The sequence below is a fragment of the Spirosoma flavus genome, from assembly GCF_054778555.1.
Genome location: NZ_BAAGZL010000002.1, coordinates 230,686 through 288,356 on the forward strand (window position 1 = coordinate 230,686; position 57,671 = coordinate 288,356).

Annotated in this window: 50 protein-coding genes and 1 pseudogene (2 of these 51 only partly in view); 23 read left to right on the forward strand and 28 right to left on the reverse strand. The window is 49.0% G+C overall.

All coding sequences use genetic code 11. From position 1 onward, the window contains the following. From ACYVF1_RS09985 to ACYVF1_RS10005, 5 genes and pseudogenes are all read right to left on the reverse strand, one after another. Positions 1-161, reverse strand: partial view of a hypothetical protein gene (locus tag ACYVF1_RS09985; protein WP_461078189.1) — the beginning only. 913 nt of this gene lie to the left of the window's left edge; the window shows 161 of its 1,074 coding nt (coding positions 1-161); its start codon is at positions 159-161; its stop codon lies off the left edge, out of view. A gap of 342 nt (positions 162-503) precedes the next feature. After that, positions 504-800, reverse strand: a complete 297-nt coding sequence (locus ACYVF1_RS09990) for an antibiotic biosynthesis monooxygenase family protein (RefSeq protein ID WP_461078191.1) — start codon at positions 798-800, stop codon at positions 504-506. Positions 801-853: 53 nt separating this feature from the next. Continuing rightward, a pseudogene (locus ACYVF1_RS09995) lies at positions 854-1,615 on the reverse strand (oxidoreductase). A 107-nt stretch (positions 1,616-1,722) separates the two neighbouring features. Continuing rightward, positions 1,723-2,328 carry a Crp/Fnr family transcriptional regulator gene (locus ACYVF1_RS10000; protein WP_461078193.1) on the reverse strand — a complete coding sequence of 202 codons (606 nt, stop codon included), beginning with the start codon at positions 2,326-2,328 and terminating at the stop codon, positions 1,723-1,725. A 167-nt stretch (positions 2,329-2,495) separates the two neighbouring features. Further along, a complete protein-coding gene (locus tag ACYVF1_RS10005; RefSeq protein WP_461078195.1) occupies positions 2,496-2,912 on the reverse strand; it encodes a PH domain-containing protein in 417 nt (138 codons plus the stop codon). 1,233 nt (positions 2,913-4,145) lie between these two features. On the opposite strand from ACYVF1_RS10005, the gene ACYVF1_RS10010 reads away from it, so the two are divergent. The 5 genes from ACYVF1_RS10010 to ACYVF1_RS10030 all read left to right on the forward strand — a co-directional run bounded on the left by ACYVF1_RS10010 (position 4,146) and on the right by ACYVF1_RS10030 (position 12,154). After that, complete coding sequence (locus ACYVF1_RS10010) at positions 4,146-4,820, forward strand: response regulator transcription factor (protein WP_461078197.1); 675 nt, start codon at positions 4,146-4,148, stop codon at positions 4,818-4,820. A 2-nt stretch (positions 4,821-4,822) separates the two neighbouring features. Beyond that, positions 4,823-6,217 (forward strand): HAMP domain-containing sensor histidine kinase, encoded by a 1,395-nt coding sequence (locus ACYVF1_RS10015; protein ID WP_461078199.1) that lies wholly within the window; start codon positions 4,823-4,825, stop codon positions 6,215-6,217. An 80-nt stretch (positions 6,218-6,297) separates the two neighbouring features. Next, positions 6,298-7,737 carry a TolC family protein gene (locus ACYVF1_RS10020; RefSeq protein WP_461078201.1) on the forward strand — a complete coding sequence of 480 codons (1,440 nt, stop codon included), beginning with the start codon at positions 6,298-6,300 and terminating at the stop codon, positions 7,735-7,737. Between the two features lie 10 nt (positions 7,738-7,747). Further along, a complete protein-coding gene (locus ACYVF1_RS10025; protein ID WP_461078203.1) occupies positions 7,748-11,011 on the forward strand; it encodes an efflux RND transporter permease subunit in 3,264 nt (1,087 codons plus the stop codon). Between the two features lie 12 nt (positions 11,012-11,023). Further along, positions 11,024-12,154: an efflux RND transporter periplasmic adaptor subunit gene (locus tag ACYVF1_RS10030; RefSeq protein WP_461078205.1), complete on the forward strand. Its 1,131-nt coding sequence runs from the start codon at positions 11,024-11,026 to the stop codon at positions 12,152-12,154. A 141-nt stretch (positions 12,155-12,295) separates the two neighbouring features. Here ACYVF1_RS10030 and ACYVF1_RS10035 read toward each other — a convergent pair whose 3' ends face one another. After that, positions 12,296-12,667, reverse strand: a complete 372-nt coding sequence (locus ACYVF1_RS10035) for a winged helix-turn-helix transcriptional regulator (RefSeq protein ID WP_461078207.1) — start codon at positions 12,665-12,667, stop codon at positions 12,296-12,298. A 144-nt stretch (positions 12,668-12,811) separates the two neighbouring features. On the opposite strand from ACYVF1_RS10035, the gene ACYVF1_RS10040 reads away from it, so the two are divergent. From ACYVF1_RS10040 to ACYVF1_RS10050, 3 genes are all read left to right on the forward strand, one after another. Further along, positions 12,812-13,684, forward strand: a complete 873-nt coding sequence (locus ACYVF1_RS10040; RefSeq protein WP_461078209.1) for a pirin family protein — start codon at positions 12,812-12,814, stop codon at positions 13,682-13,684. A gap of 92 nt (positions 13,685-13,776) precedes the next feature. Continuing rightward, positions 13,777-14,325, forward strand: a complete 549-nt coding sequence (locus tag ACYVF1_RS10045) for a YceI family protein (RefSeq protein ID WP_461078211.1) — start codon at positions 13,777-13,779, stop codon at positions 14,323-14,325. A 181-nt stretch (positions 14,326-14,506) separates the two neighbouring features. Continuing rightward, positions 14,507-14,914 carry a hypothetical protein gene (locus ACYVF1_RS10050; RefSeq protein WP_461078213.1) on the forward strand — a complete coding sequence of 136 codons (408 nt, stop codon included), beginning with the start codon at positions 14,507-14,509 and terminating at the stop codon, positions 14,912-14,914. A gap of 147 nt (positions 14,915-15,061) precedes the next feature. Here ACYVF1_RS10050 and ACYVF1_RS10055 read toward each other — a convergent pair whose 3' ends face one another. Then, entirely contained in the window at positions 15,062-18,265 is a 3,204-nt protein-coding gene (locus tag ACYVF1_RS10055; protein WP_461078215.1) for a TonB-dependent receptor, read from the reverse strand. Between the two features lie 163 nt (positions 18,266-18,428). Here ACYVF1_RS10055 and ACYVF1_RS10060 point away from each other — a divergent pair, with 163 nt between their 5' ends. From ACYVF1_RS10060 to ACYVF1_RS10080, 5 genes are all read left to right on the forward strand, one after another. Beyond that, positions 18,429-19,298, forward strand: a complete 870-nt coding sequence (locus ACYVF1_RS10060) for a DUF6597 domain-containing transcriptional factor (RefSeq protein WP_461078217.1) — start codon at positions 18,429-18,431, stop codon at positions 19,296-19,298. 108 nt (positions 19,299-19,406) lie between these two features. Further along, complete coding sequence (locus ACYVF1_RS10065; protein WP_461078219.1) at positions 19,407-19,922, forward strand: NAD(P)-dependent oxidoreductase; 516 nt, start codon at positions 19,407-19,409, stop codon at positions 19,920-19,922. Next, the gene (locus ACYVF1_RS10070; RefSeq protein ID WP_461078221.1) at positions 19,858-20,034 is read left to right on the forward strand and encodes an NAD(P)H-binding protein; all 177 of its coding nucleotides are present in this window, start codon (positions 19,858-19,860) and stop codon (positions 20,032-20,034) included. The genes ACYVF1_RS10065 and ACYVF1_RS10070 overlap by 65 nt, the downstream gene beginning before the upstream one ends. Before the next feature lie 13 nt (positions 20,035-20,047). Then, a complete protein-coding gene (locus ACYVF1_RS10075) occupies positions 20,048-20,548 on the forward strand; it encodes an anthrone oxygenase family protein (protein WP_461078223.1) in 501 nt (166 codons plus the stop codon). A gap of 63 nt (positions 20,549-20,611) precedes the next feature. Continuing rightward, a complete protein-coding gene (locus ACYVF1_RS10080) occupies positions 20,612-21,418 on the forward strand; it encodes an alpha/beta fold hydrolase (RefSeq protein ID WP_461078225.1) in 807 nt (268 codons plus the stop codon). Between the two features lie 83 nt (positions 21,419-21,501). On the opposite strand, the gene ACYVF1_RS10085 is transcribed toward ACYVF1_RS10080, so the two are convergent. From ACYVF1_RS10085 to ACYVF1_RS10100, 4 genes are all read right to left on the reverse strand, one after another. Then, positions 21,502-22,755 (reverse strand): DUF819 family protein, encoded by a 1,254-nt coding sequence (locus tag ACYVF1_RS10085; protein WP_461078227.1) that lies wholly within the window; start codon positions 22,753-22,755, stop codon positions 21,502-21,504. Positions 22,756-22,836: 81 nt separating this feature from the next. Beyond that, positions 22,837-24,534 carry a gamma-glutamyltransferase gene (gene ggt, locus ACYVF1_RS10090; protein WP_461078229.1) on the reverse strand — a complete coding sequence of 566 codons (1,698 nt, stop codon included), beginning with the start codon at positions 24,532-24,534 and terminating at the stop codon, positions 22,837-22,839. A gap of 160 nt (positions 24,535-24,694) precedes the next feature. Then, on the reverse strand, positions 24,695-26,227 hold the full coding sequence (locus ACYVF1_RS10095) for a malate:quinone oxidoreductase (protein WP_461078231.1): 1,533 nt from the start codon (positions 26,225-26,227) through the stop codon (positions 24,695-24,697). A 101-nt stretch (positions 26,228-26,328) separates the two neighbouring features. Beyond that, positions 26,329-28,059: a DUF6909 family protein gene (locus ACYVF1_RS10100; RefSeq protein ID WP_461078233.1), complete on the reverse strand. Its 1,731-nt coding sequence runs from the start codon at positions 28,057-28,059 to the stop codon at positions 26,329-26,331. Positions 28,060-28,226: 167 nt separating this feature from the next. Here ACYVF1_RS10100 and ACYVF1_RS10105 point away from each other — a divergent pair, with 167 nt between their 5' ends. Further along, positions 28,227-29,141, forward strand: coding sequence for a DUF2279 domain-containing protein (locus ACYVF1_RS10105; RefSeq protein ID WP_461080717.1), 915 nt, complete (start codon positions 28,227-28,229; stop codon positions 29,139-29,141). 56 nt (positions 29,142-29,197) lie between these two features. Here the strand turns inward: ACYVF1_RS10105 and ACYVF1_RS10110 are convergent, their stop codons facing one another. Both ACYVF1_RS10110 and ACYVF1_RS10115 read right to left on the reverse strand, forming a co-directional pair. Further along, the gene (locus ACYVF1_RS10110; RefSeq protein WP_461078235.1) at positions 29,198-29,782 is read right to left on the reverse strand and encodes an outer membrane beta-barrel protein; all 585 of its coding nucleotides are present in this window, start codon (positions 29,780-29,782) and stop codon (positions 29,198-29,200) included. 126 nt (positions 29,783-29,908) lie between these two features. Beyond that, positions 29,909-30,952: a S1C family serine protease gene (locus ACYVF1_RS10115; RefSeq protein WP_461078237.1), complete on the reverse strand. Its 1,044-nt coding sequence runs from the start codon at positions 30,950-30,952 to the stop codon at positions 29,909-29,911. A gap of 180 nt (positions 30,953-31,132) precedes the next feature. Between ACYVF1_RS10115 and ACYVF1_RS10120 the strand changes: the two genes are divergently transcribed. Together ACYVF1_RS10120 and ACYVF1_RS10125 are read left to right on the forward strand one after the other, a co-directional pair. Further along, complete coding sequence (locus ACYVF1_RS10120) at positions 31,133-31,309, forward strand: hypothetical protein (protein WP_461078239.1); 177 nt, start codon at positions 31,133-31,135, stop codon at positions 31,307-31,309. Positions 31,310-31,372: 63 nt separating this feature from the next. Continuing rightward, positions 31,373-31,780 carry a DUF4332 domain-containing protein gene (locus ACYVF1_RS10125; RefSeq protein ID WP_461078241.1) on the forward strand — a complete coding sequence of 136 codons (408 nt, stop codon included), beginning with the start codon at positions 31,373-31,375 and terminating at the stop codon, positions 31,778-31,780. 210 nt (positions 31,781-31,990) lie between these two features. Here ACYVF1_RS10125 and ACYVF1_RS10130 read toward each other — a convergent pair whose 3' ends face one another. The 4 genes from ACYVF1_RS10130 to zwf all read right to left on the reverse strand — a co-directional run bounded on the left by ACYVF1_RS10130 (position 31,991) and on the right by zwf (position 35,075). Next, positions 31,991-32,290, reverse strand: a complete 300-nt coding sequence (locus ACYVF1_RS10130) for a hypothetical protein (RefSeq protein WP_461078243.1) — start codon at positions 32,288-32,290, stop codon at positions 31,991-31,993. Beyond that, positions 32,290-33,015 carry a 6-phosphogluconolactonase gene (gene pgl, locus ACYVF1_RS10135; protein WP_461078245.1) on the reverse strand — a complete coding sequence of 242 codons (726 nt, stop codon included), beginning with the start codon at positions 33,013-33,015 and terminating at the stop codon, positions 32,290-32,292. Before pgl ends, ACYVF1_RS10130 begins: the two co-directional genes overlap by 1 nt. Before the next feature lie 40 nt (positions 33,016-33,055). Then, positions 33,056-33,400: a cupin domain-containing protein gene (locus ACYVF1_RS10140; protein ID WP_461078247.1), complete on the reverse strand. Its 345-nt coding sequence runs from the start codon at positions 33,398-33,400 to the stop codon at positions 33,056-33,058. Positions 33,401-33,560: 160 nt separating this feature from the next. After that, positions 33,561-35,075 carry a glucose-6-phosphate dehydrogenase gene (zwf, locus tag ACYVF1_RS10145; protein ID WP_461078249.1) on the reverse strand — a complete coding sequence of 505 codons (1,515 nt, stop codon included), beginning with the start codon at positions 35,073-35,075 and terminating at the stop codon, positions 33,561-33,563. A gap of 126 nt (positions 35,076-35,201) precedes the next feature. Here zwf and rpiB point away from each other — a divergent pair, with 126 nt between their 5' ends. The 4 genes from rpiB (at position 35,202) to ACYVF1_RS10165 (ending at position 40,405) form a co-directional block, all read left to right on the forward strand. After that, a complete protein-coding gene (gene rpiB / locus ACYVF1_RS10150; protein WP_461078251.1) occupies positions 35,202-35,636 on the forward strand; it encodes a ribose 5-phosphate isomerase B in 435 nt (144 codons plus the stop codon). Between the two features lie 78 nt (positions 35,637-35,714). Continuing rightward, positions 35,715-37,478: an ABC transporter ATP-binding protein gene (locus ACYVF1_RS10155; RefSeq protein WP_461078253.1), complete on the forward strand. Its 1,764-nt coding sequence runs from the start codon at positions 35,715-35,717 to the stop codon at positions 37,476-37,478. Between the two features lie 11 nt (positions 37,479-37,489). Next, complete coding sequence (locus ACYVF1_RS10160; protein WP_461078255.1) at positions 37,490-39,703, forward strand: FUSC family protein; 2,214 nt, start codon at positions 37,490-37,492, stop codon at positions 39,701-39,703. Positions 39,704-39,790: 87 nt separating this feature from the next. Then, positions 39,791-40,405 carry a 3'-5' exonuclease gene (locus ACYVF1_RS10165; protein ID WP_461078257.1) on the forward strand — a complete coding sequence of 205 codons (615 nt, stop codon included), beginning with the start codon at positions 39,791-39,793 and terminating at the stop codon, positions 40,403-40,405. Between the two features lie 58 nt (positions 40,406-40,463). On the opposite strand, the gene ACYVF1_RS10170 is transcribed toward ACYVF1_RS10165, so the two are convergent. The 4 genes from ACYVF1_RS10170 to ACYVF1_RS10185 form a co-directional block, all read right to left on the reverse strand. After that, a complete protein-coding gene (locus tag ACYVF1_RS10170) occupies positions 40,464-41,615 on the reverse strand; it encodes a site-2 protease family protein (protein ID WP_461078259.1) in 1,152 nt (383 codons plus the stop codon). A 77-nt stretch (positions 41,616-41,692) separates the two neighbouring features. Next, the gene (locus tag ACYVF1_RS10175) at positions 41,693-42,304 is read right to left on the reverse strand and encodes an HAD family hydrolase (protein ID WP_461078261.1); all 612 of its coding nucleotides are present in this window, start codon (positions 42,302-42,304) and stop codon (positions 41,693-41,695) included. A gap of 76 nt (positions 42,305-42,380) precedes the next feature. After that, the gene (locus ACYVF1_RS10180; protein WP_461078262.1) at positions 42,381-43,334 is read right to left on the reverse strand and encodes an acetyl-CoA carboxylase carboxyltransferase subunit alpha; all 954 of its coding nucleotides are present in this window, start codon (positions 43,332-43,334) and stop codon (positions 42,381-42,383) included. Positions 43,335-43,442: 108 nt separating this feature from the next. Beyond that, positions 43,443-44,867, reverse strand: a complete 1,425-nt coding sequence (locus ACYVF1_RS10185) for an MBL fold metallo-hydrolase RNA specificity domain-containing protein (RefSeq protein ID WP_461078264.1) — start codon at positions 44,865-44,867, stop codon at positions 43,443-43,445. 131 nt (positions 44,868-44,998) lie between these two features. Here ACYVF1_RS10185 and dacB point away from each other — a divergent pair, with 131 nt between their 5' ends. After that, positions 44,999-46,546 (forward strand): D-alanyl-D-alanine carboxypeptidase/D-alanyl-D-alanine endopeptidase, encoded by a 1,548-nt coding sequence (dacB, locus tag ACYVF1_RS10190; protein ID WP_461078266.1) that lies wholly within the window; start codon positions 44,999-45,001, stop codon positions 46,544-46,546. A gap of 89 nt (positions 46,547-46,635) precedes the next feature. On the opposite strand, the gene ACYVF1_RS10195 is transcribed toward dacB, so the two are convergent. The 4 genes from ACYVF1_RS10195 to ACYVF1_RS10210 form a co-directional block, all read right to left on the reverse strand. After that, positions 46,636-47,097 carry a response regulator gene (locus tag ACYVF1_RS10195; RefSeq protein WP_461078268.1) on the reverse strand — a complete coding sequence of 154 codons (462 nt, stop codon included), beginning with the start codon at positions 47,095-47,097 and terminating at the stop codon, positions 46,636-46,638. Continuing rightward, positions 47,051-48,529, reverse strand: a complete 1,479-nt coding sequence (locus tag ACYVF1_RS10200) for a sensor histidine kinase (RefSeq protein WP_461078270.1) — start codon at positions 48,527-48,529, stop codon at positions 47,051-47,053. The genes ACYVF1_RS10195 and ACYVF1_RS10200 overlap by 47 nt, the downstream gene beginning before the upstream one ends. A gap of 149 nt (positions 48,530-48,678) precedes the next feature. Then, positions 48,679-49,215, reverse strand: a complete 537-nt coding sequence (hslV, locus tag ACYVF1_RS10205; RefSeq protein WP_461078272.1) for an ATP-dependent protease subunit HslV — start codon at positions 49,213-49,215, stop codon at positions 48,679-48,681. Between the two features lie 109 nt (positions 49,216-49,324). After that, complete coding sequence (locus tag ACYVF1_RS10210; RefSeq protein ID WP_461078274.1) at positions 49,325-49,807, reverse strand: Lrp/AsnC ligand binding domain-containing protein; 483 nt, start codon at positions 49,805-49,807, stop codon at positions 49,325-49,327. A gap of 576 nt (positions 49,808-50,383) precedes the next feature. Between ACYVF1_RS10210 and lepA the strand changes: the two genes are divergently transcribed. Further along, positions 50,384-52,171 carry a translation elongation factor 4 gene (gene lepA, locus ACYVF1_RS10215; protein ID WP_461078276.1) on the forward strand — a complete coding sequence of 596 codons (1,788 nt, stop codon included), beginning with the start codon at positions 50,384-50,386 and terminating at the stop codon, positions 52,169-52,171. A gap of 189 nt (positions 52,172-52,360) precedes the next feature. Here lepA and ACYVF1_RS10220 read toward each other — a convergent pair whose 3' ends face one another. The 3 genes from ACYVF1_RS10220 to ACYVF1_RS10230 all read right to left on the reverse strand — a co-directional run bounded on the left by ACYVF1_RS10220 (position 52,361) and on the right by ACYVF1_RS10230 (position 56,783). Then, a complete protein-coding gene (locus ACYVF1_RS10220; RefSeq protein WP_461078278.1) occupies positions 52,361-53,506 on the reverse strand; it encodes a serine hydrolase domain-containing protein in 1,146 nt (381 codons plus the stop codon). Between the two features lie 242 nt (positions 53,507-53,748). Then, on the reverse strand, positions 53,749-56,448 hold the full coding sequence (locus ACYVF1_RS10225; protein WP_461078280.1) for an ABC transporter permease: 2,700 nt from the start codon (positions 56,446-56,448) through the stop codon (positions 53,749-53,751). After that, positions 56,445-56,783, reverse strand: a complete 339-nt coding sequence (locus ACYVF1_RS10230) for a PadR family transcriptional regulator (RefSeq protein WP_461078282.1) — start codon at positions 56,781-56,783, stop codon at positions 56,445-56,447. The genes ACYVF1_RS10225 and ACYVF1_RS10230 overlap by 4 nt, the downstream gene beginning before the upstream one ends. Positions 56,784-57,147: 364 nt before the next feature. On the opposite strand from ACYVF1_RS10230, the gene fumC reads away from it, so the two are divergent. Continuing rightward, positions 57,148-57,671: the 5' end (the start) of a class II fumarate hydratase gene (fumC, locus tag ACYVF1_RS10235; protein WP_461078284.1), read on the forward strand. The gene runs 877 nt beyond the window's last position; the window shows 524 of its 1,401 coding nt (coding positions 1-524); it begins with the start codon at positions 57,148-57,150; the stop codon falls past the right edge of the window.

Here is a 57,671-nt window from a genome sequence, read left to right on the forward strand (position 1 = left end):
CCAACAGTATTTGCAGCACCGGCCCCATGACCAAAAAATGCATTGCCGAAGCCTGTAGTATTGGCATTGCCGGTTGCATAACCGACAAACGTATTTAAATAACCTGTTGTATTGAGAGCACCTGAACTAACTCCAATCATGGTGTTGTATTCGCCAGTCATACTGGAATTGCCAGCGTAAAGCCCAATTATTGTATTATAATTAGCTGGCGTGATCGAATTCGCTGATAACACCACATTCGTGGCTTGCTGCCCCAGACATAATACAGGTACTAAAAACAGAAGTGTAAACAGGTGTTTCATGGAGTAATTTATGATTGTTAATTAATGAGTTACAAGTATAGAAATTAGTAGAATATATTGAATCATTTCTGCCCTTTTGATGGGTATAGCTACTAAAGTTATAAAGTTGTCTTGTCTCATTTTTTAGGTTTCTGGGAAAACTAAATCAAAAGAAGGATTCAGACAGACCTCTGAATCCTTCTTTTGATTACATCTCTGCTTTTACAAGGGGACTTCGAAAACCATGTCTTGTGTAGGATGAAAAGCCTGGATCTGTTGAGCAATTGGAGAAATGCTGGCCAATTCCGTTACAAACTGTTGAAAATGCTCGGTAGATTCCCAGGTAGCGTAGTTGATCAAGACAGTTCCTGCCTCATTTTGATGAATTTTAGCTGAAACAAACCCTGGAAAGCGACTGACTTCTTTTTCGAAAAAATTCCGGATAAGGGAAATTAGGGAGTCAAGTTCGGCTGCCTTTAGCTCAAAACGGACAATCACATTTAACTGCTTATTTTTCATGATTCAATTGGTCAATTGGTGAACAAATTATGTATAATCAATAGAATCGTCAATTAAACCAGATCGCCAAAACCACCTGTGACAAAGTGATCATGTCCAGTCACGTAGGAAGCCCGCTCCGAGACTAGAAAGGCAATCATCTCGGCCATTTCCTGTGCTGTACCTATCCGGCGAAGGGGTATTGACCCAAATAGTTGATCTACCGTAATGCCCATGCCGGTAGCTAATAATTTCCGGCCTTCATCTCCTCCCTCCGTTTTAATGGCACCAGGCGTTACTAAGTTGACCTGTACGCCAGCGGGGGCAAGCTCTCTAGCCAATGAACCAGTATAGCTATCCAAAGCGGCTTTGGCAGCTCCGTAATGGGCCAAAAAACCATGAAAAGGTAGCAGACCGCCCGCTGATATGTTCACAATGGCTCCCGAACCACTTTGCCGGAGTGCCTCTAACAAGGGCTTTGTCATCCGAACAGCGCTCATAAAGTTGATCATCAGCGAGTTCAGCTAGTCCTCATCGGTAATCGACTCAATGCCGGGCAAAATGGGCGTGGTTGCCCCCACATTATTGACTAGAATATCTAAACCACCCAAAATTCTTAATGCTTCCTCGGCGATAGCCGTTGCACCCGATAAGGTGCTAGCATCACCTTGAATGAATGTAGCCCCAGTGGGCGTCTGTTCGTGCCGGGAACGGGCCGATACAACTACAGTAGCTCCACCATCGAGTAAGCGCTGCGCCGTAACCGCTCCGATGCCCTTTGAGCCGCCCGTAATCAGGACTTTTTTGCCTTCGAATTCAGTCTTATAATCGTTCATACTTATCTGATTTAGCTCGCTTATAATTACGTAGCAAAGTTCAGACAAGGGCTTGATATGGTCTGTGAACTAGATTACTAAATGAAGGTGAACTAGTTCACCTTCATTTAGTTGAGTTTCTTTATTTTTGCTTTTTGCTGGCGGATTTTGGAAAGAAACTCGCGGCTCATGCCCAGGTAGGAGGCAATGATGTAAAGGGGTATACGCTGAAGCAGTAGGGGATGATTTTGAGCAAACTCGTCATAGCGTTCTTCAGCGGTCTGGCTCAACTGAGCAATCACTCGTTGTTGGATGGTGAGGGCAATCAGTTGCGCTCTTCGCATCATAGCCACGGCAAACTGCGGTATTTTTTCCAGTAACAGTTGTTCGCTCTCATAACTCCACTGGATAATGGTACTCTCTTCTAGGGCTTCCACAAATAGTGTGGCCGGCTGTCGTAAGAGGAAGCTGCCCGGATCACCGACCATTCCGTCATCAACAGCCAATGAAAGCGTGTGTTCTTGTCCATCAGGACCGACAAAATAAGCTCTAAAAGCTCCGGCCACAACGTACGTGCGATGCGTGGAGACAAATCCAGGTTGCTCGATCAGCTGTTTACGTTTCACCTTCTTCACCCGCAGCATAGAGACGAACAGCTCCTCCTCTGGTTGGGTAAGGGTAATATGCTTAGCGATGTGGAGAAGAATGGACGAAAAATCTGGCGTATGTTCCAAAATCGAGTTGAGCGATTACCATTGTTTTAACGAGAACGAATTAGTTCGTAGACAACGTATCGTTTTGATAAATGGCAGATTTACTGATAATCACTTCCGCTCAATTGGGGGATTTGTGAATTTAGTATCGCTGAAATTAAAATAAGCTCTGGCCTCAGTGTTTGTGCTTACATCCTATTCTTTAGCCGAACTTCAATGTCTGGCTTTCGACGAAGCAGTTCAGCGATGAAGTCCATCTTGTTTTCAGGAGAGAGTAGCACACTATCGAATCGGTTATAGATTAATTCAATTCGATCTAACGAGAGAGCAGGGGAGCTAATGGGGTTTCGGGTTTCGATGATCTTTTTGATGGAAGCAACAGGCAACTCTTTGTGAAAGAAAAAGCCTGATTGAATGTTGAGGTTATTTTTGTCCAGTTTATAGCGTGTAGTCATAAACAAGTGCAGAATGAGCAGTGAAACAATCAGAATAATACCTGTTCCTGCCCAAAGCCCTTTGTAGACCATCAAGCTACCTAAACCAACAAACAAGCCAGACAGGGGAATAGCTAGCTCAAGTCCTACTTTAGATTGATACGTTTTCATCGATTTCTACTTGTCATCGTTCCGCTGAAGTAATATAGGGGACAATAGTGTTACTATGGTTGAAACATGGTTATTTATTCGTCTCAAGTAGAGCGATAATCGAGATTGAAAAAACAAGGATAATTAACGTAGTGCACACGCCAATGGGTTATAAGCTTTTTGTAGAAGAAGGAATCCTCACCGAAAAAGTGAAAGTGACCCTGAAAAATACCGCCGATTAGTGTGATTACGTTTTCGACAATACGTATCAACTAAAGGACTTATCGAAGGTGGAGCGTTACGTTAAAATGAACCGTCATCTGCCAGGCTGACGTATTAATCTTTTCGATAGACTTTGTAAGAAGCACCTTTATAATCTTGTCGGTTAGCAAGTATACTTGGTTGGACAAAATCAGATACCCAATGTACCCCATCATAGATGGCAATATGTCCATCCGGATGGCGGGGTACTGCTGGAAATACCACCACATCACCACGTATCCAGGTAATAGCCTGTCCTATATCTCTAAACCCGGCACCTAGCAAGGATGGACCATAATCTTTAGCCGAATTAGAAGCAGGTCGGCTAATATAAATGCCGGCTGCTTCAAGGGATGCGCGAACGTGCGCTGCGCAGGCTCCCTCTCCATATTGAAGGGGACTAATGGTATTCCTTGCATTAAAAACTGCTGTATCGACTGCCCAAGATGCCATTGATTTCTTGATTAAGTAAAATAGGTTACAGAGAACAAATGATAAAGAAAATTGAAGATAATTAGTGGGTGAATTTCACTGAAATTATACGCAGTGAAGTGATTTAACGGTAGTTAAATCAGGTCCTGCATAGAATAGAAGAAGTACGTAAACCGCCTGATACGTAAATGAAAACTCAGCTAACGTATTCCCGACGCTCAGGCTTCGACTCAAGTAAATGTTTCTTCAATCCATTAGTCAGGAGATTTACTAGGTAGTTAGGACATATTCTGGTTGATTTCATTCAGATGAATAGGATGACCCGACCGGCTACTAATAGACGAAAACTCGGTGTAACATTTTCGGTCAATCAGCAAACAGCTTAATGTGGACTGCATGTTTAAAAGGAATGAAATAGCACGGGCAATGAGGCAGGAGTATGAAGTTTAGGGTAAACAAATAGTGCAGTAACATTTTATACCTTCGTACATTTATCATTCTAGATATAAAACTAACTAGCTTCTTTACCTAGGAAAGTGCTGAGTTGCGCCCACAATATTCATGAAGATATTACTGGTTGAAGATGAGGTTAGTCTGGCATCGTTTATTCGAAAAGGTATTGAGAGCGAGGGCTATGAAATAGACGTAGCTTATGACGGACAGATGGGTCAGCGACTGGCGGATAACAACACCTACGACGTTATTGTACTGGACGTTAACCTGCCCTATATCAACGGATTCGACTTGTGCCGACGAATTAAACAGGAGGTCCCCCGGCAGCCGGTATTATTATTAACTGCCCTGGATAGTCTACCCGATAAAGAAAGCGGATTTGGTGCAGGTGCCGACGATTACCTGGTCAAACCATTTGAGTTTCGCGAGTTGATGCTACGTATAAAAGCTTTAGCCCGACGAAATAGCGCCTTTACAGGTTTGAAAACAGTACTACGTGTGTGCGATCTTGAACTCGACACGGAAGCACACTCGGTTACACGTGCTAATCAGCGGATCGAGCTGACGGCGCGCGAATACTCTCTGCTGGAGTACCTGATGATTAATCAGGGCCGTACCGTGAGCCGGGTCGATATTGCCGAGAAAGTGTGGGATCTGCATTTTGATACCAACACTAATGTTATTGAGGTGTATATCAATTACCTGCGCAAGAAAATTGACAAAGACTTCAGCCCGAAATTGTTACACACGGTTGTCGGAATGGGTTATGTTTTACGAGGCTAGTTATGCAGATCAAACACAAGCTGATTCTGTGGTTTTCGTCGCTGGTTGCGAGTATACTGATTATTTTTTCGGTGTATGTATACAGCACCTACGCCAGCTTCCGGCAACGATCCATTGAAGACCGGCTAGAGCGTAAAGCGCGTGTAACCGAACAACTGTTAACGCTCAGAGGATCCGTAGCGGGTAGTGTAATTACGTCTATGCCCGAGCAAGTTGAGTTTGTGTATTCTCCTACGGATAGCCTGATTTACACCAGCCAGCGAACCAATGACAATGATTTTGTGTCCGATTCGGCCTTTCGCGGGCGGATTCGCCGGGAACGACTGATTCGGTTTCAATACGAAAGTCCCGGTCATACCTATCCGAAAGATGGGGTCGCTTTAACCTATGCGGGTGTATCGCCCTCGCCGGATGGGAATGAATACGTAGCCATCGCGACGGCCTATGATCAGGATGGATATCAACGCCAAAAGGATTTACGCGATCTGTTTATCGTGGGTAATTTTGTCGCTATTGGTCTGGTTCTTTTACTGGGCTATTTTTTCTCCCGACAGGCGCTCAAACCGCTGAACCACCTGATTGATCAGATTTCTACGCCCGCAGCCACTACGTTACCGTTCCGATTGCGAGCGGATAATCCCCGCGATGAAGTGGGCGTATTGGCGCAGGCTTTCAACGACTTACTTACGCGACAGGAACGATTAGTCGAGAATCAACGCTCGTTTATTGCACAGGCTTCCCATGAGTTAAGAACCCCTTTAACGACGATCAAAGGCTGGCTGGAAACCTCGCTGATTTACGATACTGATGCGGATAACCTTAAGCGGGGTATGGCTCAGGCAGTTACCGAACTGGATAAACTGACAGCTTTATCCAACGGGCTGTTACAATTGGCTCGTATCGACGGCGTTGACGCTCAGCTAGACCGGCAACGGCTTGAATTGGTCGAGATCGTTCTCGATGCCGCCGATACACTTGGCCAACAACGCGCCGGACAATCCTTGTCGGTGCAGCTAAGCGACGGTGTTCTTGAACAACCCACCCCAGTTACGGTATGGGGGAATGCCTATTTACTGAAAACGGCTCTGTTGAATCTCCTGGACAATGCGGCCAAGTATTCCAGCGGCCAGCCGATTAGCGTATGTCTGGAAATGGATACGGAAGAACGGGCGCGTATCCGCATTGAAGATCGGGGCATTGGTCTTTCGCCCGGCGAAGAAGAGCGCGTTCTACTGCCTTTGGTACGTGGGTCTAACGTGCAGTCAATTGGTGGATTTGGCATTGGGCTAACCCTGGCGTATCGAATCATTACCCTGCATCAGGGTAGTCTTCAACTAAGCCCCCGTTCCGGCGGAGGAACCATTACAGAGGTCATCCTGCCTTTGCGGCCCGCCTAATTCTAATAATAACTAATCTGGCTCTAATTTCGCTCTAATATCCGGCCCGTAGCTTTGGCATTATCCATTAAATAATGCTTATGTACAGCCGGAAGAATCGATATACGTGGCTTTTCATCGCTTTCGTCGGCTTCTGGACTAGCCAAAGTGTAGCACAACCTGCTAATCCAGCTGCGACTGTCAACAACCCACTGACCTTATACAAAGCGCTGGAACTGGCCCGAACGAATTACCCTAGTTTGCGCGGTAAACTGGCCAATATTCGGGCCGCCGAAGCCGACGCGCAGGCTTTAAATATGGCACTGCTGCCTCAGGCTGGCGTTCAGGCGCAGACTTTGAACGCTACGTCCAATCAAGTGCGCGGAGCCTACGTTTCCAACGGTGGACTGCTCCTGCCTGTTTCTGGTGTGCGCACCGATGGGTTTAATATGAACCCCGCCTGGACCAGTGCGGCATCAATGGTCGTTGACTGGGAAGCCGTTACGTTCGGACGCCGACAAGCCCGACGTGATCAGGCACGCTTAGCCGTTGAACAGGCGCAGGCTGATTACGAAGGTGAGTTATTTACGCATCAGGTACGCGTCTGCGATGCGTATCTGATGGCACTCAACGCCCAAAAATCGGTAGCCCTGCAAACCGCTAATCTACAACGGGCGCAGGAACTACAACGAATCATCCGAGCCAGTACCGAAGGGGGACTTCGTCCGGGTATCGACAGCGCCGTATCGAACACCGAAGTGGCTCGCGCTCAATTGCAAGTACTGGAAAGTCAGCAATTAGCTCAGCAGCAGGTGCTTCGCCTGACTGAATTGATCGGGCAGCCGAATCCGACAGTGCAGCTGGACTCGCTGGTGTTTTACAATCAACTGCCACAACTGGCCCAATTACCCGGTAGTAATCCGGCACTCCATCCGCAGTTACGGGTATTTCAAAAGAATATTGATCTGGGCAGAGCAAGCGAAACTTTGATAAAATCGACTGCGTTACCGTCCATTTCGCTGCTCGGTTCGCTTCAGGGACGCGGTTCGGGCATTAGTGAAGGGGCGCAACCGGATGGTACGTTCCGCATCGATCCGTCGTTAGGAGCTGGGCTACCGCTACGTTCCTTCAATTACATTGTTGGGGTCACGGCCATTTGGCGGCCTACTGATTTATGGCGTACCAAATACGCGCTATCAGCCCAAAAGGAACGTATTAATGCCAACCAGCAGGTCTATGATCAACAAGCCTTAGGCATTCAGGCTGCCAGTCAAAATGCGATCCTGCAGTTGCAACTGGCTCAGGCACGCGCCCAGCAGGCACCTCTTCAGCTGGATGCGGCCAAACAGGCCTACAGTCAATCGCAGGCTCGGTACGAATCTGGGCTGGATAATATTCAGGCATTAACCCAAACCAATGCGCTACTCAACCGGGCCGAGGTCGATCAGGCGCTGGTAACTAACAGCGTATGGCGTGCCTTATTGTTACGGGCCGCTACCGCCGGTGATCTGGACTCGTTCCTCCAACAACTTCCCCGCTAACTCAACTGTCATGATTAAAGCTGCTTTAGCCAAACCCATTACCGTCATTGTCGCGCTGGCAGGAATTGTCTTGTTCGCGGTGTTGGCCCTTTTGCAGATTCCGGTGGATATTTTTCCCCGATTGAACCTGCCTACGATTTACATTGCCCAGCCCTACGGTGGCATGACGCCCGCCCAAATGGAAGGCTTCATCGCTACGCGTTACCAGAATCAGTTGCTATACGTATCAGGGATTAAGAACGTAGAGGTGAAAAATATTCAGGGCCTTTGTCTGGTCAAATGTACCTTCTACGAAGATGTCAACATGGCGCAGGTATCGGGCGAGGTGGCCAACCAGGTCAGCCGCGTGATGAACTACCTGCCGCCCGGCACTGTGCCGCCCACTGTTGTTCGGTTCGATGCGTCGAGCTTACCCGTTGGGCAGTTGGTGTTTAGCAGCCGCCGGGCGTCGCTGGGGGAAATGCAGGATTTAGCATCAACCCGCATTCGGCCGCTGTTTTCCCAGATTCCGGGCGCATCGGCACCTCCACCGTTTGGCGGAAATGAACGTACCGTTGTTGTTAAAGTCAACCCCGAACGGATGCGCAGCTACGAACTGACACCCGACGAGATTGTACAGGCGGTAGTGAAAAACAACCAGATTTCACCCGCCGGTAGCGTTCAGATGGGCGATTATACCGTCATGACGCCCAGCAATACGGTCCTGGCCAAAGTAGATGAGTTCATGAATATCCCCCTGCGGAAAGGCGTAGGACCCACCGTGTTTTTGCATGACGTAGCGACGGTTGAAGATGCTACTGACATTACGGTTGGATACGCCCTGGTCAATGGAAAACGGTCGGTGTATATCCCCGTGACCAAGAGTGCCGACGCATCGACCATGAGTGTAGTGGGTGCACTCAAAGCCAAACTGCCGGAAATGAAGGCGCTACTGCCCGACGATGTACAGCTTTCCTACGAATTTGACCAGTCGGTCTATGTCACACAAGCAGTACATAGCCTGGCTGTGGAAGGTGGCTTAGGAGCATTACTGACAGGTCTGATGGTGCTACTCTTTCTGGGTGACTGGCGTAGTTCGCTCATCGTCATTCTGACCATTCCGGTATCTATCCTGAGTGCAATTCTACTGCTCAATCTGACTGGTCAGACAATCAATATCATGACGTTGTCAGGTCTAGCGCTGGCCATCGGTATTCTGGTGGACCAGGCAACGGTGGTGATCGAAAATATCCACCAGCATCTTGAAATGGGTAAACCTAAAGCCCGCGCTATTCTGGAAGCCTGCCAGGAAATGTCGTTTCCGCTGCTGCTGATTACGCTCTGTATTCTGGCGGTTTTTGCGCCGGCTTTCCTGATGAATGGCGTGCCCCGCGGAATGTTTCTGCCGCTTTCCTTATCGGTCGGTTTTTCCATTATAGCCTCTTACATACTGTCGCAAACGTTTGTTCCGGTTGTCGCTAACTGGTGGCTCAAAAATCATGAACATGCGAGCCCTCATGACCTGAGTATTCTGCCTGATCTGGAACGAAAACCTGAGGACAGCCAGGAAGCGTATGAAGAAAAACATCCCGAAAAAGTAACCGGTTTTGAGCGTTTCAAGCTGGGGTATCTACGGCTACTGGACAGCTTATTGGCCCGTCGGGCGCTGGTTATTGGTGTGTATGCGTTGATATGCGCGCTTATGATCGGCATTGGCTTTACTCAAATTGGTCAGGATATGATGCCGCGCCAGAATCACGCGCATCAGTTTCAGGTACGTATCGTGGGGCCGCAGGGGTTACGCATCGAACGGACTGAAGAACTGACCAAGCGGGTAATCAAACAGATCAACGACATTGTTGGCCAAAAGAACGTATCGATTTCGTCGGCCTTTGTGGGAATGACGCCTTCCAGTTACGGAACCAGTGCGCTATACGTGTTCAATGCCGGACCACACGAAGCCGTTTTGCAGGTGAATCTATCCGATGAATACAAAGTCGAGTCGATGGATGCCTTGAAAGAACAGATTCGCCAGCGGGTTCGTCGGAAAATGCCTAACGTACGGCTGTCATTTGAGCCCATCGATCTGACCGATAAGATCATGAGCCAAGGGGCGCAAACGCCCATCGAAATTTTAGTCGGTGGCAAAGATCTCACCGAGGGACAGCACTACGCCAATCGGTTGCTAACTCGCCTGCGCGAAATTTCTTATCTGCGCGATCTACGTATCAATCAGCCGCTTAGTTATCCGACCGTATCGATTCAAGTTGATCGCGAACGGGCTGCTCAATTGGGACTAAGTACCGACGAGATTTCAAAATCGCTGGTAGCCGCTACGGCGTCGAGTCGCTTTACGGCCAAGAATTTGTGGCTCGATCAGTCGAAAGGATTTGCGTATCAGGTGCAGATTCAACTGGAACAGGACCAGATGAGATCCATAGCGGATATTCAGGCCATTCCGCTGGTAAAAGGCCAACTCCGCCCAACTCTCGGCGACGTGGCCACCATAACGCCAACTACAGTTCCGGGCCAGTATGATCGCATTGGCCCACGACGGATAATCACTGTATCCGCTAATATCAACAACCGTGATTTGGGTACAGCTACCCGCGACGTACAAACTGCTATCACTGCTGCCGGTGATCCACCAAAAGGTTCCGTTGTGGAATTGCGGGGACTGGCTCAACTGCTTCAGGAGACGCTCAGCAGTCTACAGTTTGGGTTAGGGTTGGCAATCGTGGTCATTTTCCTCTTACTAGCTGCTAATTATCAGTCGTTTAAAGTGGCGAGTGTGGTGTTGGTGAGCATACCGGCTGTGCTGGCGGGCGCGCTTACGCTGCTGCTGATAACGGGCCAGACGCTGAATCTGCAATCGTACATGGGGATTATTATGTCGGTAGGGGTTTCAGTAGCTAACGCTCTTCTCCTAGTGACAAATGCCGAAAGCTTACGGCTACGTTATCGCGATGCCCGGGCCGCGGCACGGGTAGCTGGGGCCGCTCGTCTGCGTCCGATTCTGATGACGGCGCTGGCGATGATTGCCGGGATGATCCCGATGGCGAGTGGATTGGGTGAGTCGGGCGAACAAACTGCCCCGTTGGGCCGGGCAGTGATTGGTGGACTGCTTTTTTCGACGGTGGCCGCCCTGCTGATTTTGCCGGTGGTTTTTGCGGTTGTCCAACGTAAAACGGCCTTCGATTCGCCCTCGCTCGATCCCGACGATCCAACCAGTACGGTGTATGATGGTCATTCTCCGGCCCTCACCGAATCGTCCGAAACCACACTTACTTATTAGCCAATTACCACTATGAAGTTATATTCTGTTCTCCGATCCAGCGTACACGTAGCCCTTCTGGGTGGTATAGGTTTTATGCTGAGTCAATGCGGTAACTCATCCGCCGAAAAAAGTGAGATGGCTGAATCACCAACTGAGGAAGAAATCCGGTATGAAGCCATCCGGGTAACCGCTTCCAGCCCGACGTCTGAACTGAACTTACCGGGTGAATTGGAAAGCTACTACGAAACGGACCTGTATCCCCGCGTCAGTAGCTACGTAAAAGCGCTGCACGTCGATATTGGCGATCCCGTGCGTAAAGGACAGGTGTTGGCCGAATTGGAAGCGCCAGAACTAACGGCGAATCTGACCGAAGCCTATTCGAAAGTAAAAGCCGCCGAAGCCGTGTATGGGGCCAGCAAAGGGACGTTTCTACGTGTGCTACGTACCAGCCGTACGTTGGGCGCAATTTCACCCGTAGATCTGGAAACCTCCCGAACCAAAGCCATTTCCGATAGTTTAGGGGTAGTGGCTGCCAATGCGCACTATAACTCTGTGCAGCAGCTAGTTAGTTATCTCAAAATAACCGCACCTTTCAACGGCGTCATTACCGACCGTCGGCTGGCGCCCGGAGCTTTCGTGGGGCCGGGTGGTCAGAACAACGTACCGATGCTGAAAATCAAACAGCTTGACCGGCTCCGGCTACGTATCGCCGTTCCGGAAGCATATCTGGGCGATATTCGCCGGGGCGCTCCCGTTCACTTTTCAGTACGTAGTTTTCCAAATCAGACATTTACCGGACGTATCAACCGTATATCCAACAGTGTACGACCTGAAACCCGTTCTGAAATGGTTGAAATCGACTTTCCAAACAAAGGCGACAAGTTGAAACCTGGTATGTTTGCTTCGGTTCGGCTACCGGTTAACTCGTCCGGGGAAGGCAGTTTGTACGTACCGAAATCGGCGGTTGTCAATACGATGGACCGGACGTTTATTCAGAAAATTATCGACGGCAAAGCAGTTCGGACAACTGTTCAAAAGGGCGATGATGCAGTAGGGCAAACGCAGGTTTTCGGCGACGTAAAGCCGGGCGATGTCATTCTGAAAACTGCCAGTGAAGACCTGGCTGACCACGCTGTTGTTAAAACGCAGCTTGTGAACTGATAACGCTGCCTAACAGGTATCAGGTTACCTCTGTGGTCAACCGCAAATGAATGGACTCGGTCCTGCTGCCCAAATAGGTTTCTGTATAGCTGAAGTAGATCTCTGGCTTTCAGTAATTTAATAGTCTTTGCGGATTGTCATTTAATCCTCGTTCGAAAGTATTTTTTTTCGGTGTAATTCTCCCCAGGTGCGCAGCGATTCAATCACACCGCCCAACGTCTGGCTATGGGGAGTTAAGGTGTAAGTGACTTTAACCGGATACGTATCGTAGACGGTTCGTTTCACTAACCCGTTTATTTCCATATCCCGTAGTTCTTTGGATAGCATTCGATCCGTAATTCCGTGAACTTCTTTGGCAATCTCGCCAAATCGCTTTTCTCCGAATGTAAGGGCTACAATAATGGGCAGCTTCCACTTGCCATTCAGTACGTCCAGCGCATCCCGGATAGGGCGCAAAATACTTACGCACTCGGCGTGCCTGTGTTCGGTGGGTTCGAGATTTAAAAGCTCCATGATTTCTGTATCGCAGTAGTCAGTTCACTATACTGAAGTATAGGGCTATACAGCAGTATAGTACTTACAAATGTATAGCAAACTGGGTAATTTTGCATCATCAATGAAGGCAAAATTTACGGCTTTCCTGAATTACAGACTACCATGAGCTTGTTAAGAAAAATTGTCAAAACATATACGCCCCCTATCCAGCAGGGGTTTTTAGGCGCTGGTCATTTAGCCAGCCCGGTCATCCAGGTCGATTACACAGACAGTGATCCGTTCATTGTGCTGATGGATGATCGACTAAAAAAACAGGATGATCAACCTGCCGGCGGCCCGCACCCGCATGCTGGCTTTGAAACAGTATCCTTACTGCTGGAAGGTAACATGGGCGATGAAGCGCATCAGATGAAAGGGGGTGATCTTCAACTGATGACGGCTGGAAGCGGCATCATTCATACCGAAACCATCGAAGGGAAAGCTTCCATGCGCCTGCTGCAATTGTGGCTGAATCTGCCCAAAAAGGACCGCTGGACTCAGCCTCGCGTTCAGGATCTTGCCTTAGAAAGCGTGCCCAATCAAACGAAGGACGGTGTGACAGTACGCGTATACAGTGGTTCGCTGGCCGGGTTGACCTCACCGATTCAGAATTATACACCGCTTATTATCGCCGATATTCAGATGGAGCCAAACAAGGCAACAACTCAATACATTCCGGCATCCTATACGGCTTTTCTTTACGTACTGGAGGGGAGTATTCAGGTAGGCGACGACGTTAAAACGATCAACCAGAATCAGGTTGGCTGGCTGAACCGCGAGCCCCAGAATGGGTTAAGTGAACTCAGACTGGCAACTGGTGAGACCGGAAGCCGGGTAATTCTCTACGCAGCTGAGCCACAGCGCGATGCCATCGTGTCGCATGGGCCTTTTATTGGTGACTCCCAAGAGGATATTCGTCGGCTCTACCAGGACTATCGACAGGGTAAGATGAGCCACATTTCATCCGTTCCGGATGCTCAGCGGATGCTCTGGTAAACATTTTCATTTTTTGGTCAAAAAGGCATTGCTGTTGGCATTGTCTGCATTACGTGTACCCAAATTTCAGATTTCATTAATTTTTCTAACATATGGCAACTTCCAAATGGGTCGTCGACCCCCTGCACAGTGAACTCGGTTTCAAAATTAAACACCTGATGATTAGTAACATATCTGGTTCGTTTCAGAATTTCCAGGTGGTAGTAGAGACCGAGGATAATGATTTCAGCACCGCTCAAATACAAGCTACGGCTGAAATTGCTTCCATCAATACCAACAACGCCCAACGCGATGAGCACCTGCGTAACTCAGATTTCTTTGAGGCAGAAACCTATCCCCAGTTAAGTTTTCAATCGACCCGGGTCGAAAAGCAGGACGAGGATACATTCACCATCTACGGTGATCTGACGATGAAAGGAGTTCGTAAACCCGTCAAATTAAGCGCAGAATTTAGTGGAATCACCAAAGACCCCTGGGGCGGAGTAAGAGCCGGATTTACGATCACAGGCAAGCTGAACCGCAGCGATTGGGGCATTAATTTCAATGGCGTGCTGGAAACCGGTGGGTTAGCGCTGAGCGAAGAAGTCAGAATCAATAGCGAAATCCAGGTGGTGAAGCAACTGGAAAGTGTGCTGGCGTAAGACGAGTTTCAAACGAATCGGCCTTCCGAAGCAATTAAATCGACTATTGCTTCGGAAGGCCGATTCGTTCTCCTGATAACTACAGATCATCTTCTTGAAAGCCCATGAACGTAGTGGTTTGGCCGGTGGCAATTGGCTTGATTCTTGTAAGTTGCTTCTACTTAAGATGATAGAACAGGATATGAAAACATGGCTTTACAGCTTCGGAATTCTCATTGTTACGTTGACAGGCTGCAAAAAAAGTGGCGAACCAAACCCCGATCTGGCTGCGACCATTGATGGCCTTTACAACGTAACGAGTATAAAACAAGGTAATACTGTTACGTCATTTCCCTCGAATGGGCAATCCGCTACCATCGCTTTTATTCGTCAGTCTACCAATTCCTCCAGTATGCAGTTTGTTACCAAACAGGGAACGGCTACAACGGCAAGTCAGGCAGGAACGGCTTACTTGATGGGCACCGTCGATAACGTAGACATTTATAGCGAAGCAAGTCGAACGACAAAACTTGGTTCGGCCACCAAAACGGCGATTACGTTAACGATTTCAAACAGTGGCGTTGTTACAACAATCGAAGGCAGCCGATGAATAAAAATCATGGGAACAGGGTAGGGGAAATGACAGCTACGTAGTGATATGTGTCGAATAGGCCTATAAAAAAACGCAGCCTGAACACTCGGGCTGCGTTTTGATTTTCGGTCGAAAAGAAAAGTTGTCTTCGGTATTAACAGTCTGTTAGAAACTGTAGCGGGCACCAAGCTGGAGCTGGTAAGGATCGCCAGATGGCGTAACGACCCCTGCCGTATTAACCCGGTACACAAATCGCTGGTTGGTTTTGTCGAAACCGGCTACTGCGGGGGTTGAACCCGAAGCCGGAATCCCTAATGCGTACAGCGCTTGCGTACCTAACGACTGATTCGCTCCCCAAGTCTTATTCAGCAGGTTAGCGAAATTGAATACATCGGCGGAGATGTCGAGCGCGTGGGTTTTAAACAGCTTGAATCGTTTGCTGGCCCGCACATCGAAAACACCGTAGAAGCCGTTGACACCGCCGTTACGTTCCGCTATTTTACCCGAATACGTAGTAATGTAATCCTTGATACTCTGACTGGCGTTGGGGTTATCCAGGATAGCCTGCAAGCCGCTCTTTACGTTCGATGGCGTATTTTCATTCGTTCGGTCGAAAATGAAAGCGAGGTCATTGTTGCCGGAAACGAAGTCGGCGTTGCTGTTGGCTCCCGACAACAACGTATAGCGTGTGCCGCCAATACCCGAGTAACGTACCCCAACCGTGATGCCGTAGAACGTTGGCAACGTACCGTAGAAGACGATTTTATGCCGGAACTGGTTATCCGAATACGTCATTTTCGATAGATTCCGTGGGTCATCTTTAACCGGCAGCGATAACGTAGCGGAGTTGGCTACGTTCCCATTGAACGACGTATTGTCTCGGGTGTCGTTCCAGGTATAGCTAACCGAAAACTCGCCGTCTTTGTAATACTGATACGTAGCGTCGGCTACCAGCGCAAACTGATTGACTTTTCCTTCGCTGTTCAATTCCAGAACGCGGCCCAGTTTCTGGCTGATACGTCCCTGAAGCCAGTCGCCCGCACCATTGGCAGGCATCGAAGCCAGCGGTACGTAAACACCCCGGTTATCTTCGTTGGCCAGCCGGAAAAACGGTTCCGTGGCCATGTTTCGGTCGACGTACATGTAGTTATTCCGGCCCAGCGACATATACCCCGCAATACCCACTTTTAGTTTATCGGTCAAATAGCGGCTATACGATAAATTGGCTTTGTACAGAACAGGCACACGAGCGTCGGCGCCGGTCATATTGATCGTTGGAAGCTGAAAAGCGGCTAACGAAGGAATGCTGGCATAATTTGAGCGATACGCGGCAAAATCAGGAGTTGGAATGTTCGGAGCCCGCACATCGACCGTAGCGAGGTGCTTGCCATCGAACGTCAAATTGTTAATAATGACGTAGTTGTTGATGTCAGACGCGAAAACGCCCGCACCAAACCGCACGTAATCGGTATGGCGCTCATTCACGTCCCAGGTCAGTTGAAGGCGAGGCTGCACAATAAACGACTTCAGCTTATTGTCGGTACGAAGTTTCAACTCATCGAATACCACCTGATTGAGTGAAGTAGACGGATAGTGCGCGTAATCGAACCGCAGACCAGCCGTCATTTCCAGACCCTGCGCCAATTTAGTACTCATCTGGCCATACAAACCGGCATTCCACGTATTGCCGACCACACTCGGGTCATCGACCAGCGGCACTTCGCGGTAATATCGATACGGTTGCAGGGCGTTGAATTTATCGAGCGCGGTCATGTTAGCGGCTGCATCGACCGTATAGTGAAACCGGCCATTCACCTCACTACCGTAGAGCGAATGCGCCCGTGTGTACATCAGATCGACGCCGAACGTGTACTGAATCTTGTCGGTGTTGTAATACAGGTTGTTCACCAGTTGCAGTACGTTGTTGTCGAAACCTTCCTGCGCAAACCGGTGACCGCCCATCTGGATGTTCGTTGAACGAGTTGTTCCATCAACCGTCGACGTAACGTTTTCAACGATGGCGCGGGGAATATTGGCTGCCGGAAGCTGATCGCCGGGTGCACTTTTCTGATACGTAAACAAGTGCTGAAGCTTCAACTCGTTCGTGATACGGGGCGTTACCGAGGTACGTAGCGTCGCCAGAAAACTATTGTCCCAGTTGTAATCGTTGCCGTACGATTCGTAAGCGTTGATGGTTGTATTGTCCTGTAAACCAAGCTTATTGCGGTCGCTGGTGAAGTTGTTACGTATCGTCAGCAGGTTTTTACTGTTGATCTGCCAGTCGAGCCGGGCGAAAGCAGCATCGGAGCCGCGATTTTTGTCGAACGTACCGAACTGGGGCGTATTGGCCACGCCATATTTGCTCCGGGCAATCTCCGTAAAGCGATCCAGCGTAGCGCGTGTTACGTTAAACCGGTTCTCATCGACAGGCGACTGAATGTCGGCAATGATCAACGGGCGCGAATCCTGCTGGTGATCCCAGACAAGGAAAAAATGCAGTTTGTCCTTGATGATTGGTCCACCCAGCGAAAATCCGAACTGATTGGTAGAGAACTGGTTATTGCGCGTATTGCCCCGGATATCGTAAGGGCTGGCCAGCCAGTTGGCGCGGGTGTAATTGAAGACGCTACCCGTCAGTTTGTTCGTGCCGGCTTTGGTCACCGCGCTCACAATTCCCCCGCCACTACGTCCGTAAATAACGTCGTATTGGTTCGTAATAACTTTGAACTCCCGAACGGCTTCAATCGAAATCGAGTAGGGGGCACCGCTTCGGCTGGTGGTCGAACCGGCCGAGGTTGGGTTTTTAGCGTTCATACCGTCGATGGTGTAGTTGGTCGAAGAACCCAGCTGCCCCGAAATATTCCCACCCCGACTCAGGGGCGATAAGTCCATCAGCGACGTAAAATTTCGACCATTTACCGGTAGCGTTTGAATCGATTTCGCCGAGATAGCGGTGGCCGCCCCCAGGTTTTCGATCTTGTTTTTCAACCCCGAGGCTACTACCTGGACTACCTCCAGCGTCTGGTCGGTTTCCTGCATGGTCAGGTTCACCCGAATGGCATCGCCCTGATTGAGCATGTAGCCTGTCCGTTTCTGTTCTCCATAGCCGATGAACGTAATACGAACCGTGTAAGGCCCGCCTAACGGAAGTTCTTTGAATGAATATTCGCCCTGGGTGTTGGTTACTGTGCCCGTGTTAAAGCCGGTCGATTCGTTACGCACCTGAACAGTTGCTCCCGGAAGTGGTTGTTTCTGAGTATCGGAAATGACCCCTGCAATGGATGCCTGCGTAGTTTGGGCAATGGCCGAGTGGTTGATGAGGTAACTAATGAAAAAGAGGTAAATGAGTAAATGTAGTCTGTTTTTCATGCAGAGAAAGACTGTTGTTTTTTTCGACTGCAAAAAGACGACAACTACTCGTTATGGACGTTACCGAATTATTAACATTTTGTCATCATTGTGCGAATACACTTAATCGAAAAGTTGCATCTTGCCTACGCAACGCTTGCCATTTAACTTTAAGCCAGCTAGATTGAAAATTGATAAAAAGAATTATCACGTAACGAGTCCCGAAAACCTGAACGAAGCCATGCAGTACGTTAAAATACCACCACCTGCTAATCTGGAACGCTACGTTCGGTATTTCTGGATCGTGGACAATCCGTCGGCAAACGGTCCCAGAATCTTCAGGCCCATTACCGACGGATGCCCTGGACTAATGCTGCAACTGGCGCCATCTGTTCACGTAATAGATCAGTTTCAGAAAGAGATTCCCTCGTTTTGTTTGTACGGACAAACCATCCGCCACCGGGAAATTCATACCAGCGAGCCGTTCAATGCCATGGGTATTTGTTTTACACCCCTCGCCCTGAAAACCGTGTTCGGTCTCGACGCCCACGAACTGACCGACACCTGTCTCGACCTGAATGATTTGCCTGGAAACCTGAACGGTTTTTTGCAGGACCAATTTTGGACAACTACCTCGCTGGAGGGGCGTATCAAGCTGTTGGCGAGTTATTTAGAAAAACAACTTCGTGTTAACGCCCTTCAGACGGATGAACTGACCGACTATGCCTTACGTCAGCTTATCAGGTCGAGTGGCAACGTATCACTGAAAGAGCTTCAGGATACGCTAAACGTATCGGAGCGTCTTCTGGAGCGTCGTTTTAAGCAGAGCGTTGGTATTTCGCCCAATTTATTTGCGCGTATCTGCCGCTTTCAAGCGTCGTTACTTGAACTGAAAACCAGTCGTTTCGATAAACTTTCTGACATCGCATTCGATAATGGGTACGCCGATCAGTCGCATTTCATCCGCACGTTTAAAGAGTTTGCAGGTTTTTCACCCTTTCGCTACCAAAAACAATCCAATGAAGTCGCCGAGAACCTGGCGGAGTGGTTTTGATGACATGAAGTAAAGGCGTTATAATCTTATAACTCTGAAAAATCCGCTGTCGGTTTTGTTCTATTTTACGGGTAGTCGCGCGCCTAGTTTTGCCAAAAAACAAAGCACATGAAACTACTTATTTTTGGCGCAACAGGCAGCATAGGCCGTTTACTGGTAGCGCAAGCCCTCGAACAGGGACACACGGTCACCGCATTCGTGCGTGACTCCGCAAAACTTGACTCGCAAAATCATCCTAATTTACGTATCAGCCAGGGCGATGTTTTGAATTTGCCATCGGTTGAAAAAGCGGTGCGTGGACAAGACGTAGTGCTTTGTGCGCTGGGCGGTGGCCGCAAAGGGCACATACGAGCCGAGGGTACGAAAAACATCATTCGGGCAATGGAAACGGCCCACGTAAAACGACTCATCTGCCAAACTACCCTTGGCGCAGGTGACAGCAGGGACAATCTGAATTTTTTCTGGAAATACCTCATGTTCGGGCTGCTGCTGCGCGAAGCCTACGCCGACCATGAACTACAGGAACGCTACGTGCAGCAGCAGCCCACTCGATTGGGTAATGGTACGTCCGGCGGCTTTTACGGATGGTCCCAAAACAGGTCAATATCGGCATGGTTTCGGTGAATCGGCGGAGGGACTGACGCTCAAAATTTCCCGCGCCGACGTAGCCGATTTTATGCTGAATCAATTGACAAATGATACGTATCTGCGCAAATCACCCGGTTTGTCGTACTAAACCACTGTTCACCATGCCAACTTTCCAAACGGTAACGCTTTTCTCTGCGGCTACAACGACCGCACTGGTAGCGGGTCTTTTTTACGCCTATTCCTGCTCCGTAAATCCGGGTCTGCATCAACTGCCGGACGCAGCCTACCTGAGCGCTATGCAATCCATCAACCGGGCAATCTTGAATCCTGTTTTCTTTTTCAGTTTTCTGGGGACTCCGCTGCTGTTGCCACTCACGACCTGGCAGCAATTCAGTCAGCCGGTAACACTACGTTTCTGGTTACTGCTGGCTGCTACGTTCGTATATATGATCGGCGTATTTGGGATCACTATGTTTTGTAACGTACCACTGAATAACGCACTGGATGCATTCTCCATGGAGAACGCATCTGCCGCCGAACTGGGCGCGCAACGTAGCGGGTTTGAAATGCCCTGGAATCGCTGGCATGCCATCCGTACAATAGCGTCTATCGTTACGTTATTGCTGGTGCTGGGTGCCTGTTTGAGTTCAAAAGGCGAGTAATTGAAACAGCCAGCCCTACGTAGCGTTATTCAAAACAGGAAATTCTTCAATGCAGATACCGTTATGACAGAGCATATTCACGACGAAACCGCCATACATTACGTAGCGGCAGGTAGTGGCCAACCTACCTTACTTTTTGTTCACGGCTCAAACATCGACCGGACATACTGGGAAGCTCAACTTGTTTATTTTCAGGATCGTTTTCAGGTAATAGCAATTGACCTGCCGGGGCATGGTAAGTCAGGGAGAGATCGGGAGCGCTGGTCGACAACCGGGATGGGAGAGGACGTAGCCAGTTTCATCAAAAGCCTGAAACTGGACCAGGTGATTCTGATTGGCCATTCGCTGGGTAGTGATGTTAACCTGGTGGCGGCTACTACGTATTCAGAACCAATTATAGGGTTTATCGTAGTGGATAATTTTAAAAATGCGGGTCAACCGCTGCCGGAACAGTATCAGCAACAGAGCAAAAAAATTATCCAGAATCTAAAAACGAATTTTGGCGACACCAATGAGCAATACGCCCGGATGGTACTGCTAACGCCACAAACCCCGGATAACGTAGCAGACAGGGTCGTTAAGGATTATCGGCAGGCGTATCAGCCAATGGCGGTTGAAATGCTCGAAGAAGTGTTTACGGATGCGTATACAATTGAACGTGACCGGTTACCCAAACTGCCCTGTAAAGTGCATCTCATCAACGTAGATTACATGCCTACTAACGAGGAACCTTTGGGGCAACTTGCCGCGAATGGTTATGAAGTGCACCATATGGGCGGTACGAGCCATTTTCCGATGATTGAAAATCCGGAGAAGTTTAATGAAAAACTGGACGAGACGATAGCGGAGATTCTTCAGGAGAGAAGTTGACAAAGTTAACCTATGCGTTTTCCCCAAACCCTGACTGTCCCTTCAGGCGGTTGGGGAAAACACAAAAGCATAATGCAATAAAATTAATACGTTACTAGCTGCATAAGCCAAGCAGTAACTAATCCACCGTAGGTGCCCAGTACGTGACTGAGTACGGCCAGAAGCACGCCCACAGGTGCCAGTGCCGGATGAAAAATGGACGCTACCGCCGGTGCCGTCGATACCCCGCCGATGTTCGCCTGACTGCCGACCGCTACAAAGAAGTACGGAGCGCGGATAAGTCGGGCCGTAGCCAGCATCACAATAATATGGATGAACATCCAGATAACGGCAACCAGAAATAACCCCATATTCCCACCCAGATTCGACAGATCGAGCCGCATACCGATGGTCATGATGAGAAAATAGACGAATAACGTAGCAAAATCGGTGGTGCCGAGCTTTTCGAGTTTACGCAAACGCGTGAATGACAAGACGATACCTAACGTAGTGGACAAAATTACCACCCATAGAAAGTTAGACGTAAACGGGTCCAGTCCATACGTAGCGAGCGACGCTTTATAAGGCTGTAAACTTGTCGACAGAACGTAGGCAAGTGCGTGGGCAATGGCTGCTCCACCAAATCCAAGGGCCAGTATGGTGCTGATGTCTAGTAAGTTAGCTGGTCGGTCGGGTTCTTCCTTATACGCCAGAATACGTTGTTTTACTTCTTCAATTGAACGGTTATCGGCCTTGAGCCAGCCATCGATTTTGGTCCGGTAAGCCGCTCCATAAATCAGGCACGCGGTCCAACTGGTGGAAACAACGGCGTCGATCACCAGGATGATGGCAAAGAGCTCTTCGCTGCATCCGTAAATTTCTTTTAGGGCTAGCTGGCTGCTGCTGCCACCAATCCAACTCCCCGAAATTGTGACCAGTCCTTTCCAGTATTCCTGAGCAATGGCCTGTTCACGGAAGCCAGGTATGAGCCACATTACCAGCCAGAAAGCAATAGGAGCGCCAATAATAATGCCCGCCGTTCCCGCCAGGAACGTAACGAGTGCTTTCTGACCAAGTCGGGTGATGGCCCGCAGATCGGCGGTGGACGTGAGAAGCACTAAAGCTGCCGGAAGCAGATAATTCGTCGAGACTTTGTAAAGACCCGATTGCTCGCCGGAGATGATATTCAGGCTGTTCAGACTAGCCGGAACAACGTAGCAAAGCAGTAAAGATGGTACGTAGGTATAAGCCCGTTGCCAGAATGGATGACTGGATTGTGAAGTCTGGAAAATAAACGTCAGCAGAACCAGGAAAATCCCCAGAATGATCGCGTCGTTGGTGATTAAGGGGGCATGCATAGCGCAAAGGGTAGAGAGCATAGGAGTAAGTGGAGCGAGTTAGGTTTCTACCCCAGAATCGTACTCCATGCCCATTGTGTATTAAAACCCAGCCGCTTGGCCGTCCTTCCGAGATTCGGTCGCGCCGTGGTAGACCTTGTTTTTGGCGTCATACATAATAGCCTGATAACCCCCGTAGCCGCCTAACCCGTAGCCAATTTTATGGCCTTTACGCATCAGGTCGCGGATGGTTTCGTAGGAATAACCCGATTCAAGCGTAATCTGCCCGGAATCAATCATTTTTTCGCCGGTTGGTTCCGATGAGCCCAGGTGGTCAATACGGGGTGCGTCGCCGGCTTCCTGCGGGTTCATGCCGTAGTCGATCATGTTCATCAGAATTTCAGTATGACCCAGCGGCTGGAAGCTTCCGCCCATTACGCCAAAGCTCATGAACGGCTGTCCGTCTTTCGTCACAAACGCCGGAATGATCGTCTGGAAAGGCCGTTTGTGCGGGGCGTAGGTGTTGTTTTGCCCTTCGTACAAACTGTACAGTTCACCGCGATCCTGAAATTGAAAACCCAGCCCATCGGGCACCATACCTGAACCAAATCCCCGGTAATTACTCTGAATCAGCGATACCATATTCCCTTCTTCATCGGCCACGGTCAGGTAAATCGTATCCCCCTGACGTAGCGCCGGATTGCCCGCATCAACACGGCTGGCTGCCCGGTTCGGGTCGATGAGTTTACGTCGTTCGGCGGCATATTCTTTACTGATAAGTTCTTTAACCGGAATCTGGGCAAAAGCGGGGTCGGCGTAATACTTTGCCCGGTCTTCAAACGCGAGCTTTTTCGCTTCCACAAACAAGTGAACGTGCTCGGGACTCCCCCAGGGAATTTTCGAAAAATCGTACCCTTCCAATATGTTTAGCATCTGCAACGTGCAGATTCCCTGGCTGTTAGGTGGTAATTCCCAAACATCGTAGCCCCGATAGTTCGTTGAAACGGGTTCGACCCATTCGGAAGTGTGGTCGGCTAAGTCTTTGGCACTCAGAAACCCGCCAACCCGTTTCATGAACGCGTCGATGGTTTGGGCAATTTCTCCTTTGTAAAACGCATCTCGACCCCCTTTCGCAATTTTTTCCAACGTATTGGCCAGCGCCGGATTTTTGAAAATTTCGCCCCGTTTCGGCGCGGCTCCGTTGGGGGCGTAGGTTTCCTTGACGTTCGGATATTTGCCAAAACGACTCACCATCGTTGCCCAGGAAATGGACGCTTCGTCGTGTACGGGGTAACCTTCGCGAGCGTAGCGGATGGCGTGCGACAGAATTTTAGGCATCGGTGTTTTACCAAACCGCTTGTGTAATTCAAACCAGCCATCCACGCAACCCGGCGTCGATACGGGAAGCGGCCCATCGGATGGAATATGCGTCAGGCCTCGTTTTTTGAACTCAGCCAGTGTCAATGAATACGGCGACCGGCCAGATGCATTCAGCCCGTAGAGTTTTTTAGTTTTAGCGTCCCAGACAATGGCAAATAAATCGCCCCCAATACCATTTACATGTGGTTCCACCAAACCTTCCATGGCGTTGGCGGCAATGGCTGCGTCGATGGCGTTACCACCCGAACGTAGTATGTCGATGGCGGCCTGCGTCGATAATGGATGCGACGTACAGGCCATGCCATGCTGCGCCATTACGACGGATCTCGTAGCAAAAGCTTTTCCCATGAGCCGGTCTTGAGCCAGCGTTGGGCAGCCAAAAACAGAAAGTACGGTGATGAAGAGGAAGATTTGTTTCATAAAGGGTTGTACTAAATTTTCTTAGGCAGAAATAGTTGTGCCACAGTTGAATCAACTGTGGCACAAGATAATACGTAACGAGTTTGTCTTGCTCGTCGAGCGAAAATTTAGAATATATTATATAGACATGAAGTAAGAGCGCCGAACCCTGTCTCCTGCTTTACCGCGTCACCGCCGACATTTGCTCGGCATTGGTTAAGCCTAATATTTCACTGGTATGTTTTCTGAGCTGCTGCCCCAGCTCCGGATTTTGAGCCAGCACCTGTCCATAACTCGGAATCATTTCGCGCAGTTTCTGCTGCCAGGTGTCAGTATCTAATTGCTCTGGAAAACAGCGTTTTAACAAGTCGAGCATGATGGAAACGGCCGTTGATGCTCCCGGCGACGCGCCCAGCAGAGCCGCAATACTTCCATCGGCAGCACTAACCACTTCGGTACCAAATTCCAGCACACCACCCTCTTCCTCGTCTTTTTTAATGACCTGCACGCGCTGCCCGGCAATTTCAAGTTCCCAATCGTCCATTTGGGCATCGGGGTAGTATTCACGTAGCGCATTGAGTCGATCTTCGGGCGATTGCATGACCTGCTGAATGAGGTAACGGGTCAACGGAATGTTATGCAGACCGGCCATCAGCATTGGCGCCATGTTGCTCAACTGAATCGATTTGGGCAGGTCGAGGTAGGAGCCACTTTTGAGAAATTTGGTCGAAAAACCAGCATACGGTCCAAACAGTAGTTCCCGTTTTCCGTCGATCATGCGCGTATCGAGGTGGGGAACCGACATGGGTGGTGCGCCAACCGATGCTTTTCCGTAAACCTTAGCCTGATGCCGTTCAATAACCTCTCGATTCACACACTTCAGCCATTGACCGCTTACCGGAAAGCCACCAAACCCCCGGCTTTCAGGAATGTCGGATTTTTCAAGCAGACGTAGTGAACCGCCACCGGCACCAATAAATAGAAAATCGGTCTGAACTTCTTTTTCGTGGTGGGTCGTTACGTTCTCCAGTCGCAACTTCCAGCCACCCAGCGTTTTAGAGCGCCATAAATCACGGACTTCGTGGGCAAAATACAACCGAACGCCGGGCATGTCACTTAACCGACGGAACATGGCTCTGGTCAAGGCGCCAAAGTTTACGTCGGTGCCGATGTCCATCCGGGTAGCAGCAACGGGTTGTTCCGGGGCACGATCTTCCATGACCAGCGGCATCCAGTCGGCTAATTGCTCCCGATCTTCCGAGTATTGCATGCCGTGGAAGAGGTAGTTTTGCTGGAGGGCATCGTAGCGTTTGCGCAGGTAGTTCACGTTCTCGTCGCCCCACACAAAGCTCATGTGCGGAATCGAGCGGATGAAATTTGGCGCGTCGTGCAGAAAGTTATTTTCAATCAGATAGGACCAAAACTGCTTCGACTGCTCGAACGATTCGGCTATCTTAATGGCCTTCGATACGTCGATGGTACCGTCTTCCTTTTCGGGGGTGTAGTTCAGTTCGCAGAAAGCCGAGTGGCCGGTGCCGGCATTATTCCAGGCGTCCGAACTTTCAGCCGCGGCACTATCCAGACGTTCGTAAATATCGATGGTCAGGTCGGGTTGCAGTTCTTTCAGCAACACGCCCAACGTAGCACTCATGATCCCCGCCCCGATCAAAATAACGTCGGGACCTTTCTGAGTTGGTTTTTTATGTTTTGCCATGATTTATAGCAGCAGGTATGTATTCGAGTAAAGCTGCAAAAATAGTTGATTGTTCGGGAACAGAATGTGTGCCTCACCAACGTATCGATAACACGGCTACGTTACTTTTTGCCTTTACCTGACGTTTTCCGCTGGCCAAGTATCTTTTCCAGACATTTAACCGTAATCAGGTACGTTGGTTTTACGCCTAGGGCTCCCAGACTTCCCGACGCCAACGTAGCACCGGTCAGGAGCGGATTGTCGGACGCGTAGTAAGCGTACCGCACTTTCAGATCAGGTGATACGCTCCCCCGAATTTTTGATTGTGCCTGTATCGCTTTTTGGTAATGAGCACCTTCCATCTCCAGGCCAATCGCATTCCAGGATGAGCTGCGGAAATAACTCAATACGTCTTTGTTTTGCAGCGAGGTTCCCAGTACCGTTATCATCGCCCCTTCGTAAACACCCAAGCCGTTCCCGTCAAAATCTTCCTTGCTGAAATCATTGTCGAGTGGATAATTATCGGCCGTTCCCTCAAAAATATGGGCAGTCGGTATCATCAGATCACCTTTGCCGCCGGTCAGAATTCCCGCTTTCCCGACAACAGAGATGGATGCTACGTTCAATGCGAAGGTTTCGACCGCTGTTTCGTACGGTTTCAGCAACTCGTCCATCGTCTCAAATGCCTGCTCCCCAAAGGCGTAATCCATAACCAGCAGCAGGGGTTTGGTCGATTGTATTACGTCTGGGTCATGCTTAATTTCGGGCGATAGCAACGTAGCATCCAGTCTGGCCGTGTCGATGAGTTGCACCAGCAAGCTGGTTCCGGCCAAGTCTTCCAACACGTGCATCCCGTGGTCATTGGCATAATCGATGACCCGTTTGCGCAGCTCCCGCCCGCTGGGTTGGCTTAATTTCAGAGCCAGATCGTACAGACTATCCCAATTCGTTACGTCGGCCAGGGCGGCAGGAGCGTAAAGACAGTTCATCACGCTGTGCGGGTTAGCGCTGATGATGTGTATCGGACGTTCGTGCAGGTTATGCTCCCGGATGTATTGTTTCAGACGGGTGGCCCAGCGTTCGCCGTAGAGGTGTTGACCGATACGTTCGCGAAGCATTGGCGTGAAATTGATTTCGCGATCCGATTTCTGTTCGCGGAGCTCCTGAATCGATACGTTGCCCAGACTATACACTATCTGAAACAAACCACTGTTAGTCCCCGCTGTTTCTTCGAATCGGTGATACGCCTGCTGAGTCTCCTCGAAGGTACGTCCCAAAATGGAACTTAGGTACATAAGCGCCAGTTCGCGGTCATCATCATTGACCGTGCCGCCCGATTGCACGATGGCTTCCAGTTTTTCCCATTCGCGCGTACGGCTGCCCTGTTCCTGAAACGCGTTACGTCGGATTTTATCGGCTTCCATAAACATAAACGTCAGGTGGGTTAGAATGTCGTAGATTTCGCTACGTCCATTCGTCACCTCGATCACCATCTGCTCAGCGTCGATCCGATAACAGTTCCGTCGTCGTTTGGCGGGTACTAATACCGGAAAGTGCGAATGTTCAAACCCCTCGCGGGAAGCTAACGTAATCACCCGGCACGCTTCGATCCCTTTGGGTAACCGGTCCATTACGTAGACAAGTCCATCTAATTCAACACGTTGCGGGTCACCGACGAGGCCATAAATCTCGGGTTGTAACGTCAACAGCGCCCGACGAATCTCTTCGCCCGACACACCCGATGGTTTATAAAATCCCCGATTAAACAGGTGCCGCATGGTGATGTAGAGCCGTTCAATTGCCACCCGCGACTCCTGAGCGCGGGTAAGGGGAGGAGATGGGTCGATATGCATAGATAGGTAGTGGTTTGTCGCAAAGGTAGGAATCTGACTGCGTATTGGATGAAGTATGAACTATGATGTATGAAGTATCGGCTTAGTGGGAATCTGGAACATGAAACAGTAAACCGTTTTCTGGCTACTTTTGGCGGATGAAATACCTGATTCGACGTACTGTGTTGATGTGTTTATGCGGTCTGATGCTTGGTCAGGGGAGTCGTGCGCAGCCACTTACTACGTCACCAGGGCCAATTGAGCCAACTGGAATTCGGGAGGGGCGTTTCATTGGCGTAATAGCCGGAACGGCAGCTTTTTATGTTGTTACGTTGCTGATGCTCAAGAAGCAGTGGTATAAGAAAAAAGTACCCTTTCACAGCTTTAACGACAACGGTGAATGGCTCCAGATGGACAAAGTTGGACACGCGGCAACGGCCTATTGCATGAGTCGCGGAGGCTACGAACTGATGCGGTGGAGTGGTGTGAACGAGCGGGCGAGCATCCTGACGGGCGGGTTGCTGGCTTTACTGTTTCAAACAACGCTCGAAGTATACGACGGTCACTCGGAAGGCTGGGGATTTTCGAAAGGAGATATGCTGGCCAACGTAGCGGGAACGGCGCTGTTTATGGGGCAGCAGTACGGCGCTGGTCAGCAGGTTGTGAACCTGAAATATGGGTTTCGAAAAACGATTTTTCCGCCTTACCGCCCGAACTTATTAGGTAAAAGCACCGGCCAGCAGATGCTGAAAGATTACAATGGGCAACAATACTGGCTGTCGGTCAATTTAGCGTCGGTATTACCGGTGGGGCCATCGTTTCCGCGCTGGCTAAATCTGGATGTGGGTTACAGCGGTAGTGGTATGATTGGCGGACACGACAATCCCCGTGTACTGGATGCAGCCGGAAAAGACGTGACGTTTAGACGTTACCGGCAGTTTTTCCTTTCGCCCGACGCCGATCTGTCCCGAATTGGTTCGTTCTCTCCCTCATTGCAGCGGTTTATCGGAACGGTGCAGTTTTTCAAAATCCCGGCGCCATCACTCGAACTAAATCCAGTAAACGGATTAAGATTTCATCCGCTGATTTTGCCCAAAGAATAAACCTCATTCCGAACAGGAGTACCAGTCGAAATGAGGTTTATTGCGTTACGTACTGATTACTTTCGGCCTCCACCAATGTCGAAACCGACTTTAACTCCCAGATAATTATTTTGACTATTAATTCTAGTATTTAAAACGGTCGAAGTGGAATTGGGGATGAGGTTGAACTCGGCTCCCATATTAAAATGTCCGGCTTTAAAACCCACGCGGAGCATACCGCCAAATTTGCTTTCCGCAACGATGACGTAATTGTCATTAGCCTGCCCATTCGTAACAACTACGGTACCGCCCGCCAGGCTGTAAATGCCAACCCCAGCGCCAATATAAGGCCGGAAATTATTGGTTGTAAAAAGATAAGTACCTGTAAGTAAATAAGAACCCATCGCTTTTACATCCACTGTACCGTCCCGTCCATTAACATCATAGGCGGTGGCAATCGTTGCCAGTTCGGCCCGCAGCCCTAAGTCCAGGTTATCCGATAAACCATATTTCGGTTCGAGTGATAAAAGCACCCCCGCCGTTGAGCCCGACGAAAGCGGGCGAGCATAACCTAACGAGAGATTGACTTTGAATTTTTTAAATTCTTGGGCGTGCGCGGATAGCGTTAACAGAAACAAAAGTGGAAAAATGTACCGTTTCATGTGTATTGTTTATGTGGTAAAGGATTCAAACTGAACCCAGTCGCAAACGTACATTAATTCCAAACGTCAATCAATTCGAAATTTTAGGAAAATCAGTCGTAAAAATCCTTACTGATGACACGTTCATTAAAGAATTTCGCCGGGGGTAACCATGATCCCTTTCTGACGGTTTTCGCGCAAAACGGTGAGCTGTACGGGTCGACCGATCGTATCGTCGGTGAGGAGTCGGTGCAGGTCGTCGATGGTGGCGATGGATTGTCCGTTGAAACCAACAATAATATCGCCCTGCCGAAGTTCGCTGTTACCCGCTACGCCGTCGGGTTCAACGCTGGCAACCATGACACCGGTTCTGGCGCTGAGCTGATTATACTGTTTAATACGTTCGGTCAGGTTGATCAATTGGCCGGCAATACCCAGATAGCCTCGTCTGACTTTTCCGTGCATGATGAGCTTACCGGCAACCAGCGCGGCCAGATTCGATGAAACGGCAAAACAAATGCCCTGCGCGGGTAAAATCACGGCCGTATTAACGCCTATTACGTCGCCCTGGGAATTGACCAGCGGACCGCCAGAATTGCCCGGATTTAGAGACGCATCGGTCTGAATAACATCGTCGATGAGCCGACCCGATTCCGAACGTAGCGTCCGACCCAGGGCACTCACGACACCGGCCGTCAGCGAATATTGAAAACCATAGGGGTTTCCGATAGCGATGGCAATCTGCCCCACTTGTAGCTCGCCAGAATTAGCGAACCGAATGGCTTTCAGGCCGTCGGCGTAAATTTTCAGGACAGCAATATCGGTAGCGGGGTCGCGTCCAATTAACGTAGCATCGACCTCGCGCGAGTCGGGCAGACTGACGCTGATGTGTTTAGCCCCGGCCACTACGTGGTTGTTGGTAATAATATACCCGTCGGTAGAAATTATAAAACCAGAACCCGTTCCGCCATCCGACTCGCCCTGGCCTGGTCTACGGGGTTGATTGGAGCGATTTGGCTGCGTAGCGTCGGCAGTACGTCCACTCACTTTAATTTGCACGACGGAGGGACTTACCTTCTTCGCTACGTTAACAACGGTATTCGAATAGGCGTCCAGCAACGTAGCATCGGGCTGGGAGAAATCACTCGCCTGCGAAGGAGCATCCGAAAAGGTGATGAATTGCGTATACATACCAAAGCACAATTAAATGGATGAGCTATCCCAGCACGATTCATTCCAGGACAGCGATCATCGAACCGACAGGAGAATTTGCGTCATTTTGTCATTTTTTCGGTCGATTTGTTAATTTTGCGGTCGATCAGTATAGCGATCAGCACTATACGTGTCGGTTAAAATGGCAGAAAGAAGCGTATGACCTTTGAAGCATATCTGGTGCAGAAGAAAATAGACGTTGACCGGTTTCGGCAGGATGAACCTGAGCGCTATGTCGAATGGGCGCGTGAATTCGAGCAGATGCATCCCGACAGCTTCACCGTTCAGAAGAAATTTCTTTTGAATGATACCCGAAGAAAGTATCTTGTCCGTTGAAAATGTATCATTCGGTCTGAAGGTCAGACTGATATCACTTTTAATAAAAAAGTTTTTTCTCAAATGGCTCTAACATTAGGAGAACTACGTGGTATGTCTGATTCGGTGCTCAATGCGTTGAAAGCCCAGGGAATCAGCGATGCCGATATGCTACTCGAAGCCACCAAAACGCCATCTGATCGCAAATCGCTGTCATCCATGAGTGGTGTGGATGGTAAAGTGATTCTTGAATTAGCCAACCGCGCCGATCTGGCACGAATTAAAGGAATTGGTCGGGTTTACAGTGATTTAATGGAAGAAGCGGGCGTCGACACCGTAAAAGAACTGGCCCAGCGTGTGGCCGCCAACCTGCACGCTAAATTAATTGAAATCAACAGTGTACGTCAGTTTACCCAGCGCCCACCTTCCGTCGAGCAAATTGGCGACTTCATCGATCAGGCAAAAAATTTACCACGTATGCTGGAATATTAAAAAGGGGCTGACAAGCCCTTTTTTGATGCCCTTATACATGACCAGGCATGTTCAGTTGTGTAGCCTCAGATGAACATGCCTGACTATTTATGAAAGCTAATGACCTGCCTTTCAGTAAGAAAAGTTAAAAAAACAGAAAAGTATATACGAACATGGGTTACTTTTTTGAGTTAATAGAATTAATAAGTGGCTCTAAAAATATTCATCTACCTAAAATTTACGTACAACCATGGCAAAATCAGCCTTCTTTATGCTTGCAATGATGGCACTGGCAACTGCCTGTTCCAGCTCTAAAACCGAAAGCACCGAAACCTCAACGACGGTAACCGATTCGTCGTCGACTTCGACTATGAGTATGGATTCGACGAAAATGGCTGGCGATTCGACCTCTATGATGTCGACCGATACCACCAAGAAAGATTCGATTAAATAATCATCTTTCCTGTATAGTAACGAGAAAGACCCGCCATTAAGCGGGTCTTTCTCGTTTACGGTGGTACGTATCTTCATTATTTTTTCAACGCGCTGGCCGCTTTTTCATCGACCATCCAGACCAGTTCCCCATCAACCGGCTTGATGACCTGCGAAGGATACACGTCCGGATTGAATTCTCCTTCAAGCACTTCTTTAAGCGGGGCAGCTTTCTGCGGACCCGCTACAAGAAACAAGACGCACTTAGCTCGATTTGCGACTGGGGCAGTAATCGTCAGGCGATACATATCCTGTTTTGTCAGAAAGTAGGCTTTGGTCCAGGCGGTAGTTTCGTGTACTACGTCTGTTCCTGGAAATAATGAAAGGGTGTGTCCGTCGTCGCCCATGCCCAGCAGGATTAAGTCGAACGTTGGACCCGTTTCACCAAAGTAGGCATGTAAAATTCGGTCATAGTCAGCAGCGGCTTCTTCTGGGCTGAGATCGGTTCGCCAGACGTGAATCTGTTCTTCGGGCGTGTACACGTGTCCCAGCAACGTATCATAGGCCATACCCGCATTATTCTGTGGATCATCGATAGGAACGTATCGTTCATCACCCCAGAACAGATGCAACTGCGCCCATGGAATCTGCTCTGCGTAGGGGGATTTAGCCAGCAACTCATGCAGCGCTTTCGGTGTACTTCCTCCCGACAGGGCAATTGTGAACCGATCCTGCGTTTTCAATACGTCATTAATACGTTTGGCAATGAATTTAGCCGCCGTTTTGGCCAGATCAGCCGGGTTTTTGGTAACAATGAGTTGCACGTTATTTCTTTTTTTATGAAGATGCTACGTCGATGATTTACTACTGAACAAAATCCTCGCGCATCGGCGTAAACAAATCAACCAGCACGCCCGCTTCCCGACACACGGCCCCGTGCCAGACGTTGGGCGGAATGTAATACGCATCACCGGCTCGCACCGTTCGGGTTTCGTCGCCAATGGTGATATCGAAAGCGCCACTTGCTACGTAACTCATCTGCGTATGATAATGGCTGTGTGGCGTGCCGATCCCACCCGCTTCGAAGGCAACTTTTACCATCATCAGGTTGGCGTCATACGTCATTATTTTACGTTTTACGCCCTCCGCTACCGTCTCCCACGGCAGAGATGGATCGTCAACAAACAGAGTTTCAAATTGAAGAGGCATAGGAGGTTATTAAAATATAGTCAATAGAAGGCTTCAACAGGCTCTGGCCGATTCGGCGCGGGGCGGCCCGTGCCGTCCGATGTCGGATTTGCCGAAGCGGTTAAAGTTGCCAGTTTAGTCGCGATAGTGACTCCGACGGCCAGAGCCTGTCGAGGCCTTTTTACTTCATCATCCACTGAAATCCGTCTTTCTCAACGAGCTTGTCGGCGGCTTCGGGGCCCCAGGTGCCGGGCGCATAATTCGGAAAATCGGGCGTTTCGGCTTCCCAGGCTTCCAGAATCGGTGTCACCACTTTCCAGGCGGCTTCGACCTGATCGGCCCGCATGAACAACGTAGCATCGCCCGTCATGACGTCGAGCAGTAACGTTTCGTAGGCCTCGGGCTCCTGACCTGCGTAGGCATCTTTGTAACTGAACACCATTTCAACCGGGTCGATGGCGAGGGTTTGACCAGGGCGTTTGGCCTGAAACCGGAGCCGAATATCCATAGCGGGCTGTATACCAATGGTCAGGCGGTTCGATTGCCAGTTGTGCGTGGCTTCGTCGGGGAAGGCGTAATCCGGCGCGGGCTTGAATTGAATGGTGATAACCGTTGCTTTTTCGGGCATCGATTTTCCCGTCCGCAGATAAAACGGTACGTTCTCCCAGCGCCAGTTATCCACAAAAAGCTTAATCGCGGCAAAGGTCTCGGTGGCCGAATCGGGTTTAACGCCTTCTTCCTGTCGGTAACCCGGAATTTCCTCGCCACCCACTTCTTTTCCTTTCGTTTTGCCGGGGCCATACTGCCCACGAACGGCGATGTCTTTTACCTGTTCCGGTTTAATACGTCGAATGGCATTCAGTACGTCTACCTTTTTGTTACGTACCTCATTGGCTTCGAACGAAATAGGGGCTTCTGTAGCCACCATGCAAAGCACCTGAAGCAGGTGATTCTGAATCATGTCGCGTAGCGCCCCCGATCCTTCGTAATAACCACCCCGACCTTCGAGCCCCACCGTTTCGGCGGCCGTAATCTGGACGTATTCAACGTAACTCCGATTCCAGATGGGTTCAAAAAGGGAGTTGGCGAAACGTAGCGCCAGAATATTCTGTACGGTTTCTTTGCCCAGATAATGATCGATGCGGTAAATCTGCTCCTCCGCAAAGAGTCCGCCCAACAAAGCATTCAGTTCCTGGGCCGTTTTCAGGTCGTGCCCAAACGGTTTTTCTACCACGATCCGCACGTGCGATTTATCGCCACAGAGTTCCAGTTTACCAAGGTTGGTGGCAATATCCGGAACCAGTTGGGGGGCTACCGCCAGATAGAAAATAACTTCCGGCTGCTCACCCCATTCTTTATGTTTTTTGCCGACGAAGTCAGAAAGCTTTGTGTAAGCACCAGCATCGCTGGCGTCCATTTGAAGGTATGTAATGGAAGGAGAAAACGCCTGCCAGGTATTGGTCGGCCCATTTTTTCGACGGGAAAACGATTGAATCCCTTCAAATAACCGTTCCCGAAACGACTCATCGCTATAATCGCTACGTCCCAGACCAACCACCGAAAACCGCTCGGGCAGGTAGTTATCGAGAAACAGATTGTATAAAGCGGGCGTGAGTTTGCGAAGGTTCAGATCGCCACTGCCACCGAAAATAAACAGTATTGTAGCCGATGGACGCTGATTTGTAGCTGGAATCATGACTTGATGTGTTGGGGGGCGCAAATTACCGCCCTCCCGCCTTCATAACAAGTTTAAACCGTTAAGTTTCCACTTACGTACCGATTCTGCTACTTTTGGCCTCATTTTTATCTGATTTCTGCTACCATGAAAATTGCCATTGGCTCCGATCACGCCGGTTTCCAGTACAAAGAAGCCATCAAAAAAATGCTCATCGACCTGGGTCATGAAGTTATCGATAAAGGAACGTATGCGGCTACGCCTTCTGTCGATTACCCGGTTTATATTCGTCCGGTTGCCGAGGCCGTGGCCGCTGGTGACGTCGAACGGGGGGTCGTGCTGGGTGGCTCCGGCAATGGTGAGGCCATCGCAGCAAACCGGGTGAGGGGCGTGCGTTGCGGCCTATGCTGGAATGAGGAATCGGCTCGGTTATGCCGTGAACATAACGATGCAAACGTTATTTCGCTCGGTGAACGCATGATGTCGGAACAAACGGCCCTGAAACTGGTTCAGATTTGGCTGGATACGCCCTTCGAAGGAGGCCGCCACCTGGCCCGGATTCAGCAACTGGATACGTACTGATAGTTCATAGAGATAAGTGATGAACGATGAGCGATGGCACGCCAGCTTTCTCATCGTTCATCACTATTACCTCCAACAATGCAGATTCTTTGGCAATACCTGAAGCCTTATCGATGGCTGGCTCTTTTGGCGCTGGGCCTGGCTGGTATGGCGCAGGTTCTGGCACTGATCGACCCAATTATTTTTGGCAAAATCATCGACGAATACGCCACGAATCCAGCGCCTAAACCCGAGTCCGAACGAGTGTCGGGCGTTTTGAAACTGCTGGCCATTGCCGTTGGAGTGGCCATTCTGTCGAACCTGATTAAAGCGTTTCAGGAATACGTAACGCGGCAGGTGGTGCAGCGGTTTGGTACCGATATTTTCAACGATGGACTAAAACAAACATTACGTTTGTCGTATCAGGAATTTGGTGACCAAAGTAGTGGCGCTACGTTATCGATCCTGCAAAAGGTACGTACCGATACCGAAAAATTTATCAATTCGTTCGTCAACGTCCTGTTTTCGTCGTTGGTTGGGATGGGATTTCTGATCTGGTACGCCATTACCAAACACTGGGCGCTCATTCCGGTATTTCTCATTGGCGTATTGGTGCTTGGTGGATTAACCGGCCTGCTAAGCCGGGAAATTAAAACTACCCAACGTAACATCAACCGCGAAACGGCGATGTTGTCGGGCGTTATTACGGAATCGCTACGTAACATCGAACTGATCAAAAGTCTGGGGTTGACGTTTCCCGAAATTCGGCGGATGAAAGGGCTGACCGGACGGATTTTCGATCTGGAAATGACCAAAGTACGGCGGGTGCGGCTGCTGACGTTCTGGCAAAGCACTACGTTGAACGTACTGAAACAATCGATCCTTTTTACGTTACTCTGGCTCATTTTTCGGAATGTACTACGTCCCGGCGAGCTTATTTCGATGCAGTTTATTTCGGTTTCGATCTTCAATCCGTTGCAGGATTTGGGAAACATTATTCTGGCGTATCGGGAAGCAGAAGCCGGCCTGAACAGTTTTGGTACGTTGATGGCGAAACCCATTGAACGCAATCCTGAATCACCCATTGAAGTCGGACCCATCGAAAATCTGCGTTTCGACAATGTCGTTTTTCGCCACAAAGGGGCCAATCAGAACGCCATCGACGGTGTTACGTTCGAGGCCTCTCTGGGCGATACCATTGCGTTTGTGGGGCCATCGGGTTCCGGAAAATCAACGATGGTGAAATTGCTGGTCGGTTTGTATCGACCCGTGGCGGGCGAAATTTATTACAACGATATCTCGACAAAGGATCTGCGTTTCAATCCGATGCGCCGGCAAATCGGTTTTGTTACCCAGGATACACACTTGTTTTCGGGCACGATTCGCGAAAACCTGCTTTTCGTGAAACCTGACGCCACTGAAGCTGAGATGCTTAACGCCCTCGACCAGGCCGCCTGCGACCATCTGCTGGCTCGTTCCGAGAAAGGACTGGATACGCCGATTGGTGAAGGAGGACTAAAAATGTCGGGTGGCGAAAAACAACGGCTGTCGATTGCCCGCGCCCTGGTTCGAAATCCGCGATTGTTGATTTTTGATGAAGCTACGTCGGCGCTGGATTCGCTCACCGAAGAAGAAATTACGGATACGGTACGTAGCGTTTCGGCGCTGAATTCGCAGATTACCATATTAATTGCGCACCGACTGTCAACAATTATGCACGCGACCACGATTTTTGTGCTGGAAAAAGGTAAGATTGTGGAAACCGGCGCGCATGACGCTCTGCTTGCCCAGAAAGGACTGTACTATGCTATGTGGCGGCAGCAGATTGGCGAGCGAAAAACAACCGGTGTCGCCTTACGTTAAGCTGTTCACACATGAACAAACGTGCCCGCCAAGTTGGTTACTTCCTGTCCAGCCAGTATTTCTCGGATGGGGTGCGTATTACGTTGTCCATCCTCCTGCCTTCGCTGTTGTTCAGACAGTTAGGTCATCTTGAAATGGGTATGGCCCTATCGCTGGGGGCGTTGAATGTGAGCATTGCCGATGCGCCAGGCCCAGTGCTGCACCGACGTAATGGAATGCTGACAACCGTACTTTGTGGCTTTCTGGTGACGTTAGTGACGGGTTTCGCCCGGATGAACCCTTATGTCATGGGGGGCGAAATCCTGCTGTTCAGTTTTTTCTTTTCCATGTTCGCTATGTACGGCAACCGCGCTACGTCGGTTGGAACGGCGGCTTTGCTTATCATGATTCTGATGCTCGACCGGCCACTCAACAGCCAGCAGGTGCTGGTTGAAGCGGGGATGGTGATGGCGGGCGGACTTTGGTACACAGGTATCAGTTTGCTCGCTTTTCAGCTTCAGCCGTATCGACTGGCCGAGCAGGCACTGGGGCAATGCATTCATGAAACGGCCAAACTGATGGCCATTAAAGCCGATTTTTACCAGGTTTCGTCGCCCATTGACGACGCATATCGCCGATTAATCGCCCAGCAGGTCGTTGTCAGTGAGAAACAGGATGCCGCCCGGGAAATCCTGTTTAAAAGCCGACGCATCGTAACGGAATCGACCCGTACCGGGCGCGTTTTACTGCTGACGTTTATCGATATGGTTGATCTGTATGAGCAGATTATTGCCATGTACTACGATTATCGGGATATACGGGAGCGTTTCGGGAAATCGGGGATACTGGATGAGATTGCCCATCTGATTCGACAATTATCGGCCGAATTAGATCACATTGGCCTGGCAGTTCAATCGCCGGTACCGTTTCATAAGCCTCTGGATATCAGTCTAAATCTGGAAGCGTTGAAACGACGTATCGACGGGCTGGAGGAGGAAAAAAGTAGTACGTTGGTATTACGAAAAGTGCTGGTTAGTTTACGAACAGTCAATCAGCGGCTCAATACGATTCAAAAGAATATTCTCCAGCCAGCGGAAGGACCAATTGACCAGCAAAATCGGGAATACGGTCGATTTGTGTCCCACGTGATTATCGATTTCAAGTCATTTCGGGATAACCTGACTACCGATTCGTCCGTATTCCGGCATTCGGTACGGGTTGCTCTGGCAATGCTTATCGGGTTCATACTGACCAAGTTGCTATCGTATGGGCATTATAGCTATTGGGTTTTACTAACGATTTCGGTTATTCTGAAACCGGCGTTTAGCCTGACGCGTCAGCGAAACGTAGAACGTATCATCGGAACCTTTGCGGGCGGAATGATGGGGCTGCTAATTCTGGCATTTATCCCGAATAAAACCGTGCATTTTGTGTTTCTGGTGCTTTTTATGCTCGGAACGTATAGCGCCCAGCGTATCAATTATATTGCGATGGTCATTTGCGTTACCCCATTCGTGCTTATTCTTTTTAGCTTCCTGGGCGTTGGTTATCTGGGTGTGGCTCAGGAGCGCTTGTTCGATACCTTGATGGGCGGAGGTATTGCGCTGCTGGCCGGATACCTGTTTTTTCCGCAATGGGAGTCGGAACAACTGAAAAAACCCATGCAGGATTTGCTGAAAGCCAATCTTCGCTACGTCCAGCTATTGCTCGATAGCCTGTCGGGGCGACGGATTGACGGAATTGACTATAAATTGATCCGCAAAGAAGTGTACGTTACGTCGGCCAACCTGAGTGCTGCTTTCGAGCGGATGGTGTCGGAGCCGAAGCACAAGCAACGTAACGAGAAACTTATATATGAGTTCGTGGTGCTGAATCATATTCTATCGGCCAACGTAGCAACGATCATGTCGACCCGGATTAACGACAGTGTTGCGGCTTTACCAGCCCCCATGCTACGTCCTATAAAACGGGCACTGTTTGCCCTAACCGAAAGCCTGACTCGCCTGGGTAATCACAACGTAGTTGAGGTAACCACTTTACCGGTAGATGCTGCTCAACCGCTTAATCAACATCCTGATGATACGTTCCTGAATGAGCAATTGCAGTTCATTCAGCAGGTCAGCAGCGACATTGGTAAACTGGTCGAACGTATCAAATCTGGAAAAAATACTAGTCGGTCCAGCCGTGATTCGTTGGCCGAAAAACTACTGTGGAGGAGGTTAGAATTAGGTGGACATAAGGGGTGAAAATTGGCTCAATAATTTTTCAATAATTTCTGCAAAAAGCAGGGTTTTGTTACCAGCAAAAAATAGTTCAGTAACTAATTGATCGCAATGCCATATTTAGTACTTGATCTGGAAATGACCGGACCAGAACCGGACTATAACGAGATTATACAAATCGGAGCCGTACTTTTCGACGATCAGTGGACGGAGAAAGGCCGTTATCTGACCAACGTATATCCCGAAAATGAAGAAGCGTTTTCGTCTTCGTCCGAAAAGATTCACAACCTGTCGCTGGCTGACCTGGACGATGCGCCGATGATCTACGACGTACTGCCCGAAATGGAAGAATGGATATGTACTCAACTTGGAATTCGGGTGCCAAAGGGGCAACTGGACCGCACGCCTTATCTGCGCGACGTAGTGATTTGCGGGCAGAGCGTGATCAACGACATTAATTTTTTGAAGGAAGCGTATCGGTATGAGAAACAGAAGTGGCCTTATTCACGGGTTCTGCTCGACCTGCATACGCTGGCCTACTTCACGTTCCGGGTGCTACGTGCCAACGGACGCAAAACCCCCGACCGGCTCAGCCTGACCGCAATTGCCAATTATTTCGGCTTTGCCCGTGAAGATGGTTTTCATAATGCACTGGAAGACGCTGTACTAACGGCCCAGTGTCTTCGGGAAGTGTTCAAGCTGAGCGATGGAATGCGGTTAGGGTGAGGTCAGGGGGGGATAATTTTCGATTTTTGTCCTGGTACGGAGCATTTCTTACTACGTATCAGGGAATCAGAAATGGCTTTGGGCTGAAACAGAGGATGAAAACCAGTAACGCCACCCAGCCCAGAACTTTACGCTTCAGGTCGAGGGGCTCTTCCAGGGGCGTCTCAGGGTGATAGACCCCCAGAAAGCGGCCGAGTACAAACACAAATACCAGAAAGCCCGAATACCCAACCCAGTCGGGACGTAACCACGATAGGGTGAGCTGGCCCACCACCACGCTCAACGTAATGAGCAGTACAGTAATTCGGTTTTCACTGATACGGCCAAAGGCCAGAAACAGGAAACCGACGTACAATAGAAAATAAGCTAGTTGGTTTAGAAAGGCCTCGTTGTTTGGGATGGCAAAATCAGCGGGTGTGAACAAACCCAGTCCGGCATAAAACGCAAACCCAATAAAGAGCGCAGGGGCTACCCACCGGAAACGTTGCCGACCAATCAGCGCATAGAGTATGTGGCCCCCGTCTAACTGACCAATCGGGATCAGGTTAAGGGAGGTGAAAAACAAGGCGAGATAACCCGCCAGCACATACGGATAATGAATCATCTCATACGGGTGCGGCACGCGTGCCGGATCTGCTACGTAAGTTTTGAAAAACGTAAACAACAGATTATCGCCCAACCCAATGGCACCACCTTCCGGTAAATTTTGAAAGGCGTATTTGCCATAATCCAGCCCCCATTTCTGGTATTCGGGGTGAATGGTGAAAATAAACTCAGGAGGTGGCAAATGCGAAAAACCATACCAGAGGACCACCAGAGCCAGCACAAAACCAGCTAAAGGACCGGCAATGCCAATATCGAAATACTTTCGACGGCTATCTATATAATCTCGAATGCGGATGAAAGCACCTAACGTACCGATACTCTGCCCAATGGCCAGCCACACGGGAATGTAGTAAGGAAGCGACACCCGCACCCGATTGGCTTTAGCCGTAAAATAATGGCCAAACTCGTGGACGGTTAAGATGGCCAGAAAAGGAATTGAAAACTGAAAACCGCTCACAAATTCGGCCCACCCCAACGTTTTCATCCCTTCCATAGGAATAAAAAGCCGGCCGTACATCCATTCAGCACCAGCTAACGTAGTGGTAACCAGCGTAATTAAAAAAAGACCTCCGTGGAGGAGGTATGTTTTAAGGCGTTTGTTCATAAAGCGAGGAGAAGATACCGGAAGTATAATATAGGATATATGTTTAGTTAGCATTTACATATCTCCTTTATCATACTTCATATATCTTTCAAGTAGTCCAAAATTGTCTTAGGCGGTTGTACGTGTACGGCCTGAATACCTAACTCCGTGGCTGCCTTGATGTTTGCCGCATTGTCGTCGAAAAACGCGGTTTCGGAGGCAACCAAATTCGCTTCGGTCAGCACATGCTGATAGATGTCAGGCGAGGGTTTGACCATACGTACTTCGTACGAATAAAATACGCGCTCGAAGAGTTCCTCCAGGGTCGGCTGGTTTAAACTAGTCAATACGTGGTTAACCCGCCGGATATGAATAGGGCTGGTATTGCTTAATAAAAAGAGCCGATAGTTCGATTGCAGGGATTTAATGCGCTCGATACGTTCAACGGGTAAGTCGAGCAAGACGCTGTTCCAGGCCGTATCGATAACTTCATCGGCCCAGGCATCATTCTTGAGCAACTGACGGACATGCGCCCGGAACGATTCATCATCAATCAGGCCGGTTTCGTATTGATTCCAGATATCGTGCTGTTTCCAGAGTGCCCGAACTTCGTCCTCTGGCAGATTGGCCAGCATGGCAAAATTCCGGACGGGGGCCGTTAAGTCAATCGGAATAATTACGTCGCCGAGGTCGAAAATCAGGTTTTTCATCTCTTTGGATTACAGGTTGAATGGCTGACATGTCTGGTTCTTTGCTGTTGGCAAGAACCAGGCATGGGAATTAATCTTACTCAACTACTACACCCATTTCGCAGAATTTTTCAATCCGTTGATTGATACGTTCTTCGGGTGATAGTGCATTGAGTTCGTCCAGCGCTTTCAGAATGACTTCTTTCAGGCGACTAGCCATGGCCTGATGGTCGTTGTGGGCGCCACCAGTGGGTTCTTCCACAATTTCATCGACCAGTTTATTACGTTGCATATCCCGGGCGGTCAGCTTCATGGCTTCGGCGGCCTGTTCCTTGAAATCCCAGCTCCGCCAAAGAATCGTTGAGCAGTTTTCGGGGGAAATGACTGAATACCAAGTGTTTTCGAGCATTAATACCCGATCGCCGATGGCAATGCCCAACGCCCCACCTGAAGCGCCTTCACCAATAACGATGCAGATAACGGGTACCGTAAGCATAAACATCTCTTTCAAATTCCGCGCAATGGCCTCACCCTGGCCACGCTCTTCAGCTTCCAGGCCCGGATAGGCACCCGGCGTATCGATCATGGTGATGATAGGCTTGTTGAATTTTTCAGCCAGTTTCATCAGACGTAGCGCTTTCCGATAGCCCTCGGGGTTGGGCATACCGAAATTCCGGTACTGACGCTGCTTCGTGTTACGTCCTTTCTGCTGCCCGATAATCATTACCGTTTGACCACCCAGTTCGCAGAAACCACCTACCATCGCCGGATCATCCCGTACGGTACGGTCGCCGTGCAGTTCAATGAACTGATCGCACATGAGCGAAATATAATCGAGCGTATAGGGCCGGTCGGGATGGCGCGAGAGCTGGACGCGTTGCCAGCGTGTCAGGTTCTGAAAAATCTCCCGGCGCAGTTTGTCGATACTCAGTTCCAGAATATCAACCGCTTCTTTTACGTCGACATTACTGGTCTGGGCCAGCTTTTTCGTTTCCTCCAGCCGTGCTTCCAGATCGGCAATCGGTCGTTCAAAATCGAGATACGTTCTCATTTAGTTAGGTTGTAACGTTGTAGAGTTGTAGGGGTGTAACGTTGTAGAGTTGGCTGATATATCAGACCGTCGAGTTCTACAACTTTGCAACCTTATACCTTCACAACTCTATAACTCAAATTGTTCGCCTTTTTTCGGAATAATCACCTGCGGATATCCAGCTTCGGCCAGTGTATCGCGGAATGATTCCATACTTTCATATTCTCCGTGAACCAGAAAAACCGATTTAAGCGTTTCTGGTGATTGCATACTTACAAAATTTATCAGATCGTTACGGTCGCCGTGGCCGCTAAACACATCTATTTTTTCAATGTTAGCCAGCACCTGATGATCTTTACCTTTGATAGACAGCGTTTGTTGTCCATTCAGCAGCCGCCAGCCCAATGTACCTTCGGCGCAGTAGCCAATAATCAGGATTGTGGCGTAGGGATTGCTGATATTCTCGGCTACGTGGTATTCGACCCGGCCACCCTGCACCATGCCCGACGAGGAGATGATAATACAGGGTTCGTTGTAATTCGATACGGCCTTGCTAGCCTGCGATGATTCCAGAAACTGGAAATTTTCGAAGTCGAACAGCGCTTCATTCTCCTCAAAAAAATCCTTGGCCTCTTTGTTCAGCATCCGAACGTACTGCGTGTAAATTTTCGAGCTTTCGAACGCCATCGGACTGTCGGAAAAAACCCGGATAGGCGGGAAATTACGTTCGGTATACAGCCGGTTGAGCGTATACAGCAATGATTGGGTTCGCCCAACGCTGAACGACGGAATGATGAGCCGTCCTGGCGTGTCGATGCAGGTACGCTGGATAATGTCGGCCAGTACGTCTACGGGAGTGGCCTGAATATCGTGGAGCCGATTGCCGTAGGTACTTTCGCAAACCAGATAATCGACTGGCGGAATCGTTGCCGGATCGACCAGAAGCGGGTAATTTTTGCGGCCAATATCGCCAGAAAAACAAATACTTTTCCGTTCTCCGTTTTCAACGACATTGATGAGAATATGCGCTGCCCCCAGCAAGTGACCGGCCGGAATAAACGTAACGTCGACACCATCGGCCACCCGAAACCTCCGGTTGAACGCAATCGGTACTACGTTCTCCATTGATTCACGTACCTGCCGATCCAGGAACAGATCTTTCTGCATCTGAATCTGCCGATCTTTAACGCGTTGTTTTTTGCTGGCGTTCAGGTCGTTGATACGTTTCTGATTGAGCGAGGCCGCATCTTTCAGTAATACGTTCGTGAGTGCAAAGGTGGGTTCAGTGCAAAGAATCTGGCCTTCGTAGCCTTCACGGTACAGATTCGGCAGGTTACCCGAATGATCGATATGAGCATGGGTAAGCAAAACCAGATTGATACTCGAGGCCTCAAACGGAAAAAATCCCGGATGAGTAACGGTGGGGGCTGTCTGCCCATTGGAACGTTCGAGGTCGGACCCGCAGTCGATTAGAATGCGGTAATCGTCTTCCAGTTCCAGCAGGTACATACTACCTGTCACCTGCCTTGCCGCCCCCAGAAATGATAATTTCATGCGTACTGCGTTAACTAATCAGTGTCGTTTGTTCGATGGCTCGTAACCAGTTTTAGTGCAGGTCGGGTGGTGTTTATTACGTAAGTTTGCAAAAGTACGAAATACGACCCGAATCGCCTAACTGTTCTATAATGCGCTTTTTTACCGCTTTTACGCGCTATCTATCGTTCTTTTTTTTGCTTGTCATAGGTATTTGTGGACTTGTGGAGAAGCCGCTCGCACAGCCAGTCCGCTCCGTCGATACGTTGGCCACTCAGCAACTGCGACAACTGATCGACGCTATACAGGCGAGCCCAGCGATCCGTTTCGGGACGATAGCCCTGTCGGTCAGGCGGGTACGCGATGGGCAGGAGCGATTTGCCTATAATGCTTACCAAAGCCTGCCGTCGGCATCGACCTTAAAACTCATTACCACCGCTACGTCCCTGCAGGTACTTGGCCCTAACTACACGTATACTACGTCGCTCGAATACGATGGAACGATTAAGGATAGTACGTTACTTGGAAACCTTTACATTCGCGGAACGGGCGATCCCTCATTGGGGAGCTGGCGTTTTACGGGCTACTATGATTTGGCGGCTCTGCTTAATGCCTGGTCAGCAGCCATACGGGCTGCCGGAATTCGACGTATTCAGGGCGTAGTTGTGGGAGATGGTAGCTTATACGACGATTTGACAACCCCCGATAGCTGGCCTTATGGTGATTTAGGGAACTATTATGGTGCCAGCCTGAGTGCGCTGAACATCAATGAAAATCTGTACCGGGTATTTTTTCGGCCGGGCAAATCTATCGGTACACCTGCCTCGGTGCTACGTACTGATCCGCCCGTACCCTACGTGAGTTTTCACAATACTGTAACGACCGACGCGGCTAACACGGGCGATCAGGTAAATATTTACGGAACTCCCTTCGCCACTCAGCAGTGGCTGACCGGCAAAGTGCCTATGGGCGAACCAGCTAATGAGTTCAGTGTGAAAGGTGCCTTGCCTGATCCGGCTTACTTTACTGCTTATGCACTTCAGAATCAGTTGGTTCAGGATAACGTAACCGTGAGCGGATCACCCGTATCGATAGGAGGGGGGCTCGTCAATACGTTGGTACAGAACGGTAAACGTTCCGTGTTACTTCAGCACAAATCGCCCCTGCTTCCTGAACTAATTCAACAGACTAATTTTCAAAGTATTAATCTGTATGCCGAAGCGCTGCTACGTACCACGGCACTTACATTGAACAAAACGGTACGTTCGACAGAAGCCAGCGTGGAGACTCTGGTAACGTACTGGAAAAATAAAGGCGTCGATATGGACGGGTTCCGGATTCGGGATGGGAGTGGTTTGTCGGCGTTTGGCGCATTGACGGCCAATAATATGACCTCGATACTGAGCGTAGCGGGTCGGGAAAAAACGTTTCCTATATTTTATGCAAGTATCCCGGTAGTGGGGCAGACGGGTACGGTACGGACATTGGCACGTAACACGGCTGCGGCTGGAAACATTCGAGCCAAAAGCGGTTCCATTGAAGGCGTTCGGGCTTATGCCGGATATTTTACCGCGCGGGATGGCGAAATGATGAGTTTCTGTGTGCTGGTCAATAAATTCACTCCTGGACAGAATCGCGACGTAACGAGTGCGTTAAGTAAAATATTCGTCAGCCTGGTTGGCCTGAATGGTAAAGAGTAAAAAAAGTCATTAGTCACTAGTTATCAGAAAGCGATTCTTAAACTCTGATCATTTCTGACCCCTACCGACTAATGACGGACTACTATCGACTATTCTTCGGGATGCTCGCACACGGTCACTACATCGAACCAGTACTGGACTATGGCTCTGGTCACTTCGCTAAGCCGCTGAAACGTAGGGGGTTTGGTGATGAAGCTATTGGCTCCGTTGAGGTACGACGTCTCTACGTCATCGCGGGCATCGGAGGTAGTCAGAACGACAATCGGAATATGGCGAAACTGTCTGTCGGATTTTATTTCACGCAGAGCCTCACGACCATCCTTACGGGGCATGTTCAGGTCGAGCAGAATAAGTTCTGGCAGGGTGTGACTGGCACCCGTGTAACGTCCCTGATACGTAAGAAAATCCATTAAATCCTCCCCATCTTCAGCAAAGGAAATCCGACTAGCTGGATAATGCTGCTGAAAAGCTTCTTTGGTCAGATAACGATCATCTTCGTCGTCGTCAACCAAGAGGATATGAATGGGTTTCGGTTGTGGCTGGTCTGTCATAGTAATGTAATAATTGGCTTTCGGGGAGTACTATAATAAAGGATGCGCCATGGTTGGGCTGACTATTAGCCGTAATATATCCATGATGATACATGACCACCCGTTTGCAGATGGCTAGCCCTATTCCCGTTCCTTCAAAGGCACTTTTGCCGTGTAATCGCTGAAAAACTTTAAAAATGTGCTCCAGGTATTTTTCGTCGAAGCCGATACCATTGTCTTCAACGGTAATTTCAACGTAAGACCCGTCGGCAACCAGACCCGTGTAGACAGTGCCATCAACCGGGCGTGAATAAATACGAAGCCGTGGCCGTACGCCCTCCCGGGTAAACTTGAGTGCGTTCGAAATCAGGTTGTTGAACAGGTGGTCCATCTGACTGGCTACGGCCTGAATGGTCGGTAAGTGGCTCACTTCTACGTCCACATCCAAGCCTTTAATGCGCAACTCCTGATCGTCCAGAATCCGTTGAACGATGTTGTTTAAATCAACCGGCTTAAAGTCTTCCTGATGACTTGATATTCTCGAAAAGTTTAGTAAATCTTTGATTAGCTTGGACATACGTTCGGCTGAGTGCGAAATTTTACCCATAAACATGGAGCTATCAGCATCGAACAGATTAGCATATCGATCGGTAATCAGGTTGGCAAACGACTGAATTTTACGAAGTGGTTCCTGCAAATCATGACTGGCCACAAAGGCAAACCGTTCCAGCTCTTCGTTGGAGGTCTCCAACTGCCGTATCTGGCCTTTCAATTGATTTTCGTAGTCGCGAAGCTGGTCTTCATTTGCCTGCCGACGGGCAAGCTCCTGTTCAAGAAGCCAATACGAAAGGGCGATTGCCAGAAACGTAAGCAGTGACAGGACAAAAATGATAATCAGCGTGTTTCGAAAAGAGCGTTCGGCCTGTTTATTCCGGGAAATCATCAACGCCCGTTCGGTATCAATCATCAACGTTACGTGCCGACGAATACCATCCATCTGACGCTTGCCAATTCGGCTGGTTTCTATCCCGTTCTTACTGTCAATGGGTAAACTTAGCCGCGTTTTGGTAACATCCAATTTTTCCTGAATGAGTTTTTCGAGCAACCGACGGCGGTGAATCTGAACTTTATTATCCGTCGTTAAATCGCGTAATTCCCTTAGTTTTCCGGGCAATTTTCGCGATGCCATAAGGTAGGGTTCCTGAAACGCGATATCGTGGGTAATGACGTAGCCACGGGCACCACCTTCAATATCTTTAACAAGTGAAAGGATGTTCTCCAGTGCGCTGGTTACTTCATACGTATGCCGAACCCGCTTGGTGTCTTCACCATATTGATTGTAACTATAAAACGATAAAGCAAATCCCGAAGCAATAAGCACCATGGCTACTATGAATCCCAACGCGATACGTCGATTCATAAGTTTGGAGCCAATCTGGGGCATTTTCTTCATAGCGTCGGTTCGGAACGTGACAAAGATAGAAAAAGAACCTCAACCAATACGTGCATTATTTCAGTGTGCTACGTCCTGGCTACAAGGTAAACTGATACGTTCTCATTATGCTGAATAACGGTCAGTTTAGTCGATATAAGGTATTGCTGTTATAACGTTTCAACGACTAAATTATGGTTCGTATAAATACAAACATCAGCCGCGATGTGCAGGCTTTCACGCACCATATCTTCAGCGGAAAGATTGCTGGCGTGTTTTTTCAGAGCAATGGCCGCCGATTGGGCATACATTCCACCCGAACCAATGGCTGCAATATCGTTGTCGGGTTCAATTACATCGCCCGTTCCAGATACCAGGAGAAGATCTTCTTTTGAGGCCACAATCAACATGGCTTCAAGTTTACGTAAGTAACGATCTGTGCGCCAGTCTTTAGCCAGCTCAATGGCAGCGCGTTTGAGGTTACCTCCGTAGGCATTTAGTTTTTCTTCAAATCGCTCAATCAGGGTAAATGCATCGGCTGTTGATCCGGCAAATCCTGCTAATACTTTGCCGCCCATCAGAACGCGCACTTTACGTACATTACTTTTAGCAACTGTGTTGCCCATGGTGGCCTGTCCATCCGCACCGAGGGCTACTTTCCCTTCGTGCCGAATACCGACTACCGTCGTTGCATGAATCTTTTGCATGAAATAAACTATGTTGATGGGTATAACGTAGCAATAACGGGTTTGGGTTCAAGAAAGTGATAAGGGATGAGTTTGTTAATGAACTCAATAAATCGTGGCGTCAGCAAACTCATCCCTTATCACTTTCGGCAAAGGGGATCGGCCGATTAACACTTTCTTCGAGTGAAATAAACGTTTCGGTACGTTGAATGCCCGCTACTTTCTGAATTTTGTCGTGCAGTACTTCGCGCAGGTGCTGGGTGTCGCGGCAGACTATCTTAGCGAAAATACTATAAATGCCAGTTGTATAGTGAACGTTGACAACCTCCGGAATCTTTTCGAGTTGTTTGGAAACTTCTTCGTATAATGAGCTCTTATCCAGATAGATACCCAGAAAGGCGCTGATATCCCAACCGAGTTTGGCATGGTCGATGACGAGTTGCGACCCCCGGACAATACCCATCTGTTTCAGTTTATTCATCCGGACATGCACTGTACCACCCGACACAAAAATGCGTTTTCCTATTTCGGTGTACGCCATATTGGCGTCCTGCATTAGCAAATTGAGTATTTTTAGATCGGTATTGTCAATTTCTAAATTTTTCTCGATCATTAGCGTTTAGTTTTTGATGAGTATCAACAAAAGTACACCAATTTTAAATAGATTGTAATTTTTGAGAAATTTCTATGTGAAATTTGTAAAGAATTGACAATGTACTGTATATTTGCATTGTCAAGTTGATCGTCCGGGGTCACACGGCGGTCTTCTTGACATTTTCCGCAACGGCGGAGCGTTCTCACACTGTAGGATGTCGAAATTGGCAGACGTGCCCTCCTGTCTCGGGGGTGGTGATAAAGGATAAACGCAGCATAATGCCGCCCTCGTGGCGACTGGGGTTGACCACCAGATGTTGTACTGTAGCTAACTGCACCGTGGGCGGTTCGAGTCCCCCTCCTACAGCCTGGCCAGCTTATTGGCCGACGATTTTAGTTTGTTGATGAAGTGTAATCAAACACGCCGGCTCCCCTGATGAGTCCGGCGTTTGTTTTTTATGCGTATTTTTGCAGATTAATACATGTAGTCAACGGTCAAGGGTCGTCAGTCAAGCGAAAGCTGGCGTCTTAATGACAAGTTGGACGTACTAACTGAAGACTTTAAACTGACGACTGAAAACCATCCGTCTCCTTCGTGAAACACATTCGTAATTTTTGCATTATTGCTCATATTGACCACGGCAAAAGTACCCTAGCCGATCGATTATTAGAATTTACTAAAACAGTTGGGGCCCGCGACATGCAGGCGCAACTGCTCGACGATATGGATCTGGAACGCGAGCGGGGCATTACGATCAAGAGCCACGCCATCCAGATGAATTATACGTATAAAGGCGAAACCTATACGCTTAACCTGATCGACACGCCAGGGCACGTCGATTTTTCGTATGAGGTTTCCCGCTCGATTGCGGCCTGCGAAGGTGCTTTACTGCTCGTCGATGCTTCGCAAGGTACTGAAGCCCAGACGATTTCAAATCTGTACCTGGCAATGAATAATGACCTGGTCATTATTCCAGTACTGAATAAGATTGACTTGCCGGGGGCTATGCCCGAAGAAGTGAAGGACGAAATGGTAGACCTGCTTGGCTGCGACCGGGACGACATTATTCCGGCCAGTGGAAAAGAGGGCATTGGTGTACCTGAAATTCTGGCGGCCATTGTCGAACGTATTCCTGCTCCTAAAGGCGACCCGGATGGGGCATTGCAGGCGTTGATTTTCGATTCACACTTTAATTCCTACCGCGGTATCGAGGTTATTTTCCGGGTTAAGAATGGCCGTATCCGCAAAGGCGATCGGGTTAAATTCATGAATACGGGCCGGGAATATATTGCGGATGAGGTTGGTACGTTAGGTCTGGAACAGGTGCCAAAAAATGTCATCGAGTGTGGTGATGTAGGCTACCTGATTTCGGGTATTAAAGTGGCCAAAGAAGTGAAAGTGGGCGATACCATTACGTCGATGGATAAGCCCGCCAAAGAAGCGATTCAAGGTTTCTCAGAGGTGAAGCCCATGGTTTTTGCGGGTATTTATCCGGTGGAAACCAGCGAGTTTGAAGATTTGCGCGAAGCTATGGAGAAACTACAGCTCAACGATGCCGCCCTGGTTTGGGAACCCGAAACCTCGGCTGCGTTGGGCTTTGGTTTCCGTTGCGGGTTTCTGGGAATGCTGCACATGGAAATCGTGCAGGAACGACTGGAGCGTGAGTTCGATATGACCGTGATTACGACAGTGCCTTCGGTACGTTTCGAGGTCATTACGACCCGCGATGAAACATTGGTCGTGTCGGCACCTGCTGATATGCCCGACCCCAGCACCATTAGCTGGATTGAAGAGCCGTTCATTAAGGCACAGATTATCAGTAAGTCCGAATACGTTGGGGCCATCATTGGGCTTTGTATGGATAAACGCAGCCTGCTAAAGAATCAGGTTTACCTGACAACGGACCGGGTTGAGTTGCAGTTTGAAATGCCGCTGGCCGAAGTTGTCTTTGACTTTTTTGATAAACTCAAAACGATATCAAGGGGCTACGCTTCGCTTGATTATGAGTTCATTGGCAACCGCGAGTCAACTATGGTGAAGTTGGATATCATGCTTAACGGCGACCGTGTCGATGCATTGTCGGCAATCGTACACCGGGATAAAGCCTATGATTGGGGGAAAAAGCTTTGTGAGAAACTTCGCGAATTATTACCTCGCCAGCAATTTGAAATCGCCATTCAGGCGGCTATTGGTCAGAAAATCATCGCCCGCGAAACGGTGAAAGCGTTACGTAAAGACGTATTGGCCAAGTGTTACGGTGGTGATATCTCGCGGAAGCGCAAACTGCTTGAAAAACAGAAGAAAGGTAAAAAGCGGATGCGTCAGGTAGGAAACGTAGAGATTCCACAGGAAGCATTTATGGCCGTTTTGAAAATAAATTAAGAAAAAGCCAGCTCAAAAATGGGCTGGCTTTTTTAGTTCATAACAGTAATGGACGTAGAAGTGGGTGATACAGTATTGTGATTAAAGGCTAATTCAGCTAGACATTGTTTTCAAATTAGCTTTACATTACTAGTTGTATTTGTCAAAGTTGAGAACGTATTAAATCAGTTCGTTGGAACGTAGCCAATCTTATTTATCCCTGGGCCACATCGGTCCCCAGGTATACTCACGTGCAATTGCCCGAACCAGTTCATGAATTAAGGGTGTACCATTATCCGAATTGGTCATGACCACTACCCCACGGCCCGTTTGCGCAAAAGCGACAGCGTAACAGGAGAAACCGGCGTTCCCTCCGCTATGCCGGAAACGTAGCGTTTCACCTGAGCCGTCAACACCAAAGCCTAAACCACCAGCTCCCGGAATCTTAGTCAGCATCTGACGAGCGGTTTCCTGCTTGAGAATACCTTTGTCGGCCTGGTATGAATTGCTGACATTCAGCATAAATCTGGCTAAGTCAGAAGGCGTTGTCCAAAGACCCGCTGCCGCCAGTTCGGGGTATAGATGATAGCCGCCATCGACCATATTTCCAACGCCATCATATCCTTTTGCCGCACGAGTTGCCTTGTTGCCAGGTAAGGGTAAACTAAATGTACTTTGATTCATGCCAATCGGTTTAAGTACCAATTCATCCAAAAGTGCGCTAAACGGCTTGCCCGTTACGTCTTCCAGAAGCGTTTGAAGAACAGTAAAACCGCCCCCTGAATACATTTCCTTTTCTCCCGGTAACACGTTTACCCGAATGGGAGCTGAGTTGGCGGGCGGAATTCCATCCAGAATTTGAGTCACAGTCGGGAGCTTGTCGCTTGGGGTATAGCCGGCAAAACCATGTACTGAAAGACCGGCCGTGTGGCTTACGATACGTCGGATCGTCACTTTTTCCTGCTCAGTAAATGGGCTCACAGGCACTTTCCACCGCCGTAGTTTGACATTTACATCTTCATCCAGTGAAAGAAGTTTCTGCTCAATCAATCTGAACGTAGCAACTGAGGTAACTGGCTTCGAAATAGAAGCTGCCTGAAAAAGCGTAGCCGTAGTAACTGGTTTCGTCTGCGATTTGTCACTTACTCCGTATGCTTTAGCCCAGCTAATTTTTCCGTTTTCAAAAACAGCAATGCTTACGCCAGGTACGTTCAGCGCTTTCATTCGGTCGTAAATCGACTGATACGTTCCACTGTCAGCTCCTGATTTAGTGATACGTATCAATTTATTTTCAATACGTTCACTCCTCAGGTTAGTTTCATGTTGGCCATTAACCAGCCTGGTAAGGGAAATCATTGTCAGGACAACCCAACAGAAACGGAGGGCTATCTGCTTAATCACAATACATTTTATTTCGGATAAAAATGGCTTAGAGCACATGGATGCCAAACGAGTTTAGGCTACTAAAATTGAGGTTTCGACAGGGTTTGTCTGACGAAACCTCAATTCGTCTGGTTAGTACGTAGCGGATGGTTGGTTTTGAGCCCTGAAAACCGAGCTAGCTCTGAAAGGTTACAGAGAAAATCAATCGGTGAAAATTATTCGCTTCGCAGGCTTTTCACTGGGTTGACCAAAGCGGCTTTGATTGCCTGGTAGCTGACCGTCAATAAGGTGATAGTCAGAGCCGCAAGAATCACGATCAGAAATACGCCAACGCCAATATTTATCTTATACGCATAAGTCTCCAGCCATTGGTTCATGACGTACCACGCAATCGGCGAAGCGATTATACAGGCAATGATAACGAGTTGAACAAAATCTTTCGATAATAATCCCCATACACTCACGACGCTGGCACCCAGCACTTTACGGACGCCAATTTCTTTGATACGTTGCTCTGCCAGAAAAGAGGCCAGGCCAAACAGCCCCAGACAGGAAATAAAAATGGCCAGCAGACAAACAACCGCAGAAAGATTGCCAATGAGTTCTTCGTAGTAGAATTTCTTGGCGTATTCTGTATCGGCAAACTTATAGTCGAAAGGAAACGTCGGGTTGTATTTTTCAAAAATGGGTCGAATTTTTTGGATGGCAACCGAAGGTGATAGCGCTGGATTCAGTCGTAAATCGATGAAATTGACCCAGTTTTCGTGAAAAACTACCGTCATCGGGGTAACGTCACGATACGGAGACCATTCCAGAACGATATTGGGAATCACTCCGACGACGGTCCAGTTTTTATTCGCCCATTTTATAATCTCACCAACCGGATGTTTTAATCCCATACGCTTAACGGCCGCTTCATTTAAAATAACCCCGGTAGAATCGGTGGCAAAGTCCCTCGAAAAATCGCGTCCTTCTTTGAGTCGAATTCCCATCGTTTTGGCGTAGTCGTAACTCGTGGCAATGGTCGTAAAAATGACAGATTCATCGGCCGGTCCCGCTCCTTTCCATGTCCATCCACTATTGCTGCTCCACCACTGTGTAGGTGGAGCATTTGTCTTACAAATAGACGTAACGGCACCCGTTGCCAGTAGTTCGCCCTGTAGGGCGTCAAAATGGTCGAGTAAATTTTTTGAGGAATTGACCGAAATGAGTCCTTGTTTGGTAAAACCAAGCGGCCGGTTTTTGCCATGCCGTATCTGCTGATAAATGATGATGGTACCAATCATCAGGGCCACGGAAAACGTGAACTGAACCACGACCAGGATCTTTCGGGGCAGCGTAGCCCGCTGACCGGCATGAATACGCCCTTTAAGAATCTTTATGGGGTTGAACGACGATAAATAAAGCGCTGGATAACTGCCTGCCAATAAACCAGTGAATACCGTAAAAAGCAGGATAACAACCCAGTAAACAGGATTACCAAATTCAATGGACATCGCCTTCTCGGTCAGCCTGTTAAAATACGGCAGTGAGATCGTGACAATAACCAGCGCCAGGACCAACGCCAAACCCGCAATCAGCGTTGATTCACTTAAAAACTGTCCGATAAGTTGTTCACGTCCCGAACCGACTGCTTTGCGAACGCCCACTTCTTTGGCCCGTTTCTCGGATCGAGCCGTGGAGAGGTTCATAAAATTGATGCAGGCAATCACCAGAATAAATAGGCCGAAAATGCCGAACAGTCGAACGTATTTAATAAAACCGCCCGTGTTTTTTCCTTCGGTAAACTCAGAATAGAGCCGCCATTTTGACATGGGATGCAGGAATAATTCGGGCTTAACGAGCTTTCTTACATTGGCATCATCGGCCTGATGACTTAGTACTACGTCTTTTATTTTGGCGTTGGTTTGAGCCGGATCAATGCCGTCTTTGAGCTGAACAAAAAGACCAAAGTCGTTATTCCGCCAATCTGTTTTAGCGTTTTTGACCCAGCCATACATATTTTCCATCAAGCGCCAGGGAAGCAAATACTCAAATTGGAGGGTGGCATTCTTTGGTTGTTTGGCCACTACAGCCGTCACTTTTACATCGGCTTTGTTTTCCAGTCGGATTAGTTTACCGATTGGGTCCTGATTGCCGAAGATTGCCCGGGCAGTTTCGTCTGTTAAGACAATCGAGTAGGGCTCTTTAAAAGGGTTATGATCGCCATTCAGGATATTGAGTGAGAACATATCAATGGCATCTTCACCAATGAAAATGCCATTTTTGATGAATTTTTGATCGCCAACCAGCAACGACCGGTTTCCTTCCGACCGCTGATACGTCGCTACAGCTTTGAAGTCGGGAAATTTAGAACGTAGTTCGTCGCCCGTTGGAAACGGTAAGGCGCTTTGGGTACCTCGTTTGCCGTCGAAGGTCTGATTCAGTCTTACCTCGTACAGGGTTTCGTAGTTTTTATGATGCTTGTTGGCCGATATTTCATCCTGTATCCAGATGCCAATAAGCATCGCAACGGCCATACCCACAGCTAGTCCGGCAATGTTGATCGCTGAATAACCTTTATGCCTAGCCAGGTTGCGAAAAGCGAGTTTTAAATAATTACGTAGCATGGTTGGGTGAAAAATTGAGATGTCAGAATCGTCATTGAATTGGCTATAACGTGGTTTCGGTTTACATACAGAAGTGGTTTCGCGTCGCCAGAGCCGAGGATGCAGTAGCCGGATCAAATCCCATACATACAGGCGTCGGGCTTTGGTGTAACCGTATTGCCGGGCTCGTTTGTGAAATAATTCATCCAGGTCGCCCTGAAGTTCTTCGCGTAGATGCGGTGCCGTGATACGTTCCAGCAGCCGTTGTGCCCATCGGGGCGGGCGAGCAGACTTGCTGGTGTCAGGAGTTGTTTGATTAGAATTCATGCTACGCTCCCTCCAAAAGCGGCTTTCGGTATACCAGCCCACAATTCGTTACGAACCCGACGGGCTTCCTGCAATTCCTGCTCGCCTAAAGGCGTAACGGTAAATAGTCGTTTACGGCGGCCACCCCGTTCGGCAGTAGCCTCGCCGAATCGGGAACGTACTAATCCTTTTTCTTCAAGCCGCTGCATGGTACGGTGAACCGCACCCAGACTCATCGGGCGTTCCAGTCGTTGACTGAGCTCTTCCATGACGGCTACACTGTAAGCATCGTCAAAAAGCAGCGCAATCGTCAGCAGGACGATCTCTTCGAACTCACCTAATTGAGAACCTTTCATGGTCTTTAGTATTATCCTCCTCATTTGTATAGCAAATGAATTGCCAATCTGGAGAATGGCCTTTTTTAGGTAAATTGATCGCTTTTTGCGATTTATGCCTGTCCGAAAGCGGACAATCAATGTACAGGGGCGGACAAAAAGTTGTCTTTAAATAGTACGTTCAATTGGTCGGATCAACGGCCGGTTATGGTCTTTTTTTAGAATTACTCAGAATTCTTTTTACCCCATTGGCATCGACGTATACCTTTGCAGGGAAAATAAAGAGTGAAAGAGCGAAAGAATGAAAGAGCGGGTTTGCTTTTCAGCGAGAAACTCCCGTCAGCCATTCGCTCTTTCACTCATTCACTCTTTCGCTCTTTACCCAATGGAATATCGTATTGAAAAAGACACCATGGGCCAGGTGCAGGTACCGGCCAATGTGTACTGGGGCGCACAAACCCAGCGCTCGATTGAAAACTTTAAAATTGCGCAGGACATCAACAAGATGCCGCGTGAAATTATCCGTGCCTTTGCTTATCTAAAAAAAGCCGCAGCCCTTACTAATCTGGATGCGGGCGTATTGCCGCAGGAAAAAAGTGATCTGATCGGCCGAGTATGCGATGAAATTCTCGATGGAAAACTCGATGATCAGTTTCCGCTGGTCGTGTGGCAAACGGGCTCGGGTACGCAGTCGAACATGAACGTCAACGAAGTTGTCGCTTACCGGGGACACGTACTGAATGGCGGGCAACTGACGGATGAGAAGAAATTTTTGCATCCGAACGACGACGTCAACAAGTCGCAGTCGTCGAACGATACGTTTCCGACGGCCATGCACATTGCCGCTTATAAAATCCTGCTCGACGTAACGATACCGGGAATTACCAAGCTGCGTGATACGTTGGCGGC

Bases quoted from the DNA above. Each gene is read 5' to 3' on its own strand.
- ACYVF1_RS10030 (WP_461078205.1), top strand. From the start codon at position 11,024: ATGAAGTTATATTCTGTTCTCCGATCCAGCGTACACGTAGCCCTTCTG.
- ACYVF1_RS10210 (WP_461078274.1), bottom strand. From the start codon at position 49,807: ATGATCGAGAAAAATTTAGAAATTGACAATACCGATCTAAAAATACTC.
- ACYVF1_RS10180 (WP_461078262.1), bottom strand. From the start codon at position 43,334: ATGAGAACGTATCTCGATTTTGAACGACCGATTGCCGATCTGGAAGCA.
- ACYVF1_RS10100 (WP_461078233.1), bottom strand. From the start codon at position 28,059: ATGCATATCGACCCATCTCCTCCCCTTACCCGCGCTCAGGAGTCGCGG.
- ACYVF1_RS10025 (WP_461078203.1), top strand. From the start codon at position 7,748: ATGATTAAAGCTGCTTTAGCCAAACCCATTACCGTCATTGTCGCGCTG.
- ACYVF1_RS10010 (WP_461078197.1), top strand. From the start codon at position 4,146: ATGAAGATATTACTGGTTGAAGATGAGGTTAGTCTGGCATCGTTTATT.
- ACYVF1_RS10070 (WP_461078221.1), top strand. From the start codon at position 19,858: ATGGTACGTCCGGCGGCTTTTACGGATGGTCCCAAAACAGGTCAATAT.
- ACYVF1_RS10115 (WP_461078237.1), bottom strand. From the start codon at position 30,952: ATGTATACGCAATTCATCACCTTTTCGGATGCTCCTTCGCAGGCGAGT.
- ACYVF1_RS10170 (WP_461078259.1), bottom strand. From the start codon at position 41,615: ATGAACAAACGCCTTAAAACATACCTCCTCCACGGAGGTCTTTTTTTA.
- ACYVF1_RS10065 (WP_461078219.1), top strand. From the start codon at position 19,407: ATGAAACTACTTATTTTTGGCGCAACAGGCAGCATAGGCCGTTTACTG.
- rpiB (WP_461078251.1), top strand. From the start codon at position 35,202: ATGAAAATTGCCATTGGCTCCGATCACGCCGGTTTCCAGTACAAAGAA.
- ACYVF1_RS10160 (WP_461078255.1), top strand. From the start codon at position 37,490: ATGAACAAACGTGCCCGCCAAGTTGGTTACTTCCTGTCCAGCCAGTAT.
- ACYVF1_RS10120 (WP_461078239.1), top strand. From the start codon at position 31,133: ATGACCTTTGAAGCATATCTGGTGCAGAAGAAAATAGACGTTGACCGG.
- ACYVF1_RS10050 (WP_461078213.1), top strand. From the start codon at position 14,507: ATGAAAACATGGCTTTACAGCTTCGGAATTCTCATTGTTACGTTGACA.
- ACYVF1_RS10175 (WP_461078261.1), bottom strand. From the start codon at position 42,304: ATGAAAAACCTGATTTTCGACCTCGGCGACGTAATTATTCCGATTGAC.
- ACYVF1_RS10230 (WP_461078282.1), bottom strand. From the start codon at position 56,783: ATGAAAGGTTCTCAATTAGGTGAGTTCGAAGAGATCGTCCTGCTGACG.
- ACYVF1_RS10055 (WP_461078215.1), bottom strand. From the start codon at position 18,265: ATGAAAAACAGACTACATTTACTCATTTACCTCTTTTTCATTAGTTAC.
- ACYVF1_RS10185 (WP_461078264.1), bottom strand. From the start codon at position 44,867: ATGAAATTATCATTTCTGGGGGCGGCAAGGCAGGTGACAGGTAGTATG.
- zwf (WP_461078249.1), bottom strand. From the start codon at position 35,075: ATGATTCCAGCTACAAATCAGCGTCCATCGGCTACAATACTGTTTATT.
- ACYVF1_RS10080 (WP_461078225.1), top strand. From the start codon at position 20,612: ATGACAGAGCATATTCACGACGAAACCGCCATACATTACGTAGCGGCA.
- ACYVF1_RS10005 (WP_461078195.1), bottom strand. From the start codon at position 2,912: ATGAAAACGTATCAATCTAAAGTAGGACTTGAGCTAGCTATTCCCCTG.
- ACYVF1_RS10040 (WP_461078209.1), top strand. From the start codon at position 12,812: ATGAGCTTGTTAAGAAAAATTGTCAAAACATATACGCCCCCTATCCAG.
- hslV (WP_461078272.1), bottom strand. From the start codon at position 49,215: ATGCAAAAGATTCATGCAACGACGGTAGTCGGTATTCGGCACGAAGGG.
- ACYVF1_RS10015 (WP_461078199.1), top strand. From the start codon at position 4,823: ATGCAGATCAAACACAAGCTGATTCTGTGGTTTTCGTCGCTGGTTGCG.
- ACYVF1_RS10125 (WP_461078241.1), top strand. From the start codon at position 31,373: ATGGCTCTAACATTAGGAGAACTACGTGGTATGTCTGATTCGGTGCTC.
- ACYVF1_RS10085 (WP_461078227.1), bottom strand. From the start codon at position 22,755: ATGCATGCCCCCTTAATCACCAACGACGCGATCATTCTGGGGATTTTC.
- ACYVF1_RS10075 (WP_461078223.1), top strand. From the start codon at position 20,048: ATGCCAACTTTCCAAACGGTAACGCTTTTCTCTGCGGCTACAACGACC.
- ACYVF1_RS10200 (WP_461078270.1), bottom strand. From the start codon at position 48,529: ATGAAGAAAATGCCCCAGATTGGCTCCAAACTTATGAATCGACGTATC.
- ACYVF1_RS10220 (WP_461078278.1), bottom strand. From the start codon at position 53,506: ATGATTTCCCTTACCAGGCTGGTTAATGGCCAACATGAAACTAACCTG.
- ACYVF1_RS10110 (WP_461078235.1), bottom strand. From the start codon at position 29,782: ATGAAACGGTACATTTTTCCACTTTTGTTTCTGTTAACGCTATCCGCG.
- ACYVF1_RS10045 (WP_461078211.1), top strand. From the start codon at position 13,777: ATGGCAACTTCCAAATGGGTCGTCGACCCCCTGCACAGTGAACTCGGT.
- ACYVF1_RS10130 (WP_461078243.1), bottom strand. From the start codon at position 32,290: ATGAAGATACGTACCACCGTAAACGAGAAAGACCCGCTTAATGGCGGG.
- ggt (WP_461078229.1), bottom strand. From the start codon at position 24,534: ATGAAACAAATCTTCCTCTTCATCACCGTACTTTCTGTTTTTGGCTGC.
- dacB (WP_461078266.1), top strand. From the start codon at position 44,999: ATGCGCTTTTTTACCGCTTTTACGCGCTATCTATCGTTCTTTTTTTTG.
- ACYVF1_RS10105 (WP_461080717.1), top strand. From the start codon at position 28,227: ATGTGTTTATGCGGTCTGATGCTTGGTCAGGGGAGTCGTGCGCAGCCA.
- ACYVF1_RS10165 (WP_461078257.1), top strand. From the start codon at position 39,791: ATGCCATATTTAGTACTTGATCTGGAAATGACCGGACCAGAACCGGAC.
- ACYVF1_RS10155 (WP_461078253.1), top strand. From the start codon at position 35,715: ATGCAGATTCTTTGGCAATACCTGAAGCCTTATCGATGGCTGGCTCTT.
- ACYVF1_RS10140 (WP_461078247.1), bottom strand. From the start codon at position 33,400: ATGCCTCTTCAATTTGAAACTCTGTTTGTTGACGATCCATCTCTGCCG.
- ACYVF1_RS09990 (WP_461078191.1), bottom strand. From the start codon at position 800: ATGAAAAATAAGCAGTTAAATGTGATTGTCCGTTTTGAGCTAAAGGCA.
- ACYVF1_RS10195 (WP_461078268.1), bottom strand. From the start codon at position 47,097: ATGACAGACCAGCCACAACCGAAACCCATTCATATCCTCTTGGTTGAC.
- ACYVF1_RS10095 (WP_461078231.1), bottom strand. From the start codon at position 26,227: ATGGCAAAACATAAAAAACCAACTCAGAAAGGTCCCGACGTTATTTTG.
- ACYVF1_RS10035 (WP_461078207.1), bottom strand. From the start codon at position 12,667: ATGGAGCTTTTAAATCTCGAACCCACCGAACACAGGCACGCCGAGTGC.
- ACYVF1_RS10225 (WP_461078280.1), bottom strand. From the start codon at position 56,448: ATGAATTCTAATCAAACAACTCCTGACACCAGCAAGTCTGCTCGCCCG.
- ACYVF1_RS10020 (WP_461078201.1), top strand. From the start codon at position 6,298: ATGTACAGCCGGAAGAATCGATATACGTGGCTTTTCATCGCTTTCGTC.